This is a genomic window from Achromobacter dolens, assembly GCF_902859745.1.
Lineage (GTDB): Bacteria > Pseudomonadota > Gammaproteobacteria > Burkholderiales > Burkholderiaceae_B > Achromobacter > Achromobacter dolens.
Window position 1 is genome coordinate 170,940 of sequence record NZ_CADIJW010000003.1, and the last position, 55,913, is coordinate 226,852.

Below are 55,913 nucleotides of genomic sequence, written 5' to 3' on the forward strand. Positions count from 1 at the left end.
CACGCACCTGACCATCGATGGCCGCCTGAACCGGCTGACGCAGGCCGTGAACATCGCCAACGACAGCCGCGACGTGTGGGTGGACCACATGGACCTGTCGCGCATGTCCGACCGGCTGCTGAACGTGAAGAACGGCTCCACCGACGTCACGATTTCGTGGACCAAGTTCCACAACTCGAACAAGGTCATGCTGCTCAACAACATCACCTCGAAGAACCTGTTCGCGAACTACGACCGGGATTCCATCGCGCGCGTGACACTGCACCACAATTATTTCTTCAACACCGTGCAGCGCAATCCCCGGGGCCAGTTCGGCACGTTCCACCTGTTCAACAACCTGCTGGAGAACTGGGATTTCTACGGCATGAGCTTCAGCCTGGAGGCCAAGGCGCTGGTCGAGGGCAATATCTTCAACAACGATGCGAAGCGCCAATGCGTGGAGCCCGAGTTCTTCCCGACGGTGGAAGGGGTGAAGGTGAATTACTGCCGCTACATCCCCACCGCCGCCAAGCGCAGCGCGCTGGACAACGGGGCGTCGGACGAGGGCGCCTACCAGGACCTGAAGGCGGTGCACGGCTATACGCGCGACTTCAAGGCGTTCCTGCGCCTGAAGGACAACCTGTATCTGGGAGACGCGAAACCCGTGCTGCAGGACTACCGCCCCGAGGCCGCGCCGACGCCGCCGTATTGCTATGGCTATGAGACGCCCTCGGCCGAACTGGCGGACCGGATCCGCAAGCACGCGGGGAACACCAGCGGCGATACGCCGCTGCCCGCGACGCGGGTGGGCGCGGGCTGCCCAAGATAGCGGCGGCGCGGCGAGGCCGCGGCGCGCGGGGAACCCGAGTCGGGGGTCAGGCCTGGTGCGACAGCGGCCGCTCGGGAATCGGCGCGATGCGTTCGGGCGGCGGCGACACGCGCCACGAGGCGCGCCGGCGCAGCGCGCCGAACAGCTTGAGGCCTTGCGGCCAGTCTTCCAGTCCGCTGTCGGCGTTGATGTGGCCGGCGCCCGGAATCACCACCACGCGGCTGCCCCAACTCTCGGCAAAGGCGCGGGCGCGTTCCAGCCGGCAGTAGGGGTCATTGTCGCTGGCCACCACCACGCTCTGGAACGGCAGCGAGTGGCGCGGGATCGGCGCGAAACCGCGCAGACAGTCCGGCGCGTCGGGACGCTCGACGTCCGCCGGCGCCACCAGCAGGGCGCCGGCGACCTTGGCGCGCAGCGGCACCGGCAGCGCCGCGCTGATCAGGCAGCCCAGGCTGTGGGCGATCAGCAGCACGGGGCTGCGGGCCTGGTCGACCAGGCCGGCAAGGGTGGATATCCATTCCGCGCTGACCGGGTTCTGCCAGTCACGCTGCTGCACCCGCACCGCGTGCGGCAACAGGGTCTCCCAGCGCGATTGCCAGTGTTCGGGTCCGGAGTCTTTCCATCCGGGGACGATGATCGGTTGGAGTCTCATGGCGGCCATGATGCCGCGCCGGCTTAGTAACGCAAACGAATAAATCCGCTTTTGCATATACGGTGTCGGGCATAAGGGCGGCGGCCTCCCGGATGCGGCACCGCAATATCGAAACCCCGCGCAAGACGGGCCGGAACCCCTGCGAAAGCCGCTATTTTTCAGTGTATGCTTGCCGTGCTAATGCAACGTAACGGGGCGTGACCAATGCATTTCCGGCCGTCCGCCCGGTTCAAAAACCAACGATTACAAGCCATTAAAGGAGTGCACTCATGAAGCAAGCATTTCGTCTGACCCCGGTCATCGCGGCCCTCAGCGTCGCCGCGGGGTTGGCGTTCAGCGCCGGCGCGCAGGCACAGACCATCAAGATCGGCGTGGTGGGCCCCACCACCGGCGCGGTCACCCAGTACGGCGACATGGTCCGTGAAGGCGTCGACACCGCGGTGGAGCGCATCAACGCCGCCGGCGGCATCAACGGCAAGAAGCTGGAAACCGTGGTCATCGACGACGGCTGCGAACCCAAGCAGGGTCCGGTCGCCGCCAACCGCGTGGTCAACAGCAAGATCGGCTTCGTCGTGGGCCACGTCTGCTCGGGCGCCACCATCGCCGCCGCCGACATCTACAACAACGAAGGCGTGGTCATGGTCACGCCCTCGGCCACGTCGCCGGCCCTGACCGACGGCAAGAACTACGACTTCATCTTCCGCACCATCGGCCGCGACGACCAGCAAGGCCCCGCCGCCGCCAAGTTCATCCTGGAAAAGCTCAAGCCCAAGAAGGCCGCCGTGCTGCACGACAAGCAGTCGTACGGCCAGGGCATCGCCACCGCCGTCAAGAACGACCTCGAAAAGGGCGGCGTGCCCGTCGCCATCTTCGAAGGCATCAACGCCGGCGACAGCGACTACTCGGCGGTCATCACCAAGCTCAAGAGCCAGGGCGTGGACTTCGTCTACTACGGCGGCTACCACCCCGAAATGGGCCTGCTGCTGCGCCAGGCGGCCGAGCAGGGCGTGAAGGCCAAGTGGATGGGTCCGGAAGGCACGGGCAATCCGGACATCAACGCCATCGCCGGCGATGCCGTCGAAGGCATGCTGCTGACGCTGCCGGCCGACTTCACCCAGAACGCCGCCAACGCCGAGATCGTCAAGGCCTTCGCCGCCAAGAAGCGCAACGCCAGCGGCGCGTTCCAGATGACGGCCTACACCGCCACCCAGGTCATCGCCGACGGCATCAAGGGCGCCGGCAGCGAAGACCCGACCAAGGTCGCCAAGTACCTGCACGCCAACTCGTTCGACACGCCCATCGGCAAGGTTAGCTGGAACAAGCAGGGCGACCTGACGAACTTCCAGTTCGACGTGTTTGTGTGGCACAAGGACGGTTCGAAGTCCGTTTATAAATAAGGACTTGGCGCGCGATCGGGCGGCTTTGCCGTTCGCCGGCGCGCGCCACCCGCCAGACCCCTCGGCCGGGCCGGAAGCGACGTCTTCCCGCCCGGCTTTTTCGTGCACGCCGCCCGCCGGGAACCGAGCCGGCGCCGGTGGGGTCGAACGCCGCTCGCGCGGTTTTGCGTAGAATGCGGCGAAATCGCTCTCTCATTTTTTGTCCGGACACCCCATGACCAAGGCCTTGCTAGTCGAAGACGATCCGAAGCTGTCGCGCCTGATTGCGCAGTTCCTGGAGCAACACGGGTTCCAGGTCGCCCAGGCCTACCGCGGCGACCATGCGGTGGAGGCGTTCCGCCGCCACGACCCGGCCATCACCATCCTCGACCTGATGCTGCCCGGGCGCGACGGCCTGCAGGTCTGCCGCGACCTGCGGGCTTTCTCGTCGGCGCCGATCCTGATGCTGACCGCCCGCGAGGACGACCTGGACCAGATCCTGGGCCTGGAGTCGGGCGCGGACGACTACGTCATCAAGCCGGTCGAGCCGCGCGTGCTGCTGGCTCGCATCCGCGCGCTGCTGCGGCGCCACAGCCAGCTCGAGGAGCCGCCGGAGCGCCTGGAGTTCGGGCCGCTGGTCATCGACCGGCGCACCCGGGCGGTGGTTCACGGCGGCGTCGAGGTCGACCTGACCACGATGGAATTCGAGATGCTGTGGGCGCTGGCCAGCCAGGCCGGCCAGGTGCTCACCCGCGACGATCTGCTCAATGCGGTGCGCGGCATCGAGTTCAACGGCCTGGACCGCAGCGTCGACGTCTGCGTCAGCAAGCTGCGCCGCAAGCTCGACGACGACCCGCGCGATCCGGCGCGCATCAAGACCGTGTGGGGCAAGGGCTACCTGTTCTCGCCCAAGGCGCACGAGGGCGGCGATGATTAAATTCGTCCTGCGGCTCTTCGTGGTGCTGGCGGTCGGCTTCGTGATTTCCAACGAAGTCGTGGACCGTTCCGCCAACTACCTGTTCGAGCCGGTCAGCGACGCCTACACCCGCGAGTCGGTGCGCGGGCAGATCCACAGCCTGGTGCTGGAACTGTCGAAGGTCGAACCCGAAGCGCGGGCGGCCTACATCGAAAAGCAGCTCAAGCCCTACTATGGCCTGGGCCTGCGCGTCTTCAACGCGTCGGACTACAACGCCAGCGACAGCGAGCGGCGCATCGTCGCTCGCGGCGATTTCTTCATCCGCGACAAGATGCAGACCTTCGTGGCCGCGATTCCCGGCCCTGGCCACCAGTGGCTCGAGGTCAAGCTGCCGCCCGAGCCGTCGTTTGGCCCGTGGGTGGTGGCGGCGGTCTACTCGGCCCTGGGGCTGCTGCTGTGCGCCTTCATGCTGGTGTGGGCGCTGCCGATCTGGCGCGACCTGGAGGCGCTCAAGACCGCCGCGCTGCGCATGGGGCAGGGCGACCTGGAGGCCCGCGCGCGGCTGTCGCGGCATTCCAGCATCGGCAACCTGGGCGACACCTTCAACCTGATGTCCGAGCGCATCGCCGCGCTGATCGGCAACCAGCGCGAGCTGACCAACGCCGTTTCGCACGAGCTGCGCACGCCGATCGCGCGCCTGTCGTTCGAGCTCGACATGATCAGCCGCGCCGAGGAGCCGGCCGAGCGCCAGCGCCTGATCGACGACATGAAGAGCGACGTCGCCGAGCTCGACAGCATGGCCTCCGAACTGCTGATGTACGCCCGCCTGGAGCACAAGGGCGACGGCGTCGCGCTGCAGCCGCAGGACGCCCGCAGTTGGCTCGACGCGGTGGTGCAGCACGCGGGCTTCGAGGCGGACCACTCGGGCGTGCGCTGCGAAGTGGTGCTGTGCCAGGTGCGCGAGGTGCACCTGCACCAGCGCTACATGACGCGCGCGCTGCTGAATCTGCTGCAGAACGCCATCCGCTATGCCGGCGGCCGGGTCCAGGTCAGCCTGGTGTCGCCCGCGCCGCGCGAGTACGTGCTGATGGTCGACGACGACGGCCCGGGCATCCCGCAAGCCGACCGCGAGCGCATTTTCGAACCCTTCATCCGCCTGGACGAGAGCCGCGACCGCGGCACCGGCGGCACCGGCCTGGGGCTGGCCATCGTCAGCCGCGTGGCGCGCTGGCACAACGGCACCGCGCAGGCCGCGGACAGCCCCTTGGGCGGCGCCCGTTTCATCGTCAGTTGGAAGGCGGCCTGAGGCTAGGGACGGGGGCGGGCCGCATTCATCCGGCACGCCTTTAACAAACTTAACAATCTGTCCTTCCAATCTTCACAAACTCCATACAAAGCGGGAAAGATCGGGATCGCGTCGCCGACTAGCATGACGGCAGTTCTCAGAAGAGGGTTGCCCGTTCGTCATGTTTTCGCTCACCCGCCTGGCTGCCGCCGCCATGTTCCTGATCGCCATGGGCGGTTGTCAGGGCGGGGCGCCGGCCGCGCCGCCGACGATATCCAAGGGCGACTATCCGGCGGTGGTGGCGTATCTGAAGCAGCGCATCGCCTATGACCTGGATGCGCAGCGGGTGCCGGGCCTGTCCATCGCCATCGTCGATGACCAGCGCACGGTCTGGAGCAGCGGCTTCGGCTATGCCGATTCGGCGCGTCATCGCACCGCCACCGGCGACACGCTCTACCGCGTAGGCGCCATCTCCAAGCTCGTGACCGCCGCGGGCGTGCTGCGCGCCGCCGACGACGGCCGCCTGTCGCTGGACATTCCGGCGGCCCAGGCGCTGCCGCAATGGGAGCTGGAGCCGCGCCGCGCCGCCATGCACTGGATGGGCACCTCTCCCTTCACCGTGCGACGCCTGCTGGCGCTGCGCCCCGACACGCTGGAAGACACCATGGGCCGGGCCCGCGCCGACATGGGCTACGCCATGCTCGGCGAGATGGTGGCGCACGCCGCCGACGAACCCTTTGACGCCTACGTGCGCCGCACGCTGCTGCAGCCGCTGAACATCTCGCGCGCAGGCTTCCGGATCGCGGGCGCCGCCGACGACGCGCGCGAACTGCGCGCGGCCGGCTACCGCCGCGGCATGCCGTGGATCGAACAGTCGCAGCCGAACGAGGCCGCCGAAGGCCTGTGGGCCAGTTCCTCCGAAATGGCACGCTTCTCCAGCATGCTGTTTGGCGGCGGCGCCTACCAGGGCCGCCGCATTCTCAAGGACGAATCCGCGCTCACGCTGCTCAATCTCGAGACGGTGGCCAGCGGCATGGACCTGGAATGCCGCCTGGCGCTGTCGTGGCTGGCGGCGCCCTGCGATGCCGACTACATCGCAGGCGACGCGCTGCGCGAACACAGCGGCGCCACCGAAGCCTTCCATGCCCGCTGGCTGCTGGCGCCGCGCGAAAAGCTGGCGGTGCTGGTGATGAGCAATGCCGACAGCGCCGAGCCGCTGGTGGCCTCGGTTTCGACCCTCGCGATGAACCTGATGCGCCAGGCCAAAGGCATGGCGCAAGAGTAAGCACGCGCCGCGATTGCCGCGGCGTGGCCGAGTTTTTCCCCCAACCTCGTTTCCCGGATGTTCTTATGAAGCGAAATCTCCCTATGTCCCTGATGCAGCGCCGCGCCGGCGCGGCGTGTTTGCTGGCCAGCCTGCCGGTGTTGTCGTTCGCCGCGGGCGGCCAGCAGGTCGCCGACAATTCGGTCTACGGTTCTCGCGGCGCCAGCTCGCGCGGCATCGAGGTCGCTACCGGCACCGAGAAACCGGCCGACGAGTGGAAATTCTACGGCACGCTGGGCGTCGGCTATGCGCCGCGCTACAGCGGCAGCGATGAAAGCTCGGCCCTGCCGATCGTCGGCCTGGGCATTCGCAGCCCGAACGGGTTCTTCCTGGACACCGCGCACGGCCTGGGCTGGGAGACGCAGGCGCTCAGCAGCACCTTCCGCTTCTATCTCGCGCCCAGCGCCTCGCGCAAGGATCACAAGAAAGGCTTCGAGGGGTCGAACAAGCTGCGCGGCATGGGCGACATCAAGAGCCGCGCGCAGATCGGCATGGACGCCGAGACGCAATGGGGTCCGGTGACGCTGTCGGCCACGGTGGCGCACGCGTTCAAGAAGGGCGACGACCGCGACGTGGGCAGCGCCTACACGCTGTTCAACCTGGGCGCCAGCACCACGGTGTACGAAGGCTCGGCCGGCTCGGTCTCGCTGGCGTTGAGCGGCAACTTCGGCGACGGCAACTACATGCGCACCTGGTATGGCGTGAGCGACCGCCAGTCCGCCAACTCGGGCTACCGCCGCTACAACCCCAAGGGCGGCCTGGAAAGCATCGGCCTGGGCGCGACCTGGGCGCTGCCGTTGAGCAAGTCGTGGTCCTGGTCGGTGGTGGGCGAAGCGCGCCGCCTTTACGGCGACGCGGCCGACAGCCCCATCGTGAAGGAGCGCAACCAGTACTCTGTCGGCACCATGGTGACGTACACGTATTGAGCGGGAAGGGACCCTTTCCCGGACGGGAAAGGGCGGGGCGGGCCAGCCGGGCGTATCGCCGCCGGCCCCGCCGCGATGGATTACAGCCCTTGCACGCGGCGGCCGGTGTCGGCCTCGAACCAGTGCAGCGGGTGACGGCCGTCAGGGCCGACATTGACGCGGTCGCCGACCTTGGCCGAGGACTCGGACAGTTGGCGCGTGGTGCAGCGCACGACCAGCGTGGTCTTGCCGCAGCGGCAGTGGACCAGTTGTTCGGAGCCCAGCGTTTCGACCATCTCGACTTCTGCGGGCACGCCCTGGGTGTTCAGCAGCATGTGCTCGGGGCGCATGCCCATGATGACCTTGCGGCCGCGCACCGGCGAAGGCACTTGCAGCGGCGAGATCTCCAGCGCCAGGCCGTCGGCGGTCTGCACCGTGCCGTCGCCGGCCACGTTGACTTCCATCAGGTTCATCGGCGGCGAGCCGATGAAGCCGGCCACGAAGGTCGAGGCGGGCTTCTCGAACACTTCCATCGGCGTGCCGATCTGCTCGGGCACGCCCTGGTACATGACGATCATGCGATGCGCCAGCGTCATGGCCTCGACCTGGTCGTGCGTCACGTACAGGCTGGTGGTGCCCAGGCGGCGGTGCAGCTTCATGATTTCCAGGCGCATCGCCACGCGCAGCTTGGCATCCAGGTTCGACAGCGGTTCGTCGAACAGGAACACCTTGGGTTCGCGCACGATGGCGCGGCCCATGGCCACGCGCTGGCGCTGGCCGCCCGACAGGGCGCGCGGGCGGCGGTCCAGCAGGTGGGTCAGTTCCAGGATCTGGGCGGCGGCGTCGACGCGCTTCTTGATCTCGTCCTTGGAGAACTTGCGGATCTTCAGGCCGTACGCCATGTTCTCGAACACGGTCATGTGCGGATAGAGCGCGTAGTTCTGGAACACCATCGCGATGTCGCGTTCGGCCGGCTCGAGATTGTTGACGACCTTGTCGTCGATCACGATCTCGCCGCTGGTCACGGTTTCCAGGCCCGCGACCATGCGCATCAGCGTGGACTTGCCGCAGCCCGAGGGGCCGACGATGACGATGAATTCACCGTCCTTCACATCCATGTCGATGCCATGGATGACCGGCACGTTGCCGGCGTAGGTTTTCTTTACGTTGCGAAAGCTGAGAGTAGCCATGAGTTATTCGTATCGGAGTCGTTGTCGGGTGGGCGAGAGGGCGTACGTCACTTTTCAGTGTCGACCAGACCCTTGACGAACCATTTCTGCATCAGGATGACGACCAGCGCCGGCGGGATCATCGCCAGCATGGCGGTGGCCATGGTGATGTTCCATTCGGTCACGCTGTCGCCGCCGCTGATCATCCGCTTGATGCCGATGACGACGGGGTACATGTCTTCCTGCGTGGTTACCAGCAGCGGCCACAGGTATTGGTTCCAGCCGTAGATGAACTGGATCACGAACAGCGCGGCGATGCTGGTCTTGGACAGCGGCAGCAGCACGTCGCGGAAGAAGCGCACCGGGCCGGCGCCGTCGATGCGGGCGGCCTCGATCAGCTCGTCCGGCACCGTCAGGAAGAACTGGCGGAACAGGAACGTGGCCGTGGCCGAGGCGATCAGCGGCAGCGTCAGGCCGGCGTAGCTGTTGAGCAGGCCCAGGTCCGCCACCACCTTGTAGGTGGGCGCGATCCGCACTTCGACCGGCAGCATCAGCGTGACGAAGATCATCCAGAAAAAGAACATGCGGCCGGGGAAGCGGAAATACACCACCGCGAAGGCCGACAGCAGCGAGATGGCGATCTTGCCGATGGAAATCGCCAGCGCCATGATCAGGCTGACGTACATCATGCGGCCCACCGGCGCGCCGGACGAGCCGCCGGACGAGCCGCCGAACAGCGCCTGCATGTAGTTGTCGACGAAGTGCGGACCGGGGATCAGCGACATCGGCGCGGAGGCCACTTCCTGCGCGGTCTGGGTCGACGCGACGAAAGTGACGTAGAGCGGAAAGGCCACCATGGCCACCCCGCACAGCAGGATGACGTGGGCCAGAATATCCAGCCAGGGACGGCGTTCAACCATTGTTATCTGCCTCGAAAATCAATACTGCACTTTGCGGTCGACGTAGCGGAACTGCACGACCGTCAAGGCAATCACAATGAACATCAGCACCACCGACTGGGCCGCGGACGAACCGAGGTCCAGGCCGCGGAAGCCGTCGCTGTACACCTTGTAGACCAGGATCGAGGTCGAGGTGCCGGGGCCGCCCTGCGTGGTGGTGTCCACCACCGCGAAGGTGTCGAAGAAGGCGTAGATGATGTTGACCACCAGCAGGAAGAAGGTGGTGGGCGAGAGCAGCGGGAAGACGATGCTCCAGAAGCGGCGCGACGGGCTGGCGCCGTCGATCGCGGCGGCCTCGATGAGCGAGCGCGGGATCGACTGCAGGCCGGCCAGGAAGAACAGGAAGTTGTACGAGACCTGCTTCCAGACGGCGGCGATCAGCACCAGGATCATGGCCTGATTGCCGTCCAGGCGCGGGTTCCAGTCGACGCCGGCCTGGCGCAGGGCCACGGCCAGGATGCCGACCGAGGGCGAGAACAGGAACAGCCACAGCACGCCGACCACGGCGGGCGCGACGGCGTAGGGCCATATCAGCAGGGTCTTGTAGAGCCCGGCGCCGCGGATCACGCGGTCGGCCATGACGGCCAGCAGCAGCGACACGCCCAGGCCGACCACGGCGACCAGGATCGAGAACACCGCCGTGACACGGAAGGAATCGAGGTAGGCCTGTTGCGAGAACAGCTCCATGAAGTTGTCGAGACCGACGAACTCGGAGGACAGGCCGAACGCATCTTCCAGCCGCATCGACTGCCACATGGCCTGGCCCGCGGGAAGGAAGAAGAAGACCACGGTAATGACGATCTGCGGCAGGAGCAGCAGATAGGGCAGGGTCTTGTGCCCAAAGACAACACGTTTTTCCATAGGGGGAACCCAAGGTACGAAAAACGGCGGTTGGATTAACCGCCGCTTGAAACCGCCGGCCGGGAAGCGGCACCGGCCTGGCTCGAGGCGCCCGAAGGCGCCGACACGCATAAGCACGATAGGCTTAAAGCCCCAAAATAACCAGGGCTTTAAGCCTCTCTTGAATCACGCAAGCCCCTGTCGCGAAACGGAAATCGTGCGTGACGGGGCTTGTTCCGGGGCCCGGAACGGGCGTTACTTTACACTCTTCTCGAACTTTTCCAGCAGCTCGTTGCCGCGCTTGACGATGTTCTCGGCGCCATCCTTGGCCGAGACCTTGCCCGACACGATGCGTTCGATTTCAGCGTCCTCGATTTCACGGATCTGCGGCAGGAAGCCCAGGCGCAGGCCGCGCGATTGCGCGGTGGTTTCGACGTTCAACTGCTTGACGCCGACTTCGGTGCCCGGGTTCTTGTCGTAGAAGCCTTCCTTCTTGGTCAGCTCGTAGGCGGCCTTGGTGACGGGCACGTAGCCGGTCTGCTGGTGCCAGCGGGCGGCGATTTCCGGGCTGGCCAGGAACTTGAAGAACGCGGTCACGCCCTTGTAGGTTTCCGGCTTCTTGTTGGCGAAGACCCACAGCGAGGCGCCGCCGATGATGGTGTTCTGCGGCGCGCCCTGCACGTCGGCGTAGTAGGGCAGGGTCGAGGTGCCGAATTCGAACTTGGCGTTCTTGGCGATGTTGGCGCGCAGGCCCGACGAACCGGTGATCATGGCGCACTTGCCGCTGATGAACAGCGAGTTCGGCTCGTCGCCGCGGCCGCCGTACATGAAGATGCCTTCCTTGCCCAGCTTGGCCAGGTTTTCCAGGTGGCGCACGTGCAGCGGGGTGTTGATGGCGATGCGGGCGTCCAGGCCGCCGAAGCCGTTATCCTTGGTGGCGTACGGCACGTTGTGCCAGGCCGAGAACGTCTCCAACTGGACCCACGACGGCCACGAGGTGGTGTAGCCGCATTCCTGGCCGGCGGCCTTGAGCTTCTGGCCGGCGGCGGCCAGCTCTTCCCAGGTCTTGGGCGGCTTGTCGGCGTCCAGGCCAGCCTTCTTGAAGGCGTCCTTGTTGTAGTAGAACACCACGGTCGAGCTGTTGAAGGGCATCGACACCAGCTTGCCTTCGGCCGACGAGTAGTAGCCGGCCACGGCGCCGATGAATTCCTTCGGGTCGATCGGGTTGCCGGCTTCTTCCGACATCTGCTGCACCGGCTTGATGGCGCCCTTGGCGTACATCATGGTGGCGGTGCCGACTTCGAACACCTGGAGGATGTCCGGGGCGTTGCCGGCGCGGAACGCGGCGATGCCGGCGTTCATCGATTCACCGTAGTTGCCCTTGTAGACGGCCTTGACCTGGTAGTCGGGGTTCTTCTTGTTGAACTCGTCGACCAGGCCGTTCACGCGGTCGCCCAGCGCGCCTTCCATCGAGTGCCAGAACGTGATTTCGGTGGCCGCGTGCGCGGAAGCGCCCGCGAAGGCCGCCATGACGGCGGCAAAGGTGAGGGCAATTCGGTGGGATCGCATGAGAGGTTTCCTCCAGTTGGGCGTGTCGCGACCGGGTTGTCCGGGCGCGGAAAACACGTCACCTTATGAATTGTTTGTGACAAAACCGTGACTTTCACATCACTTAAAACGCCTGTCAAATTGCGCGTTTTAGGCGCGAACGAACATTTTCTTTTTTTTCCCGCCGGAACAGGCCGGTTTACAATCGCATGCTATGAAAAACGAACTTTCGATTGCGTTCATCGGCGGCGGCAACATGGCCGCCGCGCTGGCTTCCGGTCTTGCGGGCAAAGTATGCCCCGCCGGCAGCATTCATGTCATTGACATTAACCAGGATTCGCACGCCGCCTGGCAGGCGCGCGGCATGACCACCGCGACCGCCCCGGACGAGGCCCTGGCGCGCTGCCGCGTGTGGGTGTTCGCGGTCAAGCCACAGAACATGAAAGACGTTGTGGCTTCCACGCGTCAGTGGTTGCGCGACGACACTTTGGCGATAAGCGTGGCGGCCGGCATCCGCGCCGATACGCTGGCCGGCTGGCTGGGCACGCCCGAGGCGCCGTGGCGCCGCCTGGTGCGGTGCATGCCCAATACTCCCGCGCTGGTCGGCGCCGGCATCACCGGCCTGGCGGCGCTGGATGGCGTGGGGCAGGCCGACCGCGACCTGGCCGCCACCATGCTGGCCAGCGTCGGCGAGGTGGTGTGGGTGGCCGATGACGCGGCGCTCGACGCCGTGACGGCGCTGTCGGGCAGCGGTCCGGCTTATGTCTTCCTGTTCCTCGAAGCCCTGATCGCCGGCGGCCAGAAGGTCGGCCTGACGGCCGAGCAGGCGCGCCAGTTGGCGCTGGGCACTTTCGCGGGCGCCACCAAGCTGGCGGCCGAATCGTCCGAGCCGCCGTCGGTGCTGCGCGAGCGCGTCACTTCCAAGGGCGGCACCACCGCCGCGGCGCTGGCCGCGTTCAATGCCGCCGGCTTCGCCGGCATCGTCGAGGACGCCATGGCCGCGGCCGCGCGGCGTTCGCGCGAGCTGGCCGAGGAGTTCGGCAAGTGAGCGTGGCCAAGGCGCGCTTTGCCCCCATGAGCCGGGCGCAGTTCGGCATCGCCGTGCTGTGCATGCTGCTGGTGGTGGTGGGCTCGAACATCCTGGTGCAGGTGCCGCTGAACGACTGGCTGACCTGGGGCGGCCTGTCGTATCCGGTGGCCTTCCTGGTGACCGACGTGCTCAACCGCCGTTTCGGCCCCGCGGCCGCGCGGCGGGTGGTGTGGTTCGGTTTCGCCGCCGCGCTGGCGGTGTCGGTGTGGGTGGCGTCGCCGCGCATCGCGCTGGCCTCGGGCCTGGCCTACATTTGCGCGCAACTGGTCGACATCCAGGTGTTCGATCGCCTGCGTGACCAGCGTTGGTGGCGCGCGCCGCTGGTCTCGGGCGTGCTGGGTGCGATCCTGGACACCGCGGTGTTCTTCAGCGTGGCCTTCGCCGCCACCGGCACGCCCTGGGTGACCTGGATGATGGGCGACCTGGCGATCAAGCTGGCCGTCAACATCAGCATGCTGGCGCCGTTCCGCGCCCTGATGTGGAACCTGGCCAAACCGGCCAACGCCTGATTTTCGAAAAAACGGCGATTATTATTAACGGGATAATCATTATCCGTAAGACTCGCGTAAGTACTGTATGAAAATGCGAAGTCAAACGATGTATTAATGATTATTCATATAAATCGCCTGCCATGTTTTTGCCCGCGGCGCCATGCGCCATCACAGGCGCCGCGCGGATTTCTCCTGCGTTTTCACGCACTTGTCGCGGTAATCCGTCACGATTAAAGGTTTGTCGTGAAATATTGGGGATTACACGCAGTGACAGTATGTCGGCTTGCTTCCAGAATACCGGCCACACCGTGTTTTTGCCCAAGAAGCCGGCGACGCGCGATACGGGTTGCGGGGTATCCACCCGACAGGCCGGATCGAACAGAGCCGCTCAAAACCTCGCTGGAGAACTCCGCATGAAGTTTCTGCATCGCCTTACCCCGGTAGCTATGGCATTCGGGGCGCTTGCCCTGGCAGGTTCCGTGCACGCCGCCGATACGATCAAGATCGGCATCCCGCAGCCCATGACGGGCCCCAACACCCAGTACGGCGACCAGATCCAGGCTGGCGCGCTGACTGCCATCGAGACCATCAACGCCAAGGGCGGCGTGAAGGGCAAGAAGCTCGAACCGATCCTCATCGACGACGGCTGCGAACCGAAGCAGGCCGTGCCGGCCGCCAACCGCGTGGTCAACTCCGGCGCCAAGTTCGCCGTGGCCCATGCGTGCTCGGGCGTGACCGTGGCCGCCGTCAACGTCTACGAACAGGAAGGCATCGTCGGCATCACCCCGGGCGCCACCTCGCCGCTGGTCACCGACACGATCAAGCCGCATTACTTCTTCCGCACCATCGGCCGCGACGACCAGCAGGGTCCGTACGCCGCGCGCTACATCGCCAACACCCTCAAGCCCAAGAAGGTCGCCGTGCTGCACGACAAGCAGACCTACGGCTCGGGCGTGGCCACCCAGGTCAAGGACACCCTGACCAAGGAAGGCGTGAACGTGGCGCTGTTCGAAGGCATCAACGTCGGCGACAGCGATTACTCGGCCATCATCACCAAGCTCAAGTCGGCCGGCGTCGACCTGGTCTACTTCGGCGGCTACCACCCCGAACTCGGCCTGCTGCTGCGCCAGTCGCGTGAACAGGGCCTGAAGGTCCAGTTCATGGGTCCGGAAGGCACGGCCAACCAGGATCTGGTGGCGATCGCCGGTCCGGCCATCGAGGGCCTGCTGGTCACGCTGCCCGCCGACTTCACCAAGCTGCCGGGCAACGAAAGCATCGTCAAGGCCTTCAAGGACGCCAAGCGCGATCCGGACGGCGCCTTCCAGATGCCGGCCTACGCCGCGGTGCAGATCCTGGCCGACAGCATCACCGCGGTGGGCGAAGACCCCGCCAAGGTCGCCGACTACATGCACAAGACCACGTTCAACACCGGCATCGGCAAGGTCGAGTACGACGCCAAGGGCGACCTGAAGAACTTCGAGTTCGCCGTTTACAAATGGGACAAGAACGGCAAGAAGACCCAGCTGTAAACTCCCGCGATTCCGCCGGCGTGTTGCCGGCGCGTAGGGCCTGTCGTCGTCGTTGTGCCGTAATCCGCGTAGCGATGCGCCAAAAGCGCTGTGCGGCCGGCATGCGGTGACCACAGGCCCTTAAAATACGCCCAGGTTTCCGGCTCCGGGTCTCTCTACCGGAGCCGGAACTATTTGGAGCAAGAGAAATAATGTCCGACCTCATACCCCAACTTACCCAGCAATTCTTCAACGGATTGTCTCTGGGCGCGATCTACGCGTTGATTGCCATCGGCTACACAATGGTCTACGGCATCATCGGTATGATCAACTTCGCTCACGGCGAAATCTACATGATCGGCGCCTATGTCGGCCTGGTCACCCTGACGGCCATCGGCACGGGCAGCGGCCTGCCGGTTCCGTTCATCATCGCCGCCATGCTGTTGGTGGCCATCGTCGTCACCGGCATCTACGGTTTCAGCGTCGAGCGGGTCGCGTACCGCCCGGTGCGGGGCAGCCCCCGCCTGGTGGCGCTGATCTCGGCCATCGGCATGTCGATCTTCCTGCAGAACTGGGTCGCCCTGGGCCAGGGCGCGCGCGACATGGCGGTGCCTTCGCTGGTGTCGGGCGCGGTGCAGTTCCACATGGGATCCGACTTCGATGTGACGGTGCCGTATTCGCGCATCATGATCATCCTGGTGACCGTGGTGCTGATGATCGGCCTGACGCTGTTCATCAAGTATTCCCGCATGGGCCGCGCCTCGCGCGCCTGCTCGCAGGACATGCACATGGCCAACCTGCTGGGCATCGACACCAACCGGGTGATCTCGTTCACCTTCGTGATGGGCGCGATCCTGGCGGCGGTGGGCGGCGTGCTGATCGCCATCACCATCGGCAAGCTCAATCCCTTCATCGGCTTCCTGGCCGGCATCAAGGCCTTCACGGCGGCGGTGCTGGGCGGCATCGGCAGCATCCCCGGCGCCATGCTGGGCGGCGTGCTGCTGGGCCTGGCCGAAACGTTCGCGGCAGCCTATATCTCGTCGCAGTACAAGGACATCGTGGCGTTCTCGCTGCTGGTCCTGATCCTGCTGTTCCGTCCCACCGGGCTGTTGGGCAAACCTGAGGTGGAAAAAGTCTGATGTCGAACAACAATCTCAAAAACGCCACCATGGCGGCGGTGCTGACCGCCGTCATCGTCACCCCCGTCTTCGGCCTGCAACTGATCCGCCAGGGCGCGCGCACCTCGATGGAGTCGCATTGGTCGCTGGTGGCCATCGCCGCCGCGGTCGTGTTCGTGTTCCAGTTGCTGCGGCCCTGGATCGCCAAGCCGTTCCAGAGGCTCAAGAAAGACCTGCCGACGCTGCCGTCGGCGCCGGCCAAGAACCACAAGCTGTTGATGCTGCTGATTTTGGCGGTGGCCGTGACCTGGCCGTTCTTCGCCGGCCGCAGTTCGGTCGACATCGCCACGCTGGTGCTGATCTACGTGATGCTGGGCCTGGGCCTGAACATCGTGGTCGGTTTCGCCGGGCTGCTGGACCTGGGCTTCGTCGGCTTCTATGCCGTCGGCGCCTATACCTACGCCTTGCTGTACCACTGGGGCGGCTGGAGCTTCTGGGAGGCGCTGCCGTTCTCGGGCGCCATGGCCGCGCTGTTCGGCTTCATCCTGGGCTTTCCGGTGCTGCGCCTGCGCGGCGACTACCTGGCCATCGTGACGCTGGGCTTCGGCGAAATGATCCGCCTGCTGCTGATCAACCTGAACACGCTCACGGGCGGTCCGGACGGCATCTCGGGCATTCCCAAGCCGTCGGTGTTCGGGTTGGAGATGACGCGACGCGCCAGCACGGAAGGGGGCACCACGTTCCACGACTTCTTCGGTCTGACCTTCCAGAACCAGCACATGGTGATCTATCTCTACATGATGGCGCTGCTGCTGGCGCTGATCACGCTGTTCGTCTCCACGCGCCTGATCCGCATGCCGGTCGGCCGCGCCTGGGAGGCGCTGCGTGAGGACGAGATCGCCTGCCGTTCGCTGGGCCTGAACCCGACCCGCATCAAGCTGTCGGCATTCACGCTGGGCGCGACCTTCGCCGGCTTCGGCGGCGCCTTCTTCGCGGCGCGCCAGGGCATGGTCAACCCGGAATCCTTCACCTTCATCGAGTCGGCGCTGATCCTGGCCATCGTGGTGCTGGGCGGCATGGGTTCGCAGATCGGGGTGATCCTGGCGGCGGTCCTGCTGACGGTGCTGCCCGAGCTGGCGCGCGAGTTCGCCGAGTACCGGATGCTGATGTTCGGCCTGGTGATGGTATTGATGATGATGTGGCGTCCGCAGGGGTTGTTGCCCATGAAGCGTCCCCACGTGGAGCTGGCTAAATGAGCGAGGCATTGCTGAAAGTATCCGGACTGACCATGCGCTTCGGCGGCCTGCTGGCCGTCGATAGCGTGGCGTTCGAAGTCAAATCCGACGAGGTGTTCGCCATCATCGGCCCGAACGGGGCCGGCAAGACCACCGTGTTCAACTGCGTGGGCGGTTTCTACGCGCCGACGGCCGGCGATATCGTGATGGACGGCAAGTCCATCACCGGCCTGCCGAGCCACAAGGTGGCGCGCCACGGGCTGGTGCGCACGTTCCAGAACGTGCGGCTGTTCAAGCAGTTGACGGTGCTGGAGAACCTGCTGGTGGCCCAGCATACGCAGGTCGAATCGCGCCTGCTGCCCGGCCTGCTCAAGCTCAAGTCCTACCGCCAGTCGGAGGCCGACGCGCTGTCGCGCGCGGCGCAGTGGCTGGATTTCATGGGGCTGCGCGAGTATGCCAACCGCGAGGCCGGCAACCTGGCCTATGGCCACCAGCGCCGCCTGGAGATCGCGCGCTGCATGATCACCAAGCCGCGCCTGTTGATGCTGGACGAGCCGGCCGCCGGCCTGAATCCGCAGGAAAAGCGCGATCTGCAATCGCTGATCGACCAGTTGCGCCGCGAGTTCGGCGTGGCGGTGCTGCTGATCGAGCATGACATGAGCCTGATCATGGGCATTTCCGACCGCATCCTGGTCATGGAGCACGGCAAGCCCATCACTACCGGCACCCCCGAGCAGGTGCGCAACGACGAGCGCGTCATCAAGGCGTACCTGGGGGAGGAATAAATGCTGAAGCTGGAAAACATTCACACGTTCTACGGCGCCATCCAGGCGCTCAATGGCGTGTCGGTGGACGTCAACAAGGGCGAGATCGTGACCCTGATCGGCGCCAACGGCGCCGGCAAGACGACGCTGCTGATGACGGTCTGCGGCAATCCGCGCGCCAAGGAAGGCAAGATCACCTTCGAGGGCGAGGACATCACCAACAAGGACACGCACCACATCATGCGCAATGGCATCGCCATTTCGCCGGAAGGGCGCCGCGTGTTCAAGGATCTGACGGTGGCCGAGAACCTGATGATGGGCGGCTTTTTCTCCAAGCGCGAGGAGATCCAGGCGGGCATCGACCACGTCTATGGCTTGTTCCCGCGCCTGAAGGAACGGGCCAGCCAGCGCGCCGGGCTGATGTCGGGCGGCGAGCAGCAGATGCTGGCGATCGGGCGGGCGTTGATGACGCGGCCGCGCCTGCTGCTGCTGGACGAGCCGACGCTGGGGCTGGCGCCGCTGGTGATCGCGCAGATCTTCGACATCATCCGCGAGATCCGCGAGCAGGGCGTGACGGTGTTCCTGGTCGAGCAGAATGCCAACAAGGCGCTGCAGGTGGCGGATCGCGGGTATGTGCTGGAGAACGGGCGGGTCGTGCTGCAGGATACGGGGGCGAATCTGCTGGTCAATGATCAGGTGCGGAAGGCTTATCTGGGCGGGTGATCCGCTTGAAGGTTTTATTCCCCGCGAAGGGAAATTTGGGCGCTACTGAAAGGGGCGCCCTTTTTTTTCGTTGGGAGTGGCGTGTCTTCGTAGGTCGCCCGAGGCGGGCGGCGCCCTGGCGAGGCGCGCCAACGATTGCGGTCCGGAGCGTTCGCTCCGGACTGCCCCGTCGTCATCTTCGTCACAGCCTGCGGCTGCTCCTTCAGATTCCCTCGGGCGCATCGACGGCGCGCCTCGCCAGGGCACCACCCGCCTCGGGCTGCGGATTGCGAGGCTTGTCGCGCTGCTGGAGCGTGGGGTAAGGGGCGGGTTTTGCGGGGCCCGCAAAGATCGGCCGCGCGGGCGGCCGATCTTTGCATACGCGGTGGGTTTGCGTCGGGAGGATGACGCTGCGCGCGGGGGGAGGGGATGACCCGCTGGGGAGGGGAGAGAGAGGGATTGCCGAACTGCGCCGGGTATGGAGCTCGGACGATATCGAATTCAATGGGTAGCGGCCTTCAATCTCTGGCACTGGGATTGGCGCGCCTGGGCTTTCAAATAGCAGGATTCGACCACCCCGGAGCGCGTCGCGTATTACTTGTCCGCGGGGCCTAGCGCTTCTGCCCAGTTCTTTTTCATGGCGGCGATGCGGGCCTCGTAGGCGGATTTCAGGCAGGCGGCGTCGGGGCAACGGTCGCGCACGGTGGTGCGCCATTGGGTCTGCTCTTTTGCCATGGGATCGCGCCATTCACCGGTTTCACCGTCACGGCCTGCGGTTTCGGCCTGGATCTTGTCGTAGAGATCCTTCACCTGGTCGTCCAGCCTGGATAGCGATGGGTCGGCGCAGATCAGATGTTCGACATGGGTTTTCGCGGCCTTGCAGTCGAAGCCCGCGGCGTGGGCGGCTTTGACTGGCAGGAACGGGGCGCTGGCGAGGACGGCGCAGAATGCCGCGTGCAGGATCGCATGTTTGCCTTGCGCGCTTTGCCGGCGCCGGCCTTTCATGATGCTGGTCGGCATTGCCGCGAGAACGGGGTTGCGCACGTCCTTCACTCCTGGATAGTCCGGGGCCACCGACAGGGTGGCCCACGGATCGATTCTCCCGGTTGTCGCGCGGTCGCGCAACTCGCGGGCCTTGCCTATGCCGCGATGCGTTGCTCGGGCTGGTCGGCCAGGTAGTGGGCGATGGCGGCGCGGGCCAGGGCGTCGATGGAGTCGGTCAGGGTGATGCCGAGGCTGGGACGCAGGGCGTGGGGCACGGCCAGGGGCAGTTCGGTGCAGCCCAGGACGACGGCGTCGGCGCCGCGGGCCTTGAGGCGGGCGATGCAGTCGGCGGCGGGGTCGAAGGCGGCTTCGAGCTGGTTGCCCTTGACGGCGCGGATCGAGGCCATGCAGTAGCGTTCGACTTCATCGTCGTCGGGGACGATGCATTCGTAGCCCTGGGCTTCGAGATGGCGCTGGTAGAGGCCGAGCTTGAGCGTGGCGGCGGTGCCCATCAGGCCGATGCGGCCCTGCTGCAGGCCCAGGCGGCGCAGGTCGTCGATGACGGCCTGGATGATGTGCAGCACGGGGCGCTGGGTGGCGGCGGCGATGTCGTCGTACCAGAGATGCGCGGTGTTGCAGGGGATGGCGATGAGCTGGGCGCCGGCGCGTTCCAGGAAGCGCACGCCTTCGACCATGTAGGGCAGGGGATTCTCGCCGCCGGCCATGTAGGCGCTGGAACGATCGGGGATGCGCGGATCGTTGCGAAGCAGGGTGGGGATGTGCTGCTGGTCCGCGTCGGCGGGCGTGAGCGCCGCGAGGCGGAGCGCGAAGGCGGCGCCGGCCATGGGGCCCATGCCGCCCAAAACACCCAGGTAACAGCCCTGGGAATAGCTATTCACTTTGTTGACTCCAAGGTATTGCATCACCGGGTGCCAGTACCTGGCCCGGGCGTTCGGCGCCGGTCCGTTCCCCATCCCACACCTGCCTGCCATTGACCCACACGGCGTGGATGCCCTGGCTGACCTGAATGGGAGCTGAAAAAGTGGCCATGTCTGTGACGTTGGCGGGATCGAACAGCACCAGATCAGCATGATACCCCTCGCGCAGCAGGCCGCGCTCGGTCAGGCCGTATTGGGCCGCCGCCAGGCCGGTCATCTTGTGGATGGCGGTTTCGAGCGACAGCAGCCGTTGTTCGCGCACCATGGTGCGCAGCACGTTGGTGAAGGTGCCCCATTGGCGCGGGTGCGGGTGCGGGTCGAAGGGCAGGCCGTCCGAGCCGACCATGGTCAGCGGATGGCTGAAGATGCGGTTGACGTCGGCCGGGTCCATCAGGAAGTAGATGGCGCCGGCGGGCGCCAGGCGGGCGATGGCGGCTTCGTCGTCCAGGCCCAGTTCGGCCATGACCTCGCTGAAGTCGCGGCCGGTGGCCTCGGGGTAGCCCTTTGACCACGTGATCATGGTGCGGCTGGCCAGGCGGGCGCGGTCCAGCCGCAGCATGGTCGAGGTGGCCGGATATGGATGGCAGTCGAGGCAGACGCGCTGCGTGGCGGCGGCGCGGCTGATCATGTCGAGCGTCTCGCGGCTGCGGCCGTGGTTGCGTTCGCCGGCCAGCTTGTGGTGCGAGAACACCACGCGGCAGTCCAGTTCGCGGCCGATCAGCAGCGCCTCTTCCATGGCCGGCACGATGTGGTCGGCCTCGTCGCGCAGGTGGGTGGCGTAGATCGCGCCGGCGCGGCCGCGCAGCGGCTGGCAGACGTCGATGATCTCGTCGGTGGGCGCGGCGCTGGCGGGCGGGTAGAAGGTGCCGGTGGAGACGCCGAAGGCGCCGGCCGCCAGCGCTTCGTCGAGCAGGGCGCGCATGGCCTGGCGTTCGGCGTCGGTGGCGGCGCGGCCGGTGTCGTCCATGACGGCCACGCGCAGCGTGGTGTGGCCGACCAGCGGGATGACATTGACCGCGGCGGGCGTCTCGGCCAGCGCCTGGAGCCAGGCGCGGAAGGTGTCGAAGCGGAACAGGTCGGGCGGGCCCAGCAGGTCCAGCGGCTGCGGGATCTCCCGGCGCGACAGCGGCGCCAGGCTGACGCCGCAGTTGCCGGTGACGACCGTGGTGATGCCTTGCGAGACCTTGGGCAGCATGTCCGGATGCGCCAGCAGGTAGCCGTCGTCGTGGGTGTGCGAGTCGATGAAGCCGGGCGCCAGCGCCAGGCCGCGGGCATCGATCACGGGCACGCCCGGCATGTGGGCGAAATCGCCCAGCGCCACGATGCGCCCATCGCGCACCGCCAGGTCGCCCTGCCGCGACGGACCGCCCCCGCCGTCGATGAGCGTGGCGCCTGCCACGATGAAGTCGGCTTGCGGAGCGGGGTTCATCCGGGTGCTGCGGTCCGTCATGGCGGGGCTCAGTCCAGTTTCTCGATGCCGGCGGTGTCGATGATCTGCTTCCACTTGGCGGTTTCGCGATCGATCAGTTGCTTGAACTCATCCGGCGCGCCGCTGGCGGGCACGGCGCCGAGCGTTTCCAGGCCGGTGCGCACTTCGGGCGCCTGCAGCGCCTTCTGGATGTCGGCGTTGAGCTTGGCCACGACCTCGGGCGGGGTGCCCTTGGGCGCGACCACGCCGCCCCAGGCCACGGTTTCGTAACCCTTCAGGCCGGCTTCGTCCAGCGTCGGCACGTCGGGCATCAGCGCCAGGCGCTTGAGGCTGCTGACGCCGATGGCGCGCACCTTGCCGCTCTTGACCAGCGGGGTGGCCTCGGAGGTGTTGACGAACAGGTAGTCCAGGCGGCCGCCCAGCAGGTCCTGGATGGCGGCCGGGCCGCCGTTGTACGGGATGAACATGACGTCGACCTTGGCCATGCTCTTGAACAGCTCGCCGCCCATGTGGCCGGTGGTGCCGACGCCCGAGGCGCCATACGACAGGCGGCCGGGTTCCTTGCGGGCGCGGTCGATCAGGTCCTGCACGCTCTTGATAGGCGAATCCGCCGGCACGATCAGCGCGTTGTACAGGTCGAACATGTGCGCCACGGGCGTCAGGTCCTTGTCGACGTCGTAGGGCAGGCGCTTGAACAGCGAGCGGTTGACGGCCAGCGTGTTGATGTTGCCGTAGCCCACGGTGTAGCCGTCGGGCGCGGCGCGCTTGACCAGCGCGATGCCGATGTTGCCGGCGGCGCCGGGGCGGTTTTCCACCACCAGCGTGGCGCCAGTGTCCTTGGCCAGTTGCGTGGTGATCAGGCGCGACAGCACGTCGGGCGAGCCGCCGGCGGCCGACGGCACGATGAAAGTGATCGGTTTGTCGGGATAGGCGCCGGCGGCCTGCGCGCCCGTGCTGAAGGTGGCGGCCAGCGCCAGGGCGGCGAGGCTGCGGATGAAGGTGCGTTGCATGCTGGATTCCCCTTGTTTTGTTGTGTGGAGGCGGGCAGATTAGCACCGGGATTGCGGCACTGCGTCATCGAAAAATGTCGAAAACCTATAATCCGCCGTTATTGATCAAGGGGAACCAACATGGATGAGCAGGCCTACGCCGACGAGGTCGGGCCGAGCGCCGGCCGGCCGCTGAACCTGCGCCAGATCGAGGTGTTTCGCGCCATCATGATGGCCGGCTCGATCAGCGGCGCGGGGCGCATGCTGCATGTGTCGCAACCGGCGGTGAGCCGGGTGCTGGCGCTGACGGAGACGCGCCTGGGCTACCGCCTGTTCGAGCGGGTCAAGAGCCGGCTCTCGCCCACCGCCGAGGCGCGGCGCCTGTACGCCGAGGTCGAGCAGGTCTATGGCGGCATCCAGCGCGTCAACGATCTCGCGGCCAGCCTCGGGCAATCGGGCGCGGGCATGCTCAAGATCGTGGCCAGCGCCAGCTATGGCCAGCGGCTGGTGCCGATGGCGCTGGGGCGCTTTCGCGACCGCAACGCCGACGCGCGGGTCGATTACCGCAGCGTCACGTTCGACGAACTGGCGGCGTATTTCCTGTCGGGGCAGGCCGATATCGGCATCTCGATGCGACCGCCCGATCATCCCAACCTGGCCTCGACCCGGCTGGCGACGGTGCCGGTGATCTGCGCGCTGCCAAAGGGCCATCCGCTGGCCGCGCACGAGGTGGTGCACCCGGAGGATTTCGCTTCGGCGGCGTGGATCGGCTATCCGCGCGACACGCCGCTGGGACGCGCGCTGCAATCGTTCTTCGGCGGCGCGCCGGCCTGCCCGGCGGCGGTGGAGGTGCATTCGCCGGTGACGGCCTGTTCGTTCGTGCAGCAGGGCCTGGGGCCGGCGCTGGTGGACGCGTGGTGCGTGTCGCCCGACCAGACCGACAGCATGGTGCTGCGGCCGATCGCGCCGGGCGCCAGCGTCGAGATCTGGGCCACGCATTCGAACCTGAGCGCGCCGCCGCTATTGGCGCGGCGCTTCCTGGCGGCGGTCAAGAAGGTCCTGGAGAGCGCGGCGCCGGCGCTGGTCGGCGGCTGAAGGCAATCAGGCCGGCGCGCAAGAGAAAACGCCCCGGCGCGCAAGGGCGGCGGGGCGTTCGGGCCGGCCGTTCATGCCGGCCTGGCAGGCTTACTCCAGGCCTTCGGCCTTGAGCGCGGCCTTGACGCCGGCGTTGTCCTGCATGCGCTTGAAGAACGCGGCCAGGTGCTCCTGACCCGACAGGTCGACCTGCTTGGCATGGGCCCAGCGCAGCACCACGTACAGGTAGGCGTCGGCGACCGACGGCGCTTCGCCGCCCAGGTAGGGCTGATTGATCAACTGGGCGTCCAGCAGCGCGAACAGGCGCGTCAGCAGCTTGGACGCGGAGGCGGCCAGTTCCTGCTGTGGCGCTTCCTCGGCGAGGAAGCGGCCCGCGCCGAAGATCATCGAGAAGGTCTTGTGGATGTCGGAGTTGATGAAGCCGAGCCAGCGGCGCACGTCGGCGCGCGAGCGAGCCGAGCCGTCGCCCAGCAGCTTGGCCTGCGGCGCCTGTTCGGCCAGGTATTCGAGGATCGCGACGTTCTGGGTCAGGGTGAAACCGTCGTCGTCCAGGGCAGGCACGGCGCCCAGCGGATTGACCTTGAGGAATGCGGGGCCCTTGAGTTCGTCGCGGCTGAGCTTGTGTGCGTCGTAGGGCTTGCCGATCCATTCCAGCACGATGTGGGAAGCGAGCGAGCACGCGCCGGGCATGTAGTACAGTTTCATGTAAGGGAGTCTCCTGAGAGAAATGGACGGGAGGCCACCCGTCGCTGGCTCCTATGGTACGCCACCCGCGCGACGCCGCCGAGCGCCGCCGCGCCCACCCAGCCGCCGGAGATGTCCATGCCGTCACGCCCGTCCGCGATCCGTCGCGCCTCGTCCCTGATCGCCTTCGCCGGCGCCGCCTTGTGCGCGGCCGCGGCTTGGGCCACGCCGCAGAAAAGCCCCGAGCACCCGCCCGCCGCGCGCGCGCAGGTGACGGTGGTGGTGGGCGGCCTGGATCATCCGTGGTCGATGGCCTTCCTGCCCGAAGGGGGCGTGCTGATCACCGAGCGGCCGGGCAACCTGCGCCTGCTGCGCACGCCGGGCGGCCTGTCCAAGCCGCTGGCCGGCGTGCCCAAGGTGGCCGCGCAAGGACAGGGCGGCCTGCTCGACGTGGCGCTGTCGCCGGGTTTCGCGCAGGACCGCTACGTCTATCTTTCGTATGCTGAATCCGACGGTTCGCGCAGCGGCACCGCGGTCGGCCGCGGCCGCCTCTCGGCCGACGCCAGCGCGCTGGAGGATTTCCAGGTGCTGTTCCGCCAGGCGCCCAAGCTGTCGCAGGGGCTGCACTTCGGTTCGCGCCTGGTCTTCGACGGCAAGGGCTACCTGTTCATCTCGCTGGGCGAGAACAACCAGCGCCCCACCGCGCAGGACCTGGACAAGCTGCAGGGCAAGGTGGTGCGCCTGAAGGTCGACGGCTCGGTGCCGACCGACAATCCCTTCGCCGGCAGGGCCGGCGCGCGCCCCGAGATCTGGTCCTACGGGCATCGCAACCCGCAGGGCATGGCGCTCAATCCCTGGACCGGCGCGCTGTGGGAGAACGAACACGGCCCGCGCGGCGGCGACGAGATCAATCTGGTACAGCCCGGCAGGAACTACGGCTGGCCGCTGGCGACGTATGGCATTAATTACTCCGGCCAGCCGATTCCCGAGGCCAAGGGCGAAACGCTGCCGGGCATGGAGTCGCCGCTGTACTGGTGGGCCAAGTCGCCGGCCATCAGCGGCATGGCGTTCTATGACGCCGACCGTTTTCCGGCCTGGCGCCACTCGCTCTTCATCGGCGCGCTGGCCGACCAGGACCTGATCCGCCTGACGCTGGACGGCGACAAGGTGGTGGCCGAGGAACGCCTGCTGGGCGAGCGCAAGGCCCGCATCCGCGACGTGCGGCAGGGACTCGACGGCTATGTCTATGTGTTGACCGACGCCTCGCCGGGCGAGTTGCTGCGGCTGGCGCCGGCGCAAACGGGAGGGTGAAAATCATGAAGACGTATGAACTGATCGGCTCGCCGGGCTGCGGCTCGGCCGTGGTCGAAATGGCGCTGGCGCTGGCCAACGTGCCGCATACGCTGACCGACGTGCCTTACCTGAAGCCCGGTCCCGAACGCGACCGGCTGCTGCACCTGAATCCGCTGGGGCAGGTGCCGACGCTGATCACGCCGGACGGCGAGGTGATGACCGAAAGCGCGGCCATGGTGCTGCACCTGCACGACGTCGCGCCGCAGGCGGGCCTGGCGCCGGAGCCTGCGCGGCCTGAGCGGACGCGCTTCCTGAACCTGCTGGTGCGCCTGGTGGCGGCGATCTATCCCACCTTCACGTATGGCGACGACCCGCCGCAGTGGACCACCCCGGGCGCCCCGGCCGAGCTGCTGCGCGAGCGGATACATACGCGGCGCGCGGAGCTGTGGCAGGAACTGGAACGCCAGGCCGGCGCGCCGCACATGCTGGGCCGCCGCTTTTCCGCGCTGGACCTGTACGTGACGGTGATGACGCACTGGCGGCCGGGTCAGGCCTGGTTCGAGGCCAACTGTCCGGCGCTGACGGCAGTGGCGCGCCAGGCCGCCCAGGAACCGAACGTGGCGCGCGTGCTCAAGCGCAATTTCCCGCCGCCGACGGAGTAGGCATCGCGCCGCCGCCGACCGAGTAGGCATCGCGCCGCCGCTGGCGACGGGCGCGCGGCGATCGCTGCCCGGCGGGCGGGCGTATCCGCGGCGCGTCACACTAGTCTTTGGCGCGCCGCTTCTGCGAGCCGCGCGCCTCGCGCAGCGCGATGTAGACGCCGCTGCCCGCGATGAACAGCGCCCCCAGGTAGGCGTAGGCATCGGGCGCCTCGCGCCAGAAGATCCAGCCCAGCAGGGTGGCCCAGATCAGGCCGGTGTAGTCGAACGGCGCCACCACGGAGGCCGGCGCGATGCGAAAGCCCTGCGTGATCAGCGCCAGCCCCAGCGTGCTGAACAGCGCCACCGCCGCGAAATAGGGCAGGTCGGCCAGAGCCGGCGTGTGCCAGATCCAGGGCAGCGCCACCGCGCTGCACACCAATTGGCCTGCAACGATGTAGAAGGTGGTGGTCAGCATGCCTTCGCCGCGGCCGATGCCGCGCGCCGTGATCATCATGACGGCATACAGGAAGGCGGTGGTCAACGGCAGCAGGGTCGCGGCCTGGAACGCGTCGGTGCCGGGCCGCACGATGATCAGCACGCCCGCGAACCCTGCCAGCACCGCCAGCCAGCGGCGGCCATCGACGCGTTCCTTCAGGATCAGCACCGACAGCGCCGTGACGAACAACGGCGCGGCGAACGCGATAGCGGTGGCCTCCGCCAGCGGCAGCGCGCGCAACCCCAGGTAGAAACAACAGGCCGAGACCACGTTGATGGCGCCGCGCGTGAGGTGCAGGCCGGGATGGGCGGTGCGCAGCACCCGGCGCCCGCCCAGACAGACGGCCAGCGCGGTGACGAACGGCAACGCGATCAGCGCGCGCAGGAACAGGATCTGCAGCGGGTTGTAGGTGGTGCCCAGCCACTTGGCGTTGGCGTCGCTGAGCGTCAGGAAGAAGATGCCGCCGGCGACACAGGCGATGCCTGCGAAGGCGGAATGGTCACGCGCGGCGGGAAAAACGGTAGAGGAGGACATCGGGGTTCAGCGGGAAAGGCGGCCGAGGCCGCCAGGGAAGGTAATGCGGGGTTGCCGGGCGGCGGCCCGGCGAGGGCTCAGCCCTGGGCGCGGTAGGCGGCCAGCGCCACCATCGCCCAGGCGGCCAGGAAGGCCGCGCCGCCCACGGGCGTGATCGCGCCCAGCCAGTGGGTGCCGGTCAGGGTCAGGACGTACAGGCTACCTGAAAACAGCACGATGCCGATGAACATCACCAACCCGGCGGCCGACAGCAGCGGCGAACCGTAGCGCGCGCCGAGCAGCGCGATGATGAACAGGCCCAGGCCGTGGATCAGATGGTACATGACGCCGGTCTGCCAGACCGCCAGCAGCTCGGGAGTCACCAGGCGCTTGAGGCCGTGCGCGCCGAAGGCGCCGGCGCCGACGGCGATCAGCAGGTTGATGGCCGCGAGAATGGTGAGCTGGCGGTCGGTCATGCGAGATCCTTTGCGGGAAGATGGGCGCGGTTGCGCAGGTGCCTATGATAGGCCCATTCGCGACAGGGGCCAGGCACGCCCGACTATCCGTCCGACCCCGGGGGCGCCGCGACCCGCCGCGGCGCCCCGGCGGAGGGTCAATCCACCGTGAGCACCGCGCGGCCCAGCACCTTGCCGGCGCGCAGCGAGGCCAGCACGCCGTCGGCCTCGCGCAGCGGATAGCGGTGCACCGGCATCGGCGGCACCTTGCCGGCCCGCACCAGGTCCATCAGCTCGCGCAGTTCGGCCAGATTGCCGACGTAGCTGCCGATGATCGACATGGCTTTCATCGGAATCAGCGCGATCGGCCATGACGAGGCGCCGCCGAACAGCCCGACGATGATGAGCTTGCCGCCCTTGGTCAGGAAGTCGAAGGCCAGCGCGGTGGTGGACGGCGCGCCGACCAGGTCGATAGCGGCCTGCAGCGGCTTGCCGCCGGCGGCCTTGATGATCTGCTGCGCGGCGTCGGGCGCGGCGCCGTCGATGGCGGCCAGCGCGCCGGCCTCCAGCGCGGCCTGGCGCTTGGCCGGGTCGATATCGACCACGATGCCGCCCTTGCCGCCGAGCGCCTTGATCAGCGTCAGGCTCATCAGGCCCAGGCCGCCGGCGCCGAAGATCACCACGGGATGCTCGCGGTAGACGGTCTCGCCGATCTTCCTGAGCGCAGAATAGGTGGTCAGGCCGGAGCAGGCGTAGGGAGCGATGCGGGCCGGATCCAGGTCGCCGATGTCGATCAGGTAGCGCGGGTGCGGCACCAGCATGTGCTCGGCATAGCCGCCGGCGCGGTGGATGCCCAGGCAGGCGGGGGCGGTGCAGTGGTTTTCCTGACCGGACAGGCAGGTGGGGCAGGCGCCGCAGCCGATCCACGGATAGACCAGGTAGTTGCGTCCGGTCTGGATGCCGGTCGCCTCGGGGCCGGCGGCGACCACGCTGCCGACGGTCTCATGGCCCATCGTCAGGGGCAGCGTCACGCCCCGTTCCTTGAGCGACAGGGTGCGGCCCTGGCCGAGATCGTAACCGCCTTCCCACAGGTGGATGTCGCTGTGGCAGACGCCCGCGGCGCGGACCCTCAGCAACACCTGCGAGCCCTGCGGCACGGGAACGGGCTGATCCACTTCCTGCAGCGGTTCGCGGAAATTGACGACGCAATAGCACTTCATGGAATGTCTCCTCTGGGGGCGTTTCTTGTTCTACCTGGGGCATTCTCAATCAGTTCGGTGGCAATCGGCAACCCGCGCCGCGCCACCGCCGCCGCCCAGCGTGCGTCAACTGCCGCGCCGCACCAGCGTCGATTTGCCGAACAGGCTCTCGATCAGGTCCACCGCGAGGTCGGCGGTCTTGTTGCGCACATCGAAGGCCGGGTTCAGTTCCACGACGTCCAGCGAGCGCATCAGGCCGGTGTCGGCGATCATCTCCATGCACAATTGGGCCTCGCGATAGGTGGGGCCGCCCATCACCGTGGTGCCGACGCCGGGCGCGATCTCGGGGTCGAGGAAGTCGACGTCGAAGCTGACGTGCAGGTGGGTGTCGGCGTCCAGTCCGGCCAGCGCCGCTTCCATCGTCGCGCGCATGCCCATTTCGTCCAGGTAGCGCATGTCGAACACTTCGAGGCCGGCCTGGTGCACCAGGCGTTTCTCGCCGTCGTCGACGCTGCGGATGCCGATCTGGCGCACCCAGGCCGGATCGATGTCGGGCGTCTGGCCCGACATGCCGGTGATCTGGGCCGGACCATGGCCGCACAGGCAGGCCACCGGCATGCCGTGGATATTGCCGGTCGGCGTGAGCACGTTGGTGTTGAAGTCGGTGTGCGCGTCCAGCCACAGCACGCGCAGCTTCTTGCCGGTCTCGCGGCAGTGGCGCGCCACCGCGCTGATCGAGCCGATGCCCAGGCAATGGTCGCCGCCCAGCAGGATCGGCAGCGACCCCTGCGTCAGGGCCTCGTACATGGCGTCGTGCACGGCCTGGTTCCAGGCGGCCACTTCGTCCAGGTGGCGGTAGCCGTCCACGGGCGGCTGCCAGGGGTTGGGCGGGCCGTAGAGGTTGCCGCGATCGGCGACCTGAAATCCCTGTGCCTCGATGACCGGGCCGATGCCGGCCACGCGCAGGGCCTCGGGTCCCATGGAAGCGCCGCGCGCGCCCGCGCCGATGTCCGTGGGGGCGCCGATCAGGGTGACATGCGGGGGCAGGGTGGCGGTATTTTGCAAGGTCGGACTCCGTCATGCAGGGTTTCGGTATCGGGGTCGAGTGTAGCGCCGTGGCGTGACGCGATCGCCATGGCGCGGGCAAGGCCTTTGGCCGGGCAGGGCCGGCGCTGCGGCACAATAGCCGGGCCGATCGAATTCTTTTCCGGATGATCCCATGTCTCTGCAATCCCTGTTCCTGACCCTGGCGCGCGGCGCCGCCGCGGCCGCCCTGGGGCTGGCCTGCGCCAGTCCGGCGCTGGCGGCCGACAAACCGCTGCGCATCGGCCTGATCCCGAGCGTGGCCAATGCCGCCACCGAGCTGGCCGTGGCCGAGGCGCGCAAGGCCGGCCTGGAGGTGGAACTGGTCGAGTTCAATGACTGGGTGCTGCCGAACATCGCGGTGGCCGACGGCTCGGTCGACGCCAATTTCTTCCAGCACGAACCGTTCCTGCAACTGTTCAACGCCCGTCGCGGCGCCAACCTGACGCCCATTGCCTATGGGTATTCGACCACCATCGGCCTGTTCTCCAAGAAGCTCAAGAAGGGCCAGCCGCTGCCGGACGGCGCCACCATCGCGGTGCCCAACGATCCGGTCAACACCGGCCGCGCCTTGCTGCTGCTGGAGTCCATCGGCCTGATCAAGCTCAAGCCCGGCGTGGCGCACCAGGCCACGATCGAGGACGTGACCGACAACCCCAAAAAGCTGAAGTTCGTGCAGATCGAGGGCTCGCAGTCGGCACGGGTGTTCGATGACGTCACCGCGTCGGTCACCTACACCACCTTCGCCAAGCAGGCCGGCCTGGATGAAAAGGACGGCCTGGCGTTCGACAATACCGACCCGGCCAATGTGCGCCGCTACGCCATCCGCTGGGTCGCGCGGCCCGACCGCGCGCAGGACCCGCGGCTGCTCAAGTTCATCGCCATCTATCAGCAGTCGGCCGAGGTCAAGGCCCGGCTGCGCAGCCTGTACGGCGACCTGATCAGTTTTCCCTGGTAGTGCCGCGCCGCGGCGGGGGCGGGCTGGCGCCCCGGGCGGCTTGACGTTTCTTGGCAGTTGCCGCGTGGCCTTGAACGTATACTGGCCGCGCTTTGCATCCCCGGGGCCGCCGCGGCCCGGCCGTGACGCCTTTGCCCGCCCGCCATCCCATGCGACTCGCTTCTTCGAATGACGCCCTGAATGCCTCGCCGTCGCGGTTCGACGGCGAGGCTGGCGTGGGCGCGCCGGACCCGCGCGACGAGGAACTGGCCCGCTTGCGCCAGGTGGTGGCTCAGTACGAGGCCCTGTTCCACAACGCCCCCGTGCTGATCAACGCCTTCGACGAAGACGGCCAGTGCCTGCTGTGGAATGACGCCTGCGAACGCCGCTTCGGCTGGACCCGCGACGAAATCAATCGGCATCCCGAACCGCTGGCGCTGTTCTACCCCGATCCCGAGGTCCGCGCCCGCGTCCTCGACAGCGTGGGGCCGACGCCGCATCAGGGCTTTCGCGAATGGCGGCCGCTGGCACGCGATGGCGAGTGCCTGTCGGTCATGTGGTCCAACGTGCGCCTGCCCGATGGCAGCGTGGTCAACATCGGCATGGACGTGACCGAGAACCGCCGCAACGAGGCCGCCCTGGCGCGGCTGGCCAAGGTCGACGGGTTGACCGGCTGCTGGACCCGCGCCGAGATCCTGCAACGCATGAAGACCCTGCTGGAGGCTGCCCGGCGCGGCGCCGGCCACACGGCGTTGATGCTGGACCTGGACTATTTCAAGCAGGTCAACGACCGCTACGGCCACCTGGGCGGCGACGCCGCCTTGCGGCACTTCTGCGACCAGTTGCGGGCCTGCCTGCGCGAGGGCGATTCGGTGGGACGCCTGGGCGGCGAGGAATTCGTGGTGCTGCTGGCCGATGCCGACCAGGACGCGGCCCTGGCGGTGTGCGACCGCCTGCGCGCCAGCCTGCGCCAGCATCCCGCCAACATCGACGGCCACGCGGTGGTGCTGTCGGCCAGCGGGGGGATCACCGGCTTTCTGGAAACCGACGTCAGCATGTCGGATGTGCTGCGGCGCGCCGACCAGGCGTTGTACCAGGCCAAGCGCGCGGGGCGCGATTGCGCGGTGGTGCTGCCGGCTTGAGGCGTCAGGCGGCGGCGCGGCGTTCGCCGGCGCGGCGGCCGTTCAGGCGCCAGTGCAGCGCCAGGGCGGCGAGCGCCACGGCGGCCGCGGCGGCCAGCCCCAGGCTCTCGAAGCCGGCGTGGGTGTAGAGCGTGCCGGCCACGGCGGTGCCGACGCTGGCGCCCAGGTACGTGGTGCAGGTGTTCAGTCCGAGCACTGCGCCGCGCTCGTCGGGTCGGGCTCGCGACAACAACAGCACCAGCAGATTCAGGCTCAGTTGCGAAGCCGCGCCCCACAGCGCGGCCAGCGCCAGCACGGCGGTCAGCGCATGGGCGGCTGGCAGCAGCGCCAGGTAGACCAGGGCGATCGCGGCCAGGGCCAGCGGCAGGGCGCGGCGCGGGCCCACGCGTTCGATCAGCGGCGCGCCGCTCAGCCCGGCCAGCAGGAAGCCGGCGCCATAGGCGAAGGCGATGAAGCCGACCTGGCCGGCCGACAGGCCCAGCAGCGTGCGCACGTGGTCGGCCAGGAAGGCATAGACCCCGTAGAAGGCCGAGGAAAACGCCAGGCAGCCCAGCAGCAGCACCGGCACGTCGCGGTACGACAGCGGCGCCAGCAGGCGTGACAGCCGGGGCGGGGCGGCGTGGGCGCTGCGGCGTTCCGGGAGCTTGCGCAGCCCGGCCAGCGCGACCGCGGCGCATAGCGCCAGCACGGCGTAGGTGGCGCGCCAGCCGACCGCGTCGGAGATCAGCGCCGACAGGGGCACGCCGGCCACCAGCGATACCGACCAGCCCGAAATCACGCGGCCCAGCGCGCGGGTTTCCTGCCCGGCGGCGGCCACCAGCGAGGCCGACCCGTAGGCCGCCGGCAGGATCACGCCCGCGGCGGCGCCGGCCAGCGCCTGGGCCGCGGTCAGCACGATCCAGTGCGGCGCGGCGGCCGACAGCGACAGCGCCGCGATCAGCACCGCCATGGCGATCAGCAGGGCGCGCCGGATGCCCCAGCGGTCGATGCGGGCGGCCAGCAGGAAGGCGCTGGCGGCGGTGGCCGCGCCGTAGGCGGAAATGGCGGTGCTGACGGTGAGCGCGGTGCTGCCGAACGAGCGCGCCACGTCCGACAGGATCGGGCTGAGGGCCAGGCCGTTCGAGCCGACGACGCTGACGGCGAACATCAAGGCGGGGATGGCGGGGGGAAGCGGCGGGCGGCGCGACGGCGCGCGCGCGGTGTTGCGGTTCTGCATCCGCGGAATTTTATTGGAATAAAATAAGGGTTAATACCGATATTCCTTTATTCCGTAAAACTTCGAATGCCGTTAGGCAGAACCAGATTCCAATGCCAGATCTCGACGACCGCGACCGAAAACTATTAACGCTGCTGGCGGACGACGCCTCGCCGAGCTACGCCGAATTGGGCAAATTGCTGAACCTGTCGGCCCCCGCCGTGCACGAGCGGGTCAAGCGCCTCAAGCGCGACGGGCTCATCAAGGGCATCGCCGCGCGGCTGGACGGCGCCCGCATCGGCAGGCCGCTGCTGGCGTTCGTGCATGTGGATACCAATAACTGGAGCATTACCCAGCAGGTGCTCGGCCTGGCCGAATTGACCGAGGTCGAGGAGATCCACACCATCACCGGCAAGAGCGCCATGCTGCTCAAAGTGCGGGTGCGCGACACCCAGGCGCTGGAGGCGCTGCTGGCGCGCATCCACCAGATCGAGGGCATCACCAACACCACCAGCGACATCGCGCTGACCAGCTACCTGGAGCGCGGCCCGCTGCCGGACGACGCCTAGGACGCCGGGGCGCGGCCTCGGCGATTGCGCGCCGCGCCTGGCGGCGTTCAGCGCAGCGGCCGCAGCCGCAGGCGGGTGATTTCGGACGGCGCGCCCAGGCGCTTGGGCGGCCCCCAGTAGCCGGTGCCGCGGCTGATGTAGACCCACATGTCGCCCAGGCGGTGCAGGCCCGCCGTATAAGGCTGCTGGAAGCGCACGAAAAAGCCCCACGGGAAGAACTGGCCGCCGTGCGTGTGGCCCGACAACTGCAGGGTGTAGCCCAGCGGCGCGGCCGCGGCCGCGCTGCGCGGCTGGTGCGCCAGCAGGATCTTGGGCAACGCGTCGGCCGGCGCGCCGGCCAGCGCCGCCGCGGGGTTGCTGCGTTGGCGCGGATCGAAGGCGCCGGCGCTGTAGTCGGTGACGCCGGCCACCACCACCGGCAGGCCGGCGGGATGGATCACGGCATGCTCGTTCATCAGCACCCGCAGGCCCATGCGGCGGAATTCCGCGACCCAGGGCGCGGCGCCTGAATAATATTCATGGTTGCCGGTCACCAGGTACACGCCGAAAGGCGCGCGCAACTGGCCCAGCGGGCTGGCTTGCGCCGCCAACTGCTCGACGCTGCCGTCCACCACGTCGCCGGTGATGGCGATGACGTCGGGGGACAGTTCGTTGACCGCGTCGACGATGGCCTGCACGTAGCGCCGCTTGATCGTCGGCCCGACGTGGATATCGCTGATCTGCACGATGGTGAAGCCGTCCAGGTCGGTCGGCAGGCCGCGGATCGGCACCTCCACCGTCACCACGCGGGCGCGCCGGCGGGCGTTGTAGAAGCCGACCAGCGTGGCCGCCAGGGCCAGCGCGGCGACCGCTATCGCGCTGACGCGCCGCAAGTCGATCCAGGGCAGTCCCGGACCGGTCGCCAGGCTCACCAGCCACGTCACCAGCAACAGCGCGTCGCGCAGCACCGTCAGCACGAACAACGATGAGAACAGGCCCATGGCGATCAGGCCGACCCAGGCGATGCGGTCGCCCCAGGGCGGGTGCACGGACGAGCGCGCCAGCATTCCCAGCGGGATCAGGATGCACGACAGGATCAGCAGCAGGACCGCGGTCGCCGAGCCCGGGCCGTCCAGGCCGGCGTCGGGAATCAGGCGGGCGCCGACGTAGACGTGGGCCAGCGCGCCCAGGGTCAGAAAGCGCAGGAAAAACGAGGATTGGCGTAGGGACACGGGCGGCGGGGCGGGGGCCGGCGCGAAGGCCGGCCCGGCGATAGCGAAGGAACCGTCATTCTATGCCCTGCGGCCGCGGCGTCCCGCAGGGAAATGACACCCGCGCGCCTGGCGGCGGCATCAGGCAGGCGTCACGCGGGGGTCAACAGGCTGGCGTCCATCTGGTCCAGGCGGTTGATGCCGAGCATGGCCATGTTGCGGTCGACCTCGGCGCGCAGCAGGCCGATGGCGTGCGCCACGCCAGCCTGGCCACCGACCGCCGCGGCATAGTTGAAGGGACGTCCGACGAACACGAAACGCGCGCCCAGCGCCAGCGCCTTCAGGACATCGCCACCACGGCGCACGCCGCTGTCCATCATCACCGGCATGGCGCCGGCGGCCGCCACCACGCCGGGCAGGGCGCGCAGCGGCGAGAGCGCGCCGTCGAGCTGGCGGCCGCCGTGGTTGGAGACGATGATGCCGTCCGCGCCGTGCTCGCGCGCCAGCCGCGCGTCGGCCGGATGCAGGATGCCCTTGATGATGAGGGCGCCCTGCCATTGCCGGCGGATGCGCGCCACGTGCTCCCAATTGAGATGGTCGCGAGCGCTGAAATCGCGCAGCACCGAGCCGGACACGATGGGCGCGCCGCGCGTGGCGAACGAATTCTCGAAGTGCGGCATGCCGTGGGCCAGCAGCGTGCGCAGGAAGGTGCCGGCGAGCCAGCGCGGCCGGGTCAGGCCATCCCAGGCGAGCCGCAGGCTCGGCTTGAGCGGGGTGGAAAAGCCGGTGCGCACGTTGTTCTCGCGATTGGCCGACACGGGGATGTCCACCGTCAGCACCAGGGTTTCGTAGCCGGCGCGCGCCGCGCGCGCCACCAGCGCGTCGATGCGCGCCGGGTCGCCGGGCAGGTAGGCCTGGAACCAGGTACCGGGCGCCTCCTTGATGACATCTTCGAGCGCGATCAGCGCGGTGCCGCTGAGGATGGCGGGGATGCCCTGTTCGCGCGCGGCGCGCGCCAGCACGATGTCGCCGCGATAGGCGGACAGCGCGCTGATGCCCATGGGCGCGATGCCGAACGGCGATTCGTAGCGGCGGCCGAACAATTCGACGTGCTGGCTGCGGCGCGACACGTCGACCAGCACGCGCGGCTGGAAGGCGTAGCGGCCGAAGGCCTCGCGATTGGCGCGCAGTGACTGATTGTCCTCCGCGGCTCCCGCGACATAGCCGAAGATGGGTCTGGGCAGGCGGCGGCGGGCGGCCGCCTCGAAGTCGTCCAGCGACAGCAGGCGCATCAGGGCGCGGGGCGGACGACTGGCGGTGGCAGGGGCGGCGGCAGCGGGCAGGGACGTGGCGGACATGGCGGGGCCTGGGGAAAACCGCCAATCTACCCAGGCGGATTCATCGCATAAAGCGAATAAATCCGCACGCGCTTATTCGCTTTTTTGGAAATAGACCCTAGGCCTGCGGCAGCGCCAGCAGTTCTCCCATGCGGACCGGACCGCGCACCGATGGCGTATCGGCCCAGCGCACCTTGCCCGGGCCGAACAGCACGATGGCGGTCGAGCCCAGCTTGAAGCGGCCCATCTCGGCGCCCTTGGCGAGCTGGATCGGCGCGCGCGCCGCGTCGTCGTAGCGCACGGCCTTGACGCGCCGCTTGTACGGCGTGACCAGGCCGGCCCAGACGGTTTCGATCGAGGCGACGATCATGGCGCCGACCAGCACCAGGGCCATGGGCCCGTGCTCGGTGTCGAAAATGCAGACCACGCGCTCGTTGCGGGCGAACAGGCGCGGCACGTTGCGCGCGGTCAGCGGATTGACCGAGAACAGGCGGCCCGGCACATGGATCATTTCGCGCAATGTGCCGGCCACCGGCATGTGGACGCGGTGGTAGTCCTTGGGCGACAGGTAGATGGTGGCGAACTCGCCGCCCTGGAACGGCGCGGCGCGCTCGCTGTCCCCGCCCAGCAGGTCGGCCAGGCCATAGCTGTGGCCCTTGGCCTGGAAGATGCGGCCATGCTCGATGGCGCCCATCTGGCTGATGGCGCCGTCAGCCGGGCACAGCACGCCGCCGGGCTCATCGTCCAGCGGGCGGGCGTCCGGCTTGAGGGCGCGGGTGAAGAAATCGTTGAAGCAATCGTAGGCCAGCGCGTCTTCCTGCTCGGCTTCGCGCATGTCCACGCCGTACTTGCGCACGAAGCGCGAGATCATCCAGTTCTTGACCGCGGGTTCCCGGCAGTCCGAGGCGTATCCGAAGAAACGCGACACCAGGTGATGCGGCGCGAGGTACTGGCTGGCGAGGAAAAGTTGGTCTTTGATCGGCATCTAGGAGCGCTAAAAAAACGCGTCCCGCGGACAGCGGGACGTGGTTGGAGGTTGTCGCGCCCGGGGGCCGTTGAAGGTGGCGTCGAAGATCGCGCCGGGCGTGCAATTCGCGGGATTGTAACGCGTCTAGCCTCCCAATGGACCATGGCGCGGACAGCTTTCTTGCCACACCTAGGCGCGCGCCCGGGCCGGCGCGCCTTCCGGCGCGGCGCCCTGGCGCCGATACGTGCCCGGGCCGACGCCGAAGTGCTGCTTGAAGGCGCGGGCAAAGGCGGCCTCCGATTGGTAGCCGATGCCCGCGGCGACGCGCGCCACGGATTCCTTCAGCCGCTCCAACTGGCGCGCCGCATGCTCCATGCGGATCGCGGTCAGCAGGCGCAGCGGCGTCAGGCCGCTGGCGCGCACGAACTGGCGGGCGAAGGTCGCGCGCGACAAATGGCAGCGTTGGGCCAGGGTGGCCAGCGTCCACGGTTCGGTGGGGGACCGCAGCATGGATTGCACGGCGGGCGCCAGCCTGGGGTCGGCCATCAGCGCCAGCAGGCCGCGCGTCTGCTGGCCGTCGTGCACCAGCGCGCGCAGCACCAGCGTGAAGAGGGCGGTGGATAGCTGGTTGATGATGGCCGCGCCGCCGAGCCGCGGCTGTCCGGCCTCGGCGCGCATCAGCGCCAGCAGCGCGGCCAGCGCCGTGTTGTCGCCCAGGGTGGCGGAGCGCAGCACCATCGCCTGCGGCAACGCCATCAGCAGCAGGCTGCCGGCGCGGCCCAGCGTGAATACGCCGCACAGCATTTCCAGGCGCGGACCCGCGCCCTCCTGGGTCAGTTCGGTCAGGACGCCGTTGTGGCGGATGTCGGGCGGCGCGGCGGCGGCCGGCGCGCGCTCGTCGATGCCGCGCAGCAGGTGCGAGGCGCCGTGCGGCAGCAGCAGGATGTCGCCGGTCCGCAGGGCCAGTTCGTCGCGGCCGACGCGGGCCACGCCTTCGCCTTGCAGAATGACGTGATAAGGCACGTGGCCGGCCGGCGCCTGCGGATGATCGGCGCGCCAGCGGCCGCCGTAGCGGCACAGCAGGTCCACCGTGCCCGCGGGCTCGGCGGTCGACAGGAGCTGGCTGAGACTGTCCATGGGCTCCCTGGGAAGGAGGGCGGGCCGCCCGGCCGGGCCGCCCCGCTGAGGGCCGCCGCGGCGCGGCGGGACATGCTTGCGATTCTATGCCGGTTGGGGCGCGCGGTCAGGCCGCGGCCTTGGCCGACAGCTTGGTCTTGTAGAGCCAGTCCTTGTAGTCGTCCAGGTCGCCGTCGAACGGGCTGAAGCGGCCATCGGCCACGATGATGAACTGATCGGTGGTGGCGCGCAGCAGGTGGCGGTCGTGCGACACCAGCACCAGCGTGCCTTCGAACTGCGCCAGCGCGGTGGTCAGCGCCTCGCGGGTTTCCAGGTCGAGGTGGTTGGTGGGCTCGTCCAGCAGCAGCAGGTTGGGGCGCTGCCACACGATCAGCGCCAGCGCCAGGCGGGCCTTCTCGCCGCCCGAGAACGGCGCGATCGAACTGGTGGCCATGGTGCCGTTGAAATTGAAGCTGCCCAGGAAGTTGCGCAGTTCCTGCTCGCGGACCGTGGGCGCGATCTTGGTCATGTGCCACAACGGCGATTCGTCATGGCGCAGCATCTCGACCTGGTGCTGGGCGAAGTAGCCGATCGACAGGCCCTTGTTGAATTGCGTCTCGCCCGCCAGCGCCTGCAGCTCGCCGGCGATGGTCTTGATGAAGGTCGACTTGCCGGCGCCGTTGATGCCCAGCAGGCCCAGGCGCTGGCCCGCCTGCAGCGAGAAGTCGATGCCCGACACGATGATCTTGTCGGACGTGACGCCGCTGTCCTCGTCGGTGTTGCGGTAGCCGGCGCTGACCTTGTCCATCGTCAAGAGCGGGTTGGGCGCGCGCAGCGGCTCGCGGAACTCGAACGAGAATTCGGCGGCGGCGCGCAGCGGCGCCACTTCTTCCATGCGCGCCAGCGCCTTGATGCGGCTCTGGGCCTGGCGCGCCTTGCTGGCCTGCGCCTTGAAGCGGTCGATGAACGACTGCAGGTGCGCGCGCTGGCGCATCTGCTTTTCCATCATGCCTTGCGCCAGTTCCAACTGGGCGGCGCGCTGGCGCTCGAACGACGAGTAGTTGCCCGAGTAGCGCTTGAGCTTGCGCTCGTCGATGTGGACGATGAAGTTGACCACGCCGTCCAGGAAGTCGCGGTCGTGCGAGATCACGATGAGCGTGCCCGGGTAGCGCTTGAGCCAGTCTTCCAGCCAGATGATGGCGTCCAGATCCAGGTGGTTGGTGGGCTCGTCAAGCAGCAGCAGGTCGGACGGGCACATCAGGGCCTGCGCCAGGTTCAGGCGCATGCGCCAGCCGCCCGAGAAGCTGGTCAGCGGCAACTGCATCTGCGCCTGGGTGAAGCCCAGGCCCGTCAGCAACTGCTCGGCGCGCGAATGCACGGTGTAGGCGTCGGCATCGGCCAGCGCGGCGTAGATGTCGGCCATGCGCAGGCCGTTCTCGGCGCTCTCGGGCTCCGCTTCCAGAGCGGCCAGTTCGGCTTCGAGCTTGCGCAGCGTGACGTCGCCGTCGATGGCGTATTCGATGGCGGGGCGGTCGAGCGCGGGCGTTTCCTGCGCCACGTAGGCCATGCGCCAACTGGCGGGATAGTCCAGGTCGCCCTGGTCCGCATGCAGCGTGCCGCGCAGCAGGCCGAACAGGCTCGACTTGCCGGCGCCGTTGGCGCCGATCAGGCCGATCTTGTCGCCGGGGTTCAGGAGCAGGTCGACCTTGTCGAACAAGGGCTTGACGCCGCGCATGAGTGAAACTTGTTGGAAGCGGATCATGAATCGTGTGGCAGGAGGGGGCCGACCGGGGTGGCGTGAAATAAGCGCGGCAAGGCTCCCGCCACAAAGTGCGGCGCAAAAAGAAGGAACCGTGGAGCGGTCGCGCCGGCGGCGCGACATGCGGGCCGCGCGAAGCGCGGCTGGCGGACGGGGCGGATGCCCATCCGATCGCGGGCGCTATTGTAGCCGGCCGCGCGGACCCGCGCCCGAGGGCGGGTTCAGCCAGTCGTGGCGCGGCCTCAGGCCGGGGCCGAACGCGCGGCGATGGCGTCGGCCAGGGCCAGCAGGCGTTCGGCCTCGCGCGCGTGCAGGTTCTCGACCAGCGCGCCGTCCACCACCGCCACCCCCTGGCCGGCGGCCTGGGCCGCGCGCCAGGCATCGAGCCGCTTGCGCGCGCTGGCCAGCTCGGCATCGGTCGGGGCGAAGGCCGCGTTGGCGGCGGCGATCTGCTTCGGGTGGATCAAGGTCTTGCCATCGAAGCCCTGGTCGCGTCCTTGACGGCACGCGGCGGCCAGCCCGGCGTCGTCATCCAGGTCCAGGTGCACGCCGTCCAGCACGGCCAGGCCATGGGCGCGCGCGGCCAGCACCGCCAGCGAGCGCGCCAGCAGCGTCTCGTGGCGCTCGGGCGTGTGGCGGGCGTGCAGGTCCTTGACCAGGTCGGACGTGCCCACCACGATGGCCGCGAGCCGCGCGTGGCCGCCGGCGATGGCGTCCAGCCGCAGGAAACCGAGCGGCGTCTCGGCCATCGCCCACAGCGGCAGCGCGGCGGGCGCGCCGGCCGCGTCCAGCGCCTGCGCCAGGGCTTCCAGTTCGGCCGCCGACTGCACCTTGGGCAGCAGCACCGCATCGGCGCCGGCCTGCGCGATGGCGCGCACGTCGTCCAGGCCCCATGGCGTATCGAGCGCATTGACGCGCACCACGCATTCGCGCCGGCCATAGCCGCCGGCGCGCAGGGCCGCGGCAACCTGCTGGCGCGCCAGCGCCTTGGCGTCGGGCGCGACCGCGTCTTCCAGGTCCAGGATCAGCGTGTCGGCGTCGAGGCTGCGGGCCTTGTCCAGCGCGCGCGCATTGGCGCCCGGCATGTAGAGGACGGAACGGCGGGGACGGGCGGCGAGGGACATGGATTCAACTCTTGGGATTGCTGATGACCTGCACGGGCATGGTGCAGACGTAGCCGACGCCATACACCGTGCGGATGCCCATGTCGCCGCCGGCCTGCGCGCGCAGCTTGCGGCGCAGGCGGTGCATGTGGGCGTCGAGCCGATGGGTGTCGTAGGCTTCGGCGCTGGCGCCGAGCGCCTCGACCAGCCGGCCGCGCGACAGCGGCAGCGGCGCGGCCTGGATCAGCGCGCCGATCAGGCGGCTCTCGGTATCGGTGATGTCGACGTGGACGCGCTTGGGCGAGACCAGCATGCGGCGCGCCGGATCGAAGCGCCAGATCTCGGCGCTGGGCGCTTCGGGGCCGGCCGCGGGCACCACCCTCAGCCGGCGCGACAGCGACACCAGCGTGGCGCCCAGTTCGGCCAGGTTGACGGGCTTGGTCAGGTAATGATCGGCGCCCAGGCTCAGGCCGGACACCTTGTCTTCGCTCAACAGGCGACCAGTGAGCATGATGATGCCCATCGAGGGATAGGTGGTGCGCAGGTGGGACACGCGCGCCAGTCCGTCGCCGTCGGGCAGCATCGCGTCCAGCACCAGGATGCCGGGCGTCACGCTCAGCAGCAGTTGGTCGAGTTCGGACAGCGAACCCGCGGTGAGGATGGCTTCGCCCAGGCCGAGGTCGTGGATGAATTCGGCGATGCTGTCGCGCCAGTCCCCGTGATCGTCGACGATGATGATGGTCACGGCGCCGGACGAGCTAGCGGTTGTGCGCGAGGCGCTCCAAGGGCAAACACGCTTTCCGCTCCTTTCATGCTACGGCTTCTTATTGGTGTGGAGGACTCCGCCTGGCGCAGGCCGGATACGGCGCCATCGGTGTGATCCCCTCGAGGCGCTTTCGCGGAGAATATCATTATCGCCGCTACGGCGGCGCGGCATATTGCGGCGCAGCGAATGCCGTCGCAAGGCGCCTCGAACCGCGCCGATACCGGTGGTCAAAAAATGACCAGCCCCGGTAGCGGCGTCGTAACGGCCAGCAGTCGTGCGCCTGTGAGTTTTTTATCCACAGAAACTGTGGATAAAAAATTCGCCCGGCATCGATTCAGCGATTGCGCCGTGCCGCGCGGGTCATTGCGGCGGCGCGGCCGGGTCCGTCAGGTATTCCACGGGCACGCCCTGCGGCACCCGGCGCACGCGATCGCGTTCGATGCGGGGCGGGGCGAAGCGCGTCTTGCGGGCCGCGGCGTTCTGCAGCAGCACCGACAGCACCGCGCCCTTGTCCTGGATCCATTGGGTCTTGCCGCGCAGCAGCTTCATTGCGTTCTCGGCGGTTCCCAACTTGTAGGACATCGAGTTGATCTGGACCGACGTCTTGCCGTTGAATGCGGACTCGTCCTGTTCGGTGAGCGCCGCGGCGTCGAGATTGCTGCTTTCGTGGTCGATGCGGTAGATGAATTTGAGGCCGCTGAACGGGTCCTGCACCACGACGAGCTTGTCCGAACCCGAGACGTCCGACAGCATGCCGATGACCAATGATTCAACCAACTGGTTGCCCCGTTGCTCTTCGGTGTAGATGAAGATGGTGCGCTGGTTGTGCCCGAGCGGCGAGGGCGGGGCGAGGGGAGAACGATCCATACCTGACTTGAAAGAGGCGGGGGCGGGTGGAAACTTGCCCCGCGGTACTGCGTTAACGGCGTCGCGTCCGGTGAACTTGAGCGCCGGCCCTGATGCAAACAAAGAGCAAGGTCCCGTCCGGGCTACGGCGCGCGCCGCAGGCGCGCCAGCAGGCGCGCTTTGGCGGCGGGCCAATCCTCGTCGAGGATGGCAAAGTAGACCATGTCGCGGGTGCGTCCGGACTGCGCGATGAGGTGCTTGCGGAAGACTCCTTCCTCGACGCCGCCGATACGGAGAATGGCCTGCCGGGATTGCAGGTTGGTCACTTCCGTCTTGAACACGACCCGCATGATACCAATTGTTTCAAAGGCGTGCTGCAATAAAAGGTACTTGGCCTCGGTGTTGGCGCCGCTGCGCTGGCTGGCGGGGGTGAGCCAGGTGGCGCCGATCTCCAGGCGCCTGTGGGGCAGGGCGATATCCATATAACGGGTGGTGCCGATGACCCGGCCGTCTTCGCGGCGCACGATGGCGAACGGCAGGCAGGCGCCGGCGGCCTGGCCGTCCAGCGCGCGCTCGACGTAGCGGCGCATGTCGTCGGCGGATTCGACCGGTTCGGGCTGCAGCCGCCACAGTTCCGGGTGCAGCCCAACCTCGGCCAGCGCGGCGGCGTGCGTCAGGGTCAGGGGCTCGAGCCGGACGATCTCGCCTTCCAGGGTGACGGGCGGCAGGCGGGCGGGGGAAGACATGACGGGAGACTCCGCGGACGCGTCGCGGTCGGGCGTCCGCCGTCATGGCGGCGTCCCGGACGCCCAGCGATTCTACGCCCGCCCTCGGCGGCTTGCCGAACCCCCGCGCCCGGGCGCAGAATGCGGCGCATGAAAACTGACGTGGTTGTCCTGGGCGCGGGCATCATCGGGGTGAGCACCGCGCTGCACCTGCAGGCGCGCGGCCGCTCGGTGGTCCTGCTGGACCGGCGCGGTCCCGGCGAGGAAACCAGCTATGGCAACGCCGGGCTGATCGAACGCGCCAGCGTCATTCCCTACGCCTTTCCGCGCGACTGGCGCAGCCTGCTGCGCTATGCCGGCAACCGCACCCCCGACGTGCGCTACCACGCGCGTTTCCTGCCGCGCATCGCGCCCTGGCTGCTGCGCTACTGGTGGCATTCGGCGCCGTCGCGGCTGGCGCGCGCCGCGGCCGCGATGCTGCCGCTGATCGAGCGCAGCGTGGCCGAACACGACGCGCTCAAGGACGCCGCCGGCATCGGCGCGCTGTTTCGCCGCAATGGCTGGATCGATGGCATGCGCAGCCAGCAAAGCCTGGACCGCGCGGCGGCCGAGGCCGCCGCGCTGGCCGAGTACGGACTCGACTACCAGTTGCTGGACCGCCAGGCCCTGTCGGCGCTGGAGCCGTCGTTGTCGCCGCGCATGGTGGGCGCGATCCACTGGCGCGACCCGGTCAATGTGTCGGATCCGGGCGCGGTGGCGCGCGGCTACGCGGCGCTGTTCCAGCGGCGTGGCGGCTCGCTGGCGCGTGGCGATGCGCGCAGTCTCGAGGCGGTGCCTGGCGGCTGGCGCGTGCGCGGCGTGACGGGGGCCGTCCAGGCGCGCGAGGCGGTGGTGGCGCTGGGGCCGTGGTCGCCCGACGTGCTGCGGCCGCTGGGGTATCGCGTGCCCATGGCGGTCAAGCGCGGTTATCACCAGCATTTCGCGTTGGAAGGCGGGGCCTCGCTGGCGCATCCGGTGGCCGATATCGACAGCGGGTTCGTGATGTCGCCCATGACACTGGGCCTGCGCCTGACCACGGGCGCCGAATTCGCGCCGCGCGACGCGCCGCCGTCGCCAGTGCAGGTGACCCGCACGCGGGCGCTGGCGGCGCAGTTGCTGCCATTAGGCGAGGCGGTGGAGAAAACGCCCTGGATGGGCTGCCGGCCGTGCATGCCGGACATGCGCCCGGTGATCGGCGCGGCGCCGCGCCATGCGGGCCTGTGGCTGGCCTTCGGCCATGCGCATCACGGCTTCACACTTGGGCCGGTGACCGGCAAGCTGCTGGCCTGCCTGATGACGGGACAGGCGCCGGACATGGATCCGGCGCCGTATGCGTTGAATCGCTAGCGCATTTTGCGGGGCAATCCCGGCCGTCCGGCGCGATGCCGCGCGCACCGGGGCGGGTTGTCAGGCGCGGGCCTTGGCGCGGCGCTGGCGCACCGCGTCGGCCAGCAGGTCCAGCACAGGCAGCGTCTGGGTCCAGCCCAGGCAGGCGTCGGTGATCGACACGCCATGACGCAGCGGCTGGCCGGGCTTGAGGTCCTGGCGGCCTTCCTCTAGATGGCTCTCGATCATCACGCCGGTGATGCGCGTGTCGCCCTGGGACAATTGGGCGGCGATGTCGCGCGCCACGTCGACCTGGCGCAGGTGCGATTTGTTGGAGTTGGCGTGCGAGCAGTCGATCATGACCTGCTCGCGCTGGCCGGCGGCGCGCAGCACCGCGCAACAGGCGTCGACGCTGGCGGCGTCGTAGTTGGGGCCTTGCTTGCCGCCGCGCAGGATCACATGGGTGTCGGCATTGCCGCGCGTTTCGAAGATGGCCGCCATGCCCATCTTGGTCATGCCCATGAAGGCGTGCCTGGCGCTGGCGGCGACGATGGCGTCGGCCGCGATCTGCACGCCGCCGTCGGTGCCGTTCTTGAACCCGAGCGGGCAGCTCAGGCCGGAGCTCAGTTGGCGGTGGCTGGGGCTTTCGGTGGTGCGCGCGCCGATGGCGCCCCAGGCGATCAGGTCGGCGATGTACTGCGGGCTGAGCAGATCGAGGAATTCGGTGGCGATCGGCAGGCCCAGGCCGCTGATGTCCAGCAGCAGTTCGCGGGCGCGGCGCAGGCCTTCGTTGATGCGGAAGCTGCCGTCCAGGCGCGGGTCGTTGATGTAGCCCTTCCAGCCGACGGTGGTGCGCGGCTTCTCGAAATAGACACGCATCACGATCAGCAGGTCGTCACGGTACTGGTCGGCGGCGGCGCGCAGTTGGCGCGCGTATTCCATCGCCTGGCCGTGGTCGTGGATCGAGCAGGGGCCGACCACCAGCACCAGGCGGTCGTCGCGGCCGTGCAGCACGTCGGCGATGCGGGCGCGGCTGTCCTCGACCAGCGTCTGGATCTCGGCCGACACCGGCAGCTCGTCCTGCAGCAGCGCGGGCGAAATCAGCGGACGCACCGCGCTGATGCGGGTGTCGTCCGTGCGGGTGTTGTCCTGGGTGGCGTCGGCCGTGCCGACCTCGCGGTCGTGCAGGGGATCGTCAATGCGGGTCAAGGGAAGCTCCGTGCCGTAGATGCGGAAAAGACCATCATTATCGCACCGGCCGGCGTCGTCCGTCCGGGCTATGTCCCCGTGCGCCCTAGGACGATCGATGGCGACCGGGCGGCGAATGGGCCTAGGGCGTGTTCGGTGGCGCTACAGTCGGGGCAGATGCCTTAGCATTGACGCAACCGCCTTAGCGATGACGCCATGCGTTCCCGCGACCGCGCCCCAGGCCGAGCGCCCCGCGCCCGGCTCACCGCCTGCCGCACGCTCGAGGACATGACCGATGCCCAAACTCCACGCCGGCGCCTCTCGACGGATCCTCCTGGTGGAAGACCACCCGGTGGAGCGGGCGTATCTGCAGAACATGCTGCTGGCCCTGGGATACCGGCGGGTGGCCGGCGTGGGCAGCAGCGCCGAGGCCATCGCCGCCCTGGCGCGCCAGGCCTACGACGTGGTCATCAGCGACATCGTCATGGGCGAGGGCGACGGCACGCGCCTGCCCAACGAACTGCGCCAACTGGTCGACGGGGGACGGCTCAAGAGCATGCCGCCGATCGTCTGGATCAGCAGCCTGTCCGACGAGCTGCTGCAATCGCATGTGCGGCTGGCGCTGCAGGCCGGCTGCCCGTCGTCGCAGGCGCTGGCCAAGCCGGTGACGCGCACCGCCATGCAGCATGCGATCAAGACGGCGCTGCACAGCCTGGACGATGACACGGCCTCGCCGCGCCGCACCGCGGTGCGGCGCGAGGTGATCGAGGCGGAACTGGGGCGCGCGCTCAGTTCCGGCGACGGCATGAGCGTGGTGCTTCAGCCCCAGGTGGACCTGGGCACGGGACGCACGGTGGCGGCCGAGGCGCTGTCGCGCTGGGACCATCCGACGCTGGGCGTCATTCCGGCGGTGGATTTCGTGCCGGCGGCGCACCGTCTGGGGCTGGACCAGACCTTGTTCAACCGTGTCGCCGACTGCGTGGTCGAGGTGCTGGCCGAGATGCACGCGGAGGGCATCGCGGTGCCGATCGCGATCAACGCCTCGGCCTCGACGCTGTGCGCGCCCGGGCTGCCGGACAGCCTGGAGCAGCGGGTGACCCGGGCCGGGCTGCCGGCGCGGCTGGTCAAGGTCGAACTGACGGAAGACGAGCCGGTCACCGACTGGCTGGCGCTGTCGTCGGCCCTGAACCTGCTGCGGGTGCGCGGCTTCGAGCTGGCGATGGACGATTTCGGCGCGGGCATCGCGTCGATGCGGCTGTTCTCGGCCATGCCGTTCACAGAACTGAAGATCGACCGCGACTTCATCGTCCACATGCACCGCGAACCGGCCTCGCGCGCGGTGGTGGCGGCGGCCATCGAGATGGGGCGGGTGCTGGGGCGGCGGGTGGTGGCCGAAGGGGTCGAGCAGGAGCGCGACATCCTGCTGCTGCGCGAGTTGGGGTGCACGCTGGCGCAGGGCTATGGCATTTCGATGCCGCTGGCCCCCGCCGATTTCATCGCGTTCTGCCGCCGGCAATGAGGCCGGCCGGCGGCGTCGCCATCGCCGCTCAGATACCGGCGACGTCGATGTCGCCCGGGTAGTCGACCGAGAACTTGAGCACCGCGTCGCGCGACTTGCCGGGCTCCATTTCCCAGTTCCACACCAGCACGCCGTCGTCTTCGCGCTTGATGTCGCGCTCGGACGGCGACAGCAGCTTGACCTCGATCTTCTCGTTGCGCGAGATCGGCAGCCGGTCCTTGAAGCTCACCTGTTCCTTGGTGGCCTTGTTGTTCTTGACCGTGATCTTGTACTCGTAAGTCACGCGCTTGCCATTGCCCGAGAACCCGGTGCTTTCGGTGTAGCGGTTGACCAGTTGGCGCTTGATCGAAATGCCGTCGTCGGCGCCCAGCGCCAGCTCGACCTTTTCGCCGGGCATCACCGATTTCATGGACGAGGCGGCCACGAAGGCGTCATCCAGGAAAGTGTTGAGCGTGCCGGCCAGGAACGGGTATTCGGTGTTGTTGTTGGCCAGCGCCGTCAGGAAGACGGCTTCGCGCAGCGCCGGGGTCGACTGGTATTGCAGCGTGGCCGGCAGCTTGGCGGTGGTGATGGCGACACGCTGCGTGCTGTTGTCGGACGGCAGCGTGGCGGGCGTGCGGATCTGGAACGAGGCGCTGGTGGCCTCGGACTGGACCGCGGCGGTCGCGACCGTGGCCTCTTCCAGGGCGGGCGCCATGTCGCCGGCGGCCATCTCGGCGGAGGCCGACTTGGCGCTCTGGCGGGCCCGCGGCTCGGGACGCATGACCGGCGCCGCGGCCACCGGGGCCGGCATCGGCGGAGGCGGCGCCGCCACATCGATGATCCACGGATTCAGCTTGGGCGCGCCGCCGCCCAGCGCCGGGCGGGCGGTGGACAGGGTCAGCTTGACGTTGTTCCAGTCTTCGCCGGTGTTCTGGCGGATCACGCCGAAGTAGCCGAGATCGACGCTGCGGTCGGCCGGACGCAGGCGCGCATCGTACGACGGGGTCCAGCGCGCGCCGGCCACGGCGTAGGAGACGTTCAGGTCGAGCTTGCCGGCGCGGGCCAGGTTGACGCGCAGCGTGACGGTCTTGGTGCGGCGGTTGAGCTGGCCCTGCAACTGGCCCAGTTCGCCCTGCGCGGCGGACAGTTGGCGCTCGAGCTCCTCGCGCTGTTCGGCCACGCGGCGCAGGCCGGCGAGCGTGCGGCTGAGGGTGTCGGCGCTGAGGGCCTGGATCGCCTTGAGCTCATCGAGCGTCGGCCGCGGGCCATCCTTGGCCGGCTCGGTGGCGCCGCGCTGCATCATCGCCACCAGCTCGCGCTGGTTGTCCAGCACCGACGCTTCGTCGTCCAGCGCGGCCTGCTGGCCCTGCAGCTTGCGGATCTGGTCTTCCAACTGCTTGACGCGCTCGTTGGCGGTATCGGCCTGGAAGGCATCGCGCACGCGCACGTCCAGCAGGGTGGCCTGGCCGCTGCTCTTGGCCGAGACCTGCAGCGAATTCTCCTGCAGGCTGGCGGGCAGCTTTTCCAGGACCAGTTCGTGTTCGCCGGCGGGCAGGTCGCTGCTGGCGGCACGGGTGACGACGGCGCGGTCCTGGTAGACCGTGACCGCGCCGATGGAGGAGGCCAGCCCGGCCGCCGCGGCCAGACCGGGAAGGGTGGCGATGGCCACCGCCAGAAGAGTACGTTGCACGTGTGCACCTATAGGCAGGTTGGGCCGGCCGGCCTTCCGGTGAACGGGGCCGCAGCGGCGATAGCGCGACAATTTACAGGGCGCGGCGGGGCATGGGTTTACAGAAGATGTCAAAAGCGACAGGGCGATACCGCCCTGTTTTCAAGCGGGCGCGGACGGCTCCGGGTGCGCCAGCCGCCGCAGCATCTCGACCGCGTTGCGGGCGGCGACGGAGCGGTCGTGGCGGCGGTAGGCCATGTCCAGCAGGGCGTGCGGCGCGTCGCCCCTGATCGGCCGGTACTCGATGCCCTGGGCGCCCATGTGGCGCATGGCGGCGGGCACGATCGAGATGCCGACGCCGGCCGCCACCAGGCTGACGATCGAGGCCATCTGCGGCGCTTCCTGGATGACGCGCGGCGTGAACCCGGCGCGCAGGCAGGCGTTCTGGATCGCGTCGTACAGGCCGGCGCCGATGGGGCGGGGGTACAGCACGAAATCCTGGTCGGCCAGCGCGGCGATCGGCACGCTGCGCTTGCGGCTGAGCGGATGGTCGGGCGGCAGGGCGATCAGCATGGGTTCGTCCAGCACGCGCTCGGCCTCGAATTCCGGATCCAGCACGTACGGCGGCCGCACGAAGGCCACGTCCACGGCATTTTCGCGCAGGCCGCGCAGCAGGCTGACGGTATTGCTTTCGGTGAGGCTGATGCGCACGTCCGGATAGCGGTCGCGGAAAGCGCGGATGGCGCGCGGCAGATACGGGTGGAACACGGCCGAGGCGGTGAAGCCCACGGTGATGGCGCCGTGCTCGCCGCGCCCCAGTCGGCGCGCGGTGTCGATGGCGCGGTCGGCGCTGGCCAGGATGGCGCGGGCGTCCTCCAGGAACTGCGCGCCGGCCTCGGTCAGCTCGACCCCGCGCGGCAGGCGCAGGAACAGCGCCGTGCCGATCTCGCGCTCGAGCTGCTGGATCTGCTGGCTCAGCGGCGGCTGGCCGATGCCCAGCCGGGCGGCGGCGCGGGTGAAGTGCAGTTCTTCCGCGACCACGGTGAAATAGCGCAGATGTCTCAGTTCCATCGTTTTAAAATATAGCGAGTGCTGGTTTCATATATTGGACATATGCAGGGGAAAAGTCTACCTTGATCGCACGGGTCCATTGCCCGATGTTTTCGAGATTTCCGAGATGTCCACCGCCCCAGTCGTTCCTCCGTCTTCCCCCGCCGCGCCCCAGGCCGATTACCTCGCGCGCGGCACGCCGGCCTTGCGGCGCGCCCAGTGGGCGCTGTTCGCGGCGGGCTTTTCCACCTTTTCGCTGCTGTATTGCGTGCAGCCGCTGATGCCGCTGTTCACGCAGGCCTTCGGCGTCTCGCCGGCCCAGAGCAGCCTGGTGCTGTCGCTCTGTACCGGCCTGCTGGCCGTGGCGATCTTCCTGGTGGGGCTGTTTTCGCAGGCGCTGCCGCGCAAGCGCATCATGGCGTTGTCGCTGTTCGCCTCGGCCGTGCTGGGCACGGCGGCGGCGGTGGCGCCCGACTGGCACAGCCTGCTGGCGCTGCGCGCGTTGCAGGGCGTGGCGATGGGCGGGGTGCCAGCGGTGGCCATGGCCTACCTGGCCGAAGAGGTCGAACCCGACACGCTCGGTTTCGTCATGGGGTTGTACATCAGCGGCAGCGCCTTCGGCGGCCTGTCCGGGCGCGTGATCACGGGCCTGGTGTCCGACCATTTCGGCTGGCGCGCGGCGCTGGGCACGCTGGGCCTGCTGGGCATCGTCGCGGCGCTGCTGTTCATCTGGCTGCTGCCGGCCTCGCGCCGTTTCACGCCGCAGCGCTCGCGCGGCTGGGCCGGCGTGGCCGGCGACGTGCGCGACGGCATCGGGGCGCACCTGCGCAATGGTCCGCTGTGCGGGTTGTTCGCCATGGGCGGGCTGTTGATGGGCGCCTTCGTCACCGTCTACAACTACGTCGGCTTCCGCCTGGTGGCGCCGCCGTTCTCGCTGAGCCAGACCTTCATTGGCTTCATCTTCGTCGTGTACCTGGTCGGCATCTTCGCGTCGACCTATTTTGGCCGCCTGGCCGACCGCCATGGTCGCGGCGCGATACTGGCGGCGGCCACGGGCATTGCGCTGGCGGGGCTGCTGCTGACCTTGTCGGACGCCTTGGCGGTGCTGATCGCCGGCATCGTGGTCTTCACCTTCGGCTTCTTCGCGGCGCACGCGGTGGCCAGCGGCTGGGTCGGCCAGATGTCGCGGGGCTACAAGGCGCTGGCGGCCGCGCTGTACCTGCTGGTGTACTACGTCGGGTCCAGTGTGCTGGGCTCGTTGGGCGGCCACTTCTGGACCGATGGCGGCTGGCCTGGCGTGGCGGCCATGGCCGGCAGCCTGTTGACGGTGGCGCTGGCCATCAGCGCGGCGCTTTACTGGCGCACGGCCCGCGTGCCGTCGGCTGCGGCGGTGGAGCGGGGCGCGTCCTGAGCCTGTTTGAAGGGAGCAAGCGGCGGCCGCGGGCCGCCGCGCGCGCCCGGCCATCGGGGCTTTCCGGTGGCGCCGACTAGACGAGGGTGCGGACCGGGGGCGCCTCGGCCTGGGGCTCGGCGGCCAGGGTGGCCTCCATGCCCTGGCTGAGCGTCGCCAGCAGCAGGTGCGGCGGCAGGTTCAACTGCGCCAGCACCACGCTGCTCTTGGCCAGCCGGGCCACGTCCTCGTGCCGCAGGCCCGCCAGCCACTGACAGGCGCGTTCCGATATCTGCATGCCCGCCAGGGCCGGCAGGTTGCCGGCGCGGGCCATCCGCTGCAACAGCAGCAGATACATCAGATTGGTTTCGTGGATATCGCGCAGAAGCTCGGTTGATCGCGGCATCGGGTGCCCCTCACTTCATTGAATCCGCGGCCCGGCGGGTGCACGGGCCAGGACAGGCAAGGCGCGAAGCGTCCTGTATAGGCGTCTAGTCAAGCCCGCGAAGGCTTGCGTGCCGATATGGTTTGTCGATCATATTTAAGCGATCAGGGGCCGTCAGTAATGGATTTCCCGGTACTCGGAATTGACATATCTTCATTCATTGAAACGGACTCATTCTCATTTATAATGCCCTGCACGTTGGCCGGCGCATGATCCGCGTCCGCCTGTAGCCCGTCACCCGAGAGGCCCACGATGACCCTAGCATTCCAGGAGCCCAATTCGCTGCAGCGCGAGCACGCGGCGCTGCTCGCCGCCTATGGGCAGGCGCAGGGCCGCTGCAGCCGCCTGCTCAGCGCCCAGGCGCAGCGCATCCAGCACCTTGAAGGGGAGGTCCTCAAGCTGCGGGCCGCGGTGATCCAGCGCGACACCGCGCTGGCCTGGGCGCGTGAAGACCGCGCGGCATTCGAAGGCGCGGTTCCGGGGCTGCCCAGGCGGGTGGCGCTGGCCAGGCGCGTCACGCAACTGATGGAACGGGTGCAGAGCCTGATGCGCGAGCGCCTGGCCTGGCAGGATCGGTCCGCCGCGGCGCGCGCGCATTCGCTTGACGCCGTCACCGGACCCGCCGTGGCGCCCGCGGTGATCGCCGCGACGGCGCTGCGCGAGAAATCCGTGCTGTGCGTCGGCGAGGACGCCATGGCCCTGATGCTGACGCGCAAAGTAGTGGAAATGGCCGGTGGCCGCTACCTGGGCCACTGCGGCGCGGAAGGCGCCGACGGCGATACGTTGGAAGCCAGCCTGGTCGCCGCCGACCTGGTGATCTGCCAGACCGGCTGCGTCAGCCACGGCGCCTATTGGCGCGTCAAGGACCACTGCACCCGCACCGGCAAGCAGTGCGTGCTGGTGGACAAACCCGAGGCGTTGACGGCGCTGGGGCTGGCACGCGAAAGCGTCGACATGCCGCGCTGAAGGCGGCGAGGCGGTCAATCGGCGATGTCTCGCCGTGGGCCGCCCGCAAGATGTAATGCCGAGTTACCGAGGGTTGCGGCTGCCGCGCCGCGCCCGCAATACAGTCTGGGAAGCCTGCAGGAGATTCCATGCTGACCCAGCGAGACCATGTGCCCCACCCCTGGACCAATACGCTCGCGCGTCTCGAAGACGAGCGCGTGATGTTGCAGCGCATCGCCGCCGGCGTGCCGCTGGCCGAGGTGCTTGGCCATATGCTGCACGCCATCGAAGCCCAATCCAGCGTCGAACTGCGCGCCTCGATCGCGCTGGTCGATGACAGCGGCAAGATCCTGCGGCACGGCGCCGCGCCGAGCCTGCCGCACGAGTTCAACAGCGCTGTCGACCGTGCGCCGATCGGACCGGACATGGCCTCCTGGGGCAGGGCCGCGGATTCCGGCAGCCCCGTCTACGTCGAGGACATCGCCAGCCATCCGGCATGGGCGTCATGGCGCGAGCTGGCGCTGTCGCACGGCCTGCGGGCCTGTTGGTCGACGCCGATCAAGGCCCCCGATGGACGCCTGCTGGGCGTGTTCTCGAATTACTACGGCTCGCCGCGCACGCCGTCGGCCGACGATATCGACGCCATCGCGGTGGTCACGCGCAGCGCCGCGCTGGCGATCGAACGCCACCTGACCGAAGTCGCGCTGCGCCGCAGCGGCGAACGCTGGCGCGCCATGTTCGACGGCATGCAGGAAGCCTTCTTCCTGAGCGAAGCGCTGCGTGACGCGCAGGGCCGCATCGTCGACTTCCGCTTCATCGAGGTCAATCCCGCGTTCGAGCGGCAAAGCGGCATGAAGGAGGGCGATACGCTGGGCCATACCCTGCGCGAGATGATTCCGGGGGTGCCGGACCGGATCCTTGACACGTTCGCGCAGGTGGTCGAAACCGGCGAGCCGGCGCAGTTCGAATTCGCGGTGCCGTCGCCGCAGCCGGCCTGGTACGAGGCCCGCGCGCGGCGCGAGGGCGACAACCAGATGATGGCGCTGTTCCTGGACGTCACCGCGCGCAAGACCGCCGAGGCGGAATTGTGGGAAGGGCAGCATCGCAAGCATTTCGTGCTGGCGCTGGGCGACCGCATGCGCGAACAGCAGCACCAGGCGGCGATCGAGCAGTTGGCCTGCGAGAGCCTCGGCCAGCATCTGGCGCTGGGCCTGGTGGCGCTGGTGGACGGAGCGGGCGAGGGCGCCGAGCCCCAGGTGTCGACCTGTTGGCGGCCGCGGCCGGGACGCGACGGTTGCGCGGACCTGGACCTGACGTTCGACTCTGCCTTCGTCGAGGCCGTGCGCGGCGGCCGCACGGCTTTCCTGGAGCCGTTGCTGGCCCAGCCCAACGGCGACATCATGCCGTCCGCCATCGTGGTGCCGACGGCCCGTTGGGGGCGGCCCGGCGGCGCGCTGGTGGTGCGGCCGACGGCCGGCACCCGGCTCAAGCGCGGCGACGTGACCTGCATCGAGGACGTGGCCGAACGCCTGTGCACCGCGGTCGAGCGTTCGCAGTATTCGCGCACGCTGGAGCAGCGCGTCGAGAGCGCCATTGCGGAACGCGACCGCATCTGGCGCCTGTCGCCCGAGCTGCTGGCGGTGGTCGACGGGCAGGGGCGCTTCGCCAGCGTCAACCCCGCGGTGCGGCCGATCCTGGGCTGGACCCCGGAACAGTTCCTGGCGATGGGGCTGCGCGACCTGATCCATCCGGACGACTACGAAACGACGCGCGAAGCGCTGACCCACGCGCGTCGCCCGGAGATGGCCCAGGGCGTGCGGCACCTGGAAAACCGCATGCGCAAGCGGGACGGCGGCTATGCCTGGATCACCTGGAGCATGTCGTGGGCGCAGGACAGCCTCTATATGGCCGGCCGCGACGATACGGACCTGAAGTCCCAGGCCGAGACGTTGCTGGCGACCGAGCACGCGCTGCGCCAGGCGCAGAAGATGGAGGCGGTGGGGCGCCTCACGGGCGGCATCGCCCATGATTTCAACAACATGCTGCAAGGGATCACCGGCGCGCTCTACCTGATCCAGCGCAAGCTGGCGAGCGGCGTGCCGGAACAGGCCGGGCGTTTCGTGACCGTGGCGATGGACTCGGCCAACCGCGCCGCGCACCTGACACAGCGGCTGCTGACGTTCTCGCGGCGCCAGCCGATCGATCCGCAGCCGTTCAGC

52 protein-coding genes (2 of these 52 cut by a window edge) are annotated in these 55,913 nt (G+C 68.4%); 24 read left to right on the plus strand and 28 right to left on the minus strand.

What is annotated here, in order from left to right; all coding sequences use genetic code 11:
• Positions 1-808: the 3' portion of a pectate lyase family protein gene (locus tag HV783_RS04385; protein WP_054502870.1), read on the plus strand. Its footprint begins 356 nt before the window's first position; only the last 808 of its 1,164 coding nucleotides appear in the window; its start codon lies off the left edge, out of view; its stop codon occupies positions 806-808.
• Positions 809-854: 46 nt separating this feature from the next.
• Here HV783_RS04385 and HV783_RS04390 read toward each other — a convergent pair whose 3' ends face one another.
• Positions 855-1,460 carry an RBBP9/YdeN family alpha/beta hydrolase gene (locus HV783_RS04390; protein ID WP_054502869.1) on the minus strand — a complete coding sequence of 202 codons (606 nt, stop codon included), beginning with the start codon at positions 1,458-1,460 and terminating at the stop codon, positions 855-857.
• 269 nt (positions 1,461-1,729) lie between these two features.
• Between HV783_RS04390 and HV783_RS04395 the strand changes: the two genes are divergently transcribed.
• From HV783_RS04395 to HV783_RS04415, 5 genes are all read left to right on the plus strand, one after another.
• Complete coding sequence (locus tag HV783_RS04395; protein ID WP_054502604.1) at positions 1,730-2,857, plus strand: branched-chain amino acid ABC transporter substrate-binding protein; 1,128 nt, start codon at positions 1,730-1,732, stop codon at positions 2,855-2,857.
• A 214-nt stretch (positions 2,858-3,071) separates the two neighbouring features.
• A complete protein-coding gene (locus tag HV783_RS04400) occupies positions 3,072-3,773 on the plus strand; it encodes a response regulator (protein WP_054502603.1) in 702 nt (233 codons plus the stop codon).
• Positions 3,766-5,058: an ATP-binding protein gene (locus tag HV783_RS04405; protein WP_054502602.1), complete on the plus strand. Its 1,293-nt coding sequence runs from the start codon at positions 3,766-3,768 to the stop codon at positions 5,056-5,058. The genes HV783_RS04400 and HV783_RS04405 overlap by 8 nt, the downstream gene beginning before the upstream one ends.
• Before the next feature lie 160 nt (positions 5,059-5,218).
• Positions 5,219-6,322 (plus strand): serine hydrolase domain-containing protein, encoded by a 1,104-nt coding sequence (locus HV783_RS04410; protein WP_175188753.1) that lies wholly within the window; start codon positions 5,219-5,221, stop codon positions 6,320-6,322.
• Between the two features lie 83 nt (positions 6,323-6,405).
• Complete coding sequence (locus tag HV783_RS04415; protein ID WP_116791204.1) at positions 6,406-7,287, plus strand: MipA/OmpV family protein; 882 nt, start codon at positions 6,406-6,408, stop codon at positions 7,285-7,287.
• An 80-nt stretch (positions 7,288-7,367) separates the two neighbouring features.
• Here HV783_RS04415 and HV783_RS04420 read toward each other — a convergent pair whose 3' ends face one another.
• The 4 genes from HV783_RS04420 to ugpB form a co-directional block, all read right to left on the minus strand.
• Positions 7,368-8,456 carry a sn-glycerol-3-phosphate import ATP-binding protein UgpC gene (locus HV783_RS04420; RefSeq protein WP_054502599.1) on the minus strand — a complete coding sequence of 363 codons (1,089 nt, stop codon included), beginning with the start codon at positions 8,454-8,456 and terminating at the stop codon, positions 7,368-7,370.
• A gap of 47 nt (positions 8,457-8,503) precedes the next feature.
• The gene (ugpE, locus tag HV783_RS04425; protein ID WP_006386445.1) at positions 8,504-9,355 is read right to left on the minus strand and encodes a sn-glycerol-3-phosphate ABC transporter permease UgpE; all 852 of its coding nucleotides are present in this window, start codon (positions 9,353-9,355) and stop codon (positions 8,504-8,506) included.
• Positions 9,356-9,373: 18 nt separating this feature from the next.
• Positions 9,374-10,255 (minus strand): sn-glycerol-3-phosphate ABC transporter permease UgpA, encoded by an 882-nt coding sequence (ugpA, locus tag HV783_RS04430; protein ID WP_006386446.1) that lies wholly within the window; start codon positions 10,253-10,255, stop codon positions 9,374-9,376.
• A 234-nt stretch (positions 10,256-10,489) separates the two neighbouring features.
• Positions 10,490-11,803 carry a sn-glycerol-3-phosphate ABC transporter substrate-binding protein UgpB gene (gene ugpB, locus HV783_RS04435; RefSeq protein WP_054502598.1) on the minus strand — a complete coding sequence of 438 codons (1,314 nt, stop codon included), beginning with the start codon at positions 11,801-11,803 and terminating at the stop codon, positions 10,490-10,492.
• A gap of 193 nt (positions 11,804-11,996) precedes the next feature.
• Here ugpB and proC point away from each other — a divergent pair, with 193 nt between their 5' ends.
• The 7 genes from proC (at position 11,997) to HV783_RS04470 (ending at position 18,711) form a co-directional block, all read left to right on the plus strand.
• Entirely contained in the window at positions 11,997-12,830 is an 834-nt protein-coding gene (gene proC / locus HV783_RS04440; protein WP_175188754.1) for a pyrroline-5-carboxylate reductase, read from the plus strand.
• 26 nt (positions 12,831-12,856) lie between these two features.
• Positions 12,857-13,381, plus strand: a complete 525-nt coding sequence (locus HV783_RS04445; protein ID WP_049077771.1) for a queuosine precursor transporter — start codon at positions 12,857-12,859, stop codon at positions 13,379-13,381.
• A gap of 395 nt (positions 13,382-13,776) precedes the next feature.
• On the plus strand, positions 13,777-14,892 hold the full coding sequence (locus tag HV783_RS04450) for a branched-chain amino acid ABC transporter substrate-binding protein (RefSeq protein WP_025140820.1): 1,116 nt from the start codon (positions 13,777-13,779) through the stop codon (positions 14,890-14,892).
• Positions 14,893-15,083: 191 nt separating this feature from the next.
• Positions 15,084-16,010, plus strand: a complete 927-nt coding sequence (gene livH, locus HV783_RS04455) for a high-affinity branched-chain amino acid ABC transporter permease LivH (RefSeq protein ID WP_049073549.1) — start codon at positions 15,084-15,086, stop codon at positions 16,008-16,010.
• Positions 16,010-17,245, plus strand: a complete 1,236-nt coding sequence (locus HV783_RS04460; protein ID WP_175167868.1) for a high-affinity branched-chain amino acid ABC transporter permease LivM — start codon at positions 16,010-16,012, stop codon at positions 17,243-17,245. Before livH ends, HV783_RS04460 begins: the two co-directional genes overlap by 1 nt.
• Positions 17,242-18,009 carry a high-affinity branched-chain amino acid ABC transporter ATP-binding protein LivG gene (livG, locus tag HV783_RS04465; protein ID WP_049073551.1) on the plus strand — a complete coding sequence of 256 codons (768 nt, stop codon included), beginning with the start codon at positions 17,242-17,244 and terminating at the stop codon, positions 18,007-18,009. The genes HV783_RS04460 and livG overlap by 4 nt, the downstream gene beginning before the upstream one ends.
• The gene (locus tag HV783_RS04470; protein ID WP_049073552.1) at positions 18,010-18,711 is read left to right on the plus strand and encodes an ABC transporter ATP-binding protein; all 702 of its coding nucleotides are present in this window, start codon (positions 18,010-18,012) and stop codon (positions 18,709-18,711) included. It begins immediately after the preceding gene.
• A 573-nt stretch (positions 18,712-19,284) separates the two neighbouring features.
• Here the strand turns inward: HV783_RS04470 and HV783_RS04475 are convergent.
• The 4 genes from HV783_RS04475 to HV783_RS04490 all read right to left on the minus strand — a co-directional run bounded on the left by HV783_RS04475 (position 19,285) and on the right by HV783_RS04490 (position 23,051).
• Positions 19,285-19,734, minus strand: coding sequence for a lysozyme inhibitor LprI family protein (locus HV783_RS04475; RefSeq protein ID WP_240806502.1), 450 nt, complete (start codon positions 19,732-19,734; stop codon positions 19,285-19,287).
• A 95-nt stretch (positions 19,735-19,829) separates the two neighbouring features.
• Entirely contained in the window at positions 19,830-20,573 is a 744-nt protein-coding gene (gene cuyB / locus HV783_RS04480; protein ID WP_175188755.1) for a cysteate racemase, read from the minus strand.
• Positions 20,566-22,062, minus strand: coding sequence for an N-acyl-D-amino-acid deacylase family protein (locus HV783_RS04485; protein ID WP_175188756.1), 1,497 nt, complete (start codon positions 22,060-22,062; stop codon positions 20,566-20,568). The genes cuyB and HV783_RS04485 overlap by 8 nt, the downstream gene beginning before the upstream one ends.
• A gap of 8 nt (positions 22,063-22,070) precedes the next feature.
• A complete protein-coding gene (locus HV783_RS04490; RefSeq protein WP_064526671.1) occupies positions 22,071-23,051 on the minus strand; it encodes a Bug family tripartite tricarboxylate transporter substrate binding protein in 981 nt (326 codons plus the stop codon).
• A gap of 120 nt (positions 23,052-23,171) precedes the next feature.
• Between HV783_RS04490 and HV783_RS04495 the strand changes: the two genes are divergently transcribed.
• A complete protein-coding gene (locus HV783_RS04495) occupies positions 23,172-24,125 on the plus strand; it encodes a LysR family transcriptional regulator (RefSeq protein ID WP_116791198.1) in 954 nt (317 codons plus the stop codon).
• 90 nt (positions 24,126-24,215) lie between these two features.
• On the opposite strand, the gene HV783_RS04500 is transcribed toward HV783_RS04495, so the two are convergent.
• Positions 24,216-24,830, minus strand: a complete 615-nt coding sequence (locus HV783_RS04500; RefSeq protein ID WP_064526677.1) for a glutathione S-transferase family protein — start codon at positions 24,828-24,830, stop codon at positions 24,216-24,218.
• Positions 24,831-24,947: 117 nt separating this feature from the next.
• Here HV783_RS04500 and HV783_RS04505 point away from each other — a divergent pair, with 117 nt between their 5' ends.
• Positions 24,948-26,120, plus strand: a complete 1,173-nt coding sequence (locus HV783_RS04505) for a PQQ-dependent sugar dehydrogenase (RefSeq protein WP_054502591.1) — start codon at positions 24,948-24,950, stop codon at positions 26,118-26,120.
• 5 nt (positions 26,121-26,125) lie between these two features.
• Entirely contained in the window at positions 26,126-26,764 is a 639-nt protein-coding gene (locus HV783_RS04510) for a glutathione S-transferase family protein (protein ID WP_054502867.1), read from the plus strand.
• 100 nt (positions 26,765-26,864) lie between these two features.
• Here HV783_RS04510 and HV783_RS04515 read toward each other — a convergent pair whose 3' ends face one another.
• From HV783_RS04515 to rocF, 4 genes are all read right to left on the minus strand, one after another.
• Complete coding sequence (locus tag HV783_RS04515) at positions 26,865-27,773, minus strand: DMT family transporter (protein WP_144657240.1); 909 nt, start codon at positions 27,771-27,773, stop codon at positions 26,865-26,867.
• A gap of 77 nt (positions 27,774-27,850) precedes the next feature.
• A complete protein-coding gene (locus tag HV783_RS04520) occupies positions 27,851-28,228 on the minus strand; it encodes a DUF423 domain-containing protein (protein ID WP_054434041.1) in 378 nt (125 codons plus the stop codon).
• A 137-nt stretch (positions 28,229-28,365) separates the two neighbouring features.
• Positions 28,366-29,427, minus strand: coding sequence for an alcohol dehydrogenase (locus HV783_RS04525; RefSeq protein ID WP_116791195.1), 1,062 nt, complete (start codon positions 29,425-29,427; stop codon positions 28,366-28,368).
• A 105-nt stretch (positions 29,428-29,532) separates the two neighbouring features.
• Complete coding sequence (gene rocF / locus HV783_RS04530; RefSeq protein WP_054502588.1) at positions 29,533-30,471, minus strand: arginase; 939 nt, start codon at positions 30,469-30,471, stop codon at positions 29,533-29,535.
• A 154-nt stretch (positions 30,472-30,625) separates the two neighbouring features.
• Here rocF and HV783_RS04535 point away from each other — a divergent pair, with 154 nt between their 5' ends.
• Positions 30,626-31,447: a MetQ/NlpA family ABC transporter substrate-binding protein gene (locus HV783_RS04535; protein WP_116791194.1), complete on the plus strand. Its 822-nt coding sequence runs from the start codon at positions 30,626-30,628 to the stop codon at positions 31,445-31,447.
• A 149-nt stretch (positions 31,448-31,596) separates the two neighbouring features.
• Positions 31,597-32,568: a sensor domain-containing diguanylate cyclase gene (locus HV783_RS04540; protein WP_231133008.1), complete on the plus strand. Its 972-nt coding sequence runs from the start codon at positions 31,597-31,599 to the stop codon at positions 32,566-32,568.
• 4 nt (positions 32,569-32,572) lie between these two features.
• Here the strand turns inward: HV783_RS04540 and HV783_RS04545 are convergent, their stop codons facing one another.
• Positions 32,573-33,784, minus strand: a complete 1,212-nt coding sequence (locus HV783_RS04545) for an MFS transporter (protein WP_175188757.1) — start codon at positions 33,782-33,784, stop codon at positions 32,573-32,575.
• A gap of 92 nt (positions 33,785-33,876) precedes the next feature.
• On the opposite strand from HV783_RS04545, the gene HV783_RS04550 reads away from it, so the two are divergent.
• On the plus strand, positions 33,877-34,332 hold the full coding sequence (locus HV783_RS04550) for an Lrp/AsnC family transcriptional regulator (protein WP_006394840.1): 456 nt from the start codon (positions 33,877-33,879) through the stop codon (positions 34,330-34,332).
• Positions 34,333-34,379: 47 nt separating this feature from the next.
• Here the strand turns inward: HV783_RS04550 and HV783_RS04555 are convergent, their stop codons facing one another.
• From HV783_RS04555 to HV783_RS04595, 9 genes are all read right to left on the minus strand, one after another.
• Positions 34,380-35,543 (minus strand): metallophosphoesterase, encoded by a 1,164-nt coding sequence (locus HV783_RS04555; RefSeq protein WP_054502585.1) that lies wholly within the window; start codon positions 35,541-35,543, stop codon positions 34,380-34,382.
• Between the two features lie 131 nt (positions 35,544-35,674).
• Positions 35,675-36,880, minus strand: a complete 1,206-nt coding sequence (locus tag HV783_RS04560; protein ID WP_144657246.1) for an alpha-hydroxy acid oxidase — start codon at positions 36,878-36,880, stop codon at positions 35,675-35,677.
• A 97-nt stretch (positions 36,881-36,977) separates the two neighbouring features.
• Positions 36,978-37,844 carry an archaetidylserine decarboxylase gene (gene asd, locus HV783_RS04565; RefSeq protein WP_054502583.1) on the minus strand — a complete coding sequence of 289 codons (867 nt, stop codon included), beginning with the start codon at positions 37,842-37,844 and terminating at the stop codon, positions 36,978-36,980.
• Positions 37,845-38,015: 171 nt separating this feature from the next.
• Positions 38,016-38,963 carry a cupin domain-containing protein gene (locus HV783_RS04570; protein ID WP_175188758.1) on the minus strand — a complete coding sequence of 316 codons (948 nt, stop codon included), beginning with the start codon at positions 38,961-38,963 and terminating at the stop codon, positions 38,016-38,018.
• A gap of 106 nt (positions 38,964-39,069) precedes the next feature.
• Positions 39,070-40,704 (minus strand): ATP-binding cassette domain-containing protein, encoded by a 1,635-nt coding sequence (locus tag HV783_RS04575; RefSeq protein ID WP_175188759.1) that lies wholly within the window; start codon positions 40,702-40,704, stop codon positions 39,070-39,072.
• Between the two features lie 239 nt (positions 40,705-40,943).
• Entirely contained in the window at positions 40,944-41,825 is an 882-nt protein-coding gene (locus tag HV783_RS04580; RefSeq protein ID WP_064523559.1) for an HpcH/HpaI aldolase/citrate lyase family protein, read from the minus strand.
• A gap of 4 nt (positions 41,826-41,829) precedes the next feature.
• On the minus strand, positions 41,830-42,549 hold the full coding sequence (locus HV783_RS04585) for a response regulator transcription factor (protein WP_054502579.1): 720 nt from the start codon (positions 42,547-42,549) through the stop codon (positions 41,830-41,832).
• Between the two features lie 381 nt (positions 42,550-42,930).
• On the minus strand, positions 42,931-43,437 hold the full coding sequence (locus tag HV783_RS04590) for a hypothetical protein (RefSeq protein WP_054502578.1): 507 nt from the start codon (positions 43,435-43,437) through the stop codon (positions 42,931-42,933).
• A 122-nt stretch (positions 43,438-43,559) separates the two neighbouring features.
• Complete coding sequence (locus HV783_RS04595) at positions 43,560-44,162, minus strand: GNAT family N-acetyltransferase (protein WP_175188760.1); 603 nt, start codon at positions 44,160-44,162, stop codon at positions 43,560-43,562.
• A 129-nt stretch (positions 44,163-44,291) separates the two neighbouring features.
• Here HV783_RS04595 and HV783_RS04600 point away from each other — a divergent pair, with 129 nt between their 5' ends.
• Entirely contained in the window at positions 44,292-45,527 is a 1,236-nt protein-coding gene (locus HV783_RS04600) for an NAD(P)/FAD-dependent oxidoreductase (RefSeq protein WP_175188761.1), read from the plus strand.
• 60 nt (positions 45,528-45,587) lie between these two features.
• On the opposite strand, the gene HV783_RS04605 is transcribed toward HV783_RS04600, so the two are convergent.
• Positions 45,588-46,715: a 3-deoxy-7-phosphoheptulonate synthase gene (locus tag HV783_RS04605; RefSeq protein WP_054502575.1), complete on the minus strand. Its 1,128-nt coding sequence runs from the start codon at positions 46,713-46,715 to the stop codon at positions 45,588-45,590.
• A 274-nt stretch (positions 46,716-46,989) separates the two neighbouring features.
• Between HV783_RS04605 and HV783_RS04610 the strand changes: the two genes are divergently transcribed.
• The gene (locus HV783_RS04610) at positions 46,990-48,213 is read left to right on the plus strand and encodes an EAL domain-containing response regulator (RefSeq protein WP_054502574.1); all 1,224 of its coding nucleotides are present in this window, start codon (positions 46,990-46,992) and stop codon (positions 48,211-48,213) included.
• Between the two features lie 28 nt (positions 48,214-48,241).
• Here HV783_RS04610 and HV783_RS04615 read toward each other — a convergent pair whose 3' ends face one another.
• Entirely contained in the window at positions 48,242-49,885 is a 1,644-nt protein-coding gene (locus tag HV783_RS04615) for a mucoidy inhibitor MuiA family protein (protein WP_254603833.1), read from the minus strand.
• A gap of 141 nt (positions 49,886-50,026) precedes the next feature.
• On the minus strand, positions 50,027-50,935 hold the full coding sequence (locus HV783_RS04620; protein ID WP_054502572.1) for a LysR family transcriptional regulator: 909 nt from the start codon (positions 50,933-50,935) through the stop codon (positions 50,027-50,029).
• 106 nt (positions 50,936-51,041) lie between these two features.
• Between HV783_RS04620 and HV783_RS04625 the strand changes: the two genes are divergently transcribed.
• A complete protein-coding gene (locus HV783_RS04625) occupies positions 51,042-52,325 on the plus strand; it encodes an MFS transporter (protein WP_175188762.1) in 1,284 nt (427 codons plus the stop codon).
• 76 nt (positions 52,326-52,401) lie between these two features.
• Here HV783_RS04625 and HV783_RS04630 read toward each other — a convergent pair whose 3' ends face one another.
• Complete coding sequence (locus HV783_RS04630; RefSeq protein ID WP_175188763.1) at positions 52,402-52,710, minus strand: flagellar transcriptional regulator FlhD; 309 nt, start codon at positions 52,708-52,710, stop codon at positions 52,402-52,404.
• 291 nt (positions 52,711-53,001) lie between these two features.
• Between HV783_RS04630 and HV783_RS04635 the strand changes: the two genes are divergently transcribed.
• Both HV783_RS04635 and HV783_RS04640 read left to right on the plus strand, forming a co-directional pair.
• Entirely contained in the window at positions 53,002-53,715 is a 714-nt protein-coding gene (locus HV783_RS04635) for a DUF2325 domain-containing protein (protein ID WP_175188764.1), read from the plus strand.
• A gap of 128 nt (positions 53,716-53,843) precedes the next feature.
• On the plus strand, positions 53,844-55,913 hold the 5' portion of the coding sequence (locus HV783_RS04640; protein ID WP_175188765.1) for a PAS domain S-box protein. Its footprint extends 933 nt past the window's final position; the window shows 2,070 of its 3,003 coding nt (coding positions 1-2,070); its start codon is at positions 53,844-53,846; its stop codon lies off the right edge, out of view.

Coding starts and splice junctions, on each gene's coding strand:
- HV783_RS04490 (WP_064526671.1), bottom strand. CDS start 23,051: ATGCAACGCACCTTCATCCGCAGCCTCGCCGCCCTGGCGCTGGCCGCC.
- asd (WP_054502583.1), bottom strand. CDS start 37,844: ATGCCGATCAAAGACCAACTTTTCCTCGCCAGCCAGTACCTCGCGCCG.
- HV783_RS04445 (WP_049077771.1), top strand. CDS start 12,857: ATGAGCCGGGCGCAGTTCGGCATCGCCGTGCTGTGCATGCTGCTGGTG.
- HV783_RS04495 (WP_116791198.1), top strand. CDS start 23,172: ATGGATGAGCAGGCCTACGCCGACGAGGTCGGGCCGAGCGCCGGCCGG.
- HV783_RS04570 (WP_175188758.1), bottom strand. CDS start 38,963: ATGGACAGTCTCAGCCAGCTCCTGTCGACCGCCGAGCCCGCGGGCACG.
- HV783_RS04635 (WP_175188764.1), top strand. CDS start 53,002: ATGACCCTAGCATTCCAGGAGCCCAATTCGCTGCAGCGCGAGCACGCG.
- HV783_RS04520 (WP_054434041.1), bottom strand. CDS start 28,228: ATGACCGACCGCCAGCTCACCATTCTCGCGGCCATCAACCTGCTGATC.
- HV783_RS04550 (WP_006394840.1), top strand. CDS start 33,877: ATGCCAGATCTCGACGACCGCGACCGAAAACTATTAACGCTGCTGGCG.
- HV783_RS04540 (WP_231133008.1), top strand. CDS start 31,597: ATGCGACTCGCTTCTTCGAATGACGCCCTGAATGCCTCGCCGTCGCGG.
- HV783_RS04620 (WP_054502572.1), bottom strand. CDS start 50,935: ATGGAACTGAGACATCTGCGCTATTTCACCGTGGTCGCGGAAGAACTG.
- HV783_RS04470 (WP_049073552.1), top strand. CDS start 18,010: ATGCTGAAGCTGGAAAACATTCACACGTTCTACGGCGCCATCCAGGCG.
- HV783_RS04420 (WP_054502599.1), bottom strand. CDS start 8,456: ATGGCTACTCTCAGCTTTCGCAACGTAAAGAAAACCTACGCCGGCAAC.
- ugpA (WP_006386446.1), bottom strand. CDS start 10,255: ATGGAAAAACGTGTTGTCTTTGGGCACAAGACCCTGCCCTATCTGCTG.
- HV783_RS04525 (WP_116791195.1), bottom strand. CDS start 29,427: ATGAAGTGCTATTGCGTCGTCAATTTCCGCGAACCGCTGCAGGAAGTG.
- HV783_RS04510 (WP_054502867.1), top strand. CDS start 26,126: ATGAAGACGTATGAACTGATCGGCTCGCCGGGCTGCGGCTCGGCCGTG.
- HV783_RS04595 (WP_175188760.1), bottom strand. CDS start 44,162: ATGTCTTCCCCCGCCCGCCTGCCGCCCGTCACCCTGGAAGGCGAGATC.
- HV783_RS04400 (WP_054502603.1), top strand. CDS start 3,072: ATGACCAAGGCCTTGCTAGTCGAAGACGATCCGAAGCTGTCGCGCCTG.
- HV783_RS04515 (WP_144657240.1), bottom strand. CDS start 27,773: ATGTCCTCCTCTACCGTTTTTCCCGCCGCGCGTGACCATTCCGCCTTC.
- HV783_RS04415 (WP_116791204.1), top strand. CDS start 6,406: ATGTCCCTGATGCAGCGCCGCGCCGGCGCGGCGTGTTTGCTGGCCAGC.
- HV783_RS04575 (WP_175188759.1), bottom strand. CDS start 40,704: ATGATCCGCTTCCAACAAGTTTCACTCATGCGCGGCGTCAAGCCCTTG.
- HV783_RS04535 (WP_116791194.1), top strand. CDS start 30,626: ATGTCTCTGCAATCCCTGTTCCTGACCCTGGCGCGCGGCGCCGCCGCG.
- HV783_RS04610 (WP_054502574.1), top strand. CDS start 46,990: ATGCCCAAACTCCACGCCGGCGCCTCTCGACGGATCCTCCTGGTGGAA.
- livH (WP_049073549.1), top strand. CDS start 15,084: ATGTCCGACCTCATACCCCAACTTACCCAGCAATTCTTCAACGGATTG.
- HV783_RS04580 (WP_064523559.1), bottom strand. CDS start 41,825: ATGTCCCTCGCCGCCCGTCCCCGCCGTTCCGTCCTCTACATGCCGGGC.
- HV783_RS04405 (WP_054502602.1), top strand. CDS start 3,766: ATGATTAAATTCGTCCTGCGGCTCTTCGTGGTGCTGGCGGTCGGCTTC.
- HV783_RS04560 (WP_144657246.1), bottom strand. CDS start 36,880: ATGTCCGCCACGTCCCTGCCCGCTGCCGCCGCCCCTGCCACCGCCAGT.
- HV783_RS04630 (WP_175188763.1), bottom strand. CDS start 52,710: ATGCCGCGATCAACCGAGCTTCTGCGCGATATCCACGAAACCAATCTG.
- HV783_RS04545 (WP_175188757.1), bottom strand. CDS start 33,784: ATGCAGAACCGCAACACCGCGCGCGCGCCGTCGCGCCGCCCGCCGCTT.
- HV783_RS04505 (WP_054502591.1), top strand. CDS start 24,948: ATGCCGTCACGCCCGTCCGCGATCCGTCGCGCCTCGTCCCTGATCGCC.
- ugpB (WP_054502598.1), bottom strand. CDS start 11,803: ATGCGATCCCACCGAATTGCCCTCACCTTTGCCGCCGTCATGGCGGCC.
- livG (WP_049073551.1), top strand. CDS start 17,242: ATGAGCGAGGCATTGCTGAAAGTATCCGGACTGACCATGCGCTTCGGC.
- ugpE (WP_006386445.1), bottom strand. CDS start 9,355: ATGGTTGAACGCCGTCCCTGGCTGGATATTCTGGCCCACGTCATCCTG.
- HV783_RS04450 (WP_025140820.1), top strand. CDS start 13,777: ATGAAGTTTCTGCATCGCCTTACCCCGGTAGCTATGGCATTCGGGGCG.
- HV783_RS04625 (WP_175188762.1), top strand. CDS start 51,042: ATGTCCACCGCCCCAGTCGTTCCTCCGTCTTCCCCCGCCGCGCCCCAG.
- HV783_RS04600 (WP_175188761.1), top strand. CDS start 44,292: ATGAAAACTGACGTGGTTGTCCTGGGCGCGGGCATCATCGGGGTGAGC.
- HV783_RS04460 (WP_175167868.1), top strand. CDS start 16,010: ATGTCGAACAACAATCTCAAAAACGCCACCATGGCGGCGGTGCTGACC.
- HV783_RS04395 (WP_054502604.1), top strand. CDS start 1,730: ATGAAGCAAGCATTTCGTCTGACCCCGGTCATCGCGGCCCTCAGCGTC.
- HV783_RS04500 (WP_064526677.1), bottom strand. CDS start 24,830: ATGAAACTGTACTACATGCCCGGCGCGTGCTCGCTCGCTTCCCACATC.
- HV783_RS04485 (WP_175188756.1), bottom strand. CDS start 22,062: ATGACGGACCGCAGCACCCGGATGAACCCCGCTCCGCAAGCCGACTTC.
- HV783_RS04590 (WP_054502578.1), bottom strand. CDS start 43,437: ATGGATCGTTCTCCCCTCGCCCCGCCCTCGCCGCTCGGGCACAACCAG.
- HV783_RS04410 (WP_175188753.1), top strand. CDS start 5,219: ATGTTTTCGCTCACCCGCCTGGCTGCCGCCGCCATGTTCCTGATCGCC.
- HV783_RS04390 (WP_054502869.1), bottom strand. CDS start 1,460: ATGAGACTCCAACCGATCATCGTCCCCGGATGGAAAGACTCCGGACCC.
- proC (WP_175188754.1), top strand. CDS start 11,997: ATGAAAAACGAACTTTCGATTGCGTTCATCGGCGGCGGCAACATGGCC.